This is a genomic window from Pseudomonas sp. HS6, assembly GCF_023375815.1.
GTDB lineage: Bacteria > Pseudomonadota > Gammaproteobacteria > Pseudomonadales > Pseudomonadaceae > Aquipseudomonas.
The window spans coordinates 3,886,052-3,943,722 of sequence record NZ_CP067412.1 but is presented as its reverse complement, the minus strand read 5'-3'; the positions used below and the strand labels follow the sequence as shown (position 1 = coordinate 3,943,722).

The following is a 57,671-nucleotide window of genomic DNA, read 5'->3' as shown; positions in this document are numbered from 1 at the left end:
ACGGTTTCGCGCAACAACTGACGAACACGGGAGTAATCATCACGGTCAAGCGCCGCGAGCAACTCGCTCAATCGGGACTTCAACACGTCCCACGGCAGATGATCTTCGTTGGCGGTCATGATCATCGGATGCGGTGTGGCAGCCACGTTGTCGCCTATCAGAAGTTCTTCGTAGAGCTTTTCACCAGGACGCAGGCCAGTGAATTCGATCGAAATATCACCTTGCGGATTGCGCTCGGAACGAATACTCAAACCGGAAAGATGGATCATTTTCTCGGCGAGTTCGACGATCCGCACTGGCTCCCCCATGTCAAGGACGAATACATCGCCCCCTTGTCCCATCGACCCCGCCTGAATAACCAATTGTGCGGCCTCGGGAATGGTCATGAAGTAGCGGGTTATCTTGGGGTGGGTAACCGTCAGCGGGCCACCTGATTTGATCTGGCTGTGAAACAGAGGAATTACTGAGCCGGAGGAGCCCAGCACGTTGCCGAAGCGGACCATGGTGAAGCGGGTTTTATTGACCCGGGATACGTTGGCGCTGTCTCTGAACAATACGGGGGCCGTTTCACGACTCAGAGCCTGCAGCGTCAACTCCGCAAGTCGCTTGGTGCTGCCCATGATGTTGGTCGGCCGCACTGCTTTGTCAGTGGAAATGAGTACAAAATTCGAGACACCAGACTGAAGTGCAGCCTGTGCCGTATTGAGTGTGCCGATCACATTGTTGAGCACGCCTTCGGCGATATTGTGCTCGACCATTGGCACATGTTTATAGGCTGCCGCGTGATAGACGGTGTCTACTTTCCAGGTTTTCATCACATCGAGCAGCTTCTCCTCATGCCGAATGGAGCCGAGGATCGGCAGCAGACGAACAGGCGTCGACTCCTTGCAGCCACGCTGCTCCAGTTCCGAGAGAATGCTGTACAGGTTGAACTCGCTGTGTTCGTAGAGCACCAGCGTCGTCGGGCCAAGAGTGAAAATCTGCCGGCACAGTTCAGCACCGATAGAGCCGCCTGCCCCCGTGACCATCACGACCTTGCCATTGATGCATCGTGCCAGCAGATCAGGCTGGGCGGGTACCGAATCCCTGCCCAACAAGTCGGCAATATCGACTTCCTGGATATCCTCCACCTTGACCCGGCCACTGGCGAGGTCGGTGAAATTCGGAACACTGCGCACGTGAAGCGGAAAACCTTCAAGCAGATTGAGAATCTCCCGACGCCTGGCTCGGGTCGAGGACGGCAACGCCAACAGCATTTCCTGGGCGCCGGTCACATCGATCATCTGTTGAATGTTTCTAGGCTTGTAGACCTGAAGTCCCGAAATCGAACGGTCGGAAATGTCGGGATCGTCGTCAATGAAAGCTACCGGGCGCATGACGCGGCCCATTCGCAGGGCCGCGACAAGCTGATTGCCTGCAACACCTGCCCCATAAATGGCAACCTTGATCAAACCATCATCACGACTGGTAAATGGGACATGCTGAGCGGCTGTAAACCAGTCCCCCATGAAAAACTGGCGCATGCACAGACGCAGCCCGCCAATGATCATCATGCTCAACCACCAATAGTTGAAGATAATCGATCGCGGCACCACAGACTCGTGATTGCTGTACCAGTAAACGACCACCGCCAGAATGAGCGATGACAGGCTGACGGCCTTGACGATCGCGATCAGCGCGTCATTGCCGAAGTAGCGCATGACCGCTCTATACATGCCAAAGCGGATAAAAAGTGGGATGGCGATGACCGGCGCGCAGGCGAAGAGCCAGATGTGGGCCTTGAAAGGGTTGTACATATCATCGATACCCAGACGCACGATGAACGCCAACCAAAGGGCGACCCAAACCAGAACGATGTCGGTAGCCACCTGCAATAATCGCTTTTGTTTGCGAGGCAAACCCAGCAAGACAGTCCGCACTTTATCCATTCACCCGTTCGAGCACTTGGCTCCCTCCTTCGACAGTCGACGAGCCGCATTGTAACCTCAATGCAGGAACCACCATCTGAATATTGACCGGCTACAGCCAGGGAATTGCTACGACGTTCAGACAGCAACCCTCCGACTGATTCAAGCGCGTTACAGTCGGCAAAAACGGATTCGATCCGACTTGTGACTCAACTAGGCGCACACGCCCTGACCCTATAGAATTTCGCTCTGGCCAATGCATCACCTCAAATCACGGAATCAGGAAGCTCTCAGACAATGACCCCTGTACTTGTACTCGGCGACTCTCACGCATTGGTTTTCAGCTCGGAAAAAATGAGAACACTGCTCTCCGAATATTCGTTCGAGGTTACCTCTGTCGGAGGAGCAACTGTATCGGGATTGAAAAATCCAAATGCCGTTACCCAGGCGATGCCCCAATTCATGGCCGCGCTGGGCGCGACGCACGCCAAGACAGTAATTGTCATGCTCGGCGAGGTCGATACCGGATTTGTTATTTGGTATAGAGCACAGAAACACGATAGCCCAGTTGAGCAAATGCTGCAGTTGGCCGTTGATAACTATCAAAAGCTTCTGAAAGACATTGCCGGGACGCATCAAGTAATCGCCCTCAGTACGCCTTTACCGACGATTCAGGATGAAATGGAATGGGGTGAAGTTGCAAACCTGCGAAAAGAAGTAAAAGCGTCACTGGCTGACAGAACTCGATTGACCATTGAGTTCAACAAGCGCATGGAAGAGTTCTGCCGCCGTGAAAACCTCAGCTACTTGAATCTGGACAGTCACTCGATAGATGTATCCGGGCGCCTCAAAGAATCCTTGCGCAACCCTGATCCCAGTAATCACCACTATGACCCGGCGGCCCATGCTCTCATGATTGCGCCACACTTGACGCCTTTGCTTGAACACTGCCGGCGCATGGAGCACGAAGGCAGTGACAGTCTGGACGTCAAAGTCCGCAATAGACCCGAACGTTGTAATCTGCTCAGTAGGCTGTGGAGAGCACTGTCGAGTAGAGAGTAACCCTGCGGCTACTTACACTTGTCCCAGACGCCTCGGGGGCTTCCAGCACGCAGGTAGTCCGCAAAGGGATCGGATCCGGCGATCGCCAGGCCGCGTTCGGAGACGTAGATATCTGGCTGAAAATCCGCAACGAGTGGTGAAACGTTAATACCCCGCGCCCTTCCCCGTATATTGCTCAGGACATCTTGAACGACGGTTGTCCCATTGCCTCCGACTAACAAGCCCGACTCGACGATGGTTTCGACATCGTGCTTTTCCTGTCGGGTTCGTCTGGATGCATTTACACCCAACGCTTCGATTTTTCCAACATAGGAATCCATGTCGAAATAGGTCGCCGACGCGTCGTAGCTCAGATTGACTGCTTGCTCATACAACAAACTCGAATCAGCCAGCGCGAATATCTTCTCGGCGGCACTGGTGACATCCAGATAATTGGCAACACACACATCCTGTAATCCGCAGGAAGAAAGAAAATCTGAAATCCCGCTCGCCTTGTCGAAACAGACTACCGGCAGTCTTTCCGCAAAAGCATCAATGGCGACGTTAGGCAATGGGTCCAGCCGTGAGGAAATGAACAGCACATCCGCTTCTTCATATGCGGTGCTGATTGCAGAAGTCTCTCCCAGTATCACGAACCGGTCTCGCAAACCCGATCGTTTGATCTGATCAGCGAGATAGACCGAATACCCATCTTCGGTACCCTGCATGTAGCCCTGTCCAATCCAGACGAAACGAAACCGTTCTCCCCCAGGGCTATTCATGGTCTTGATTGCACATTGGATAAAAAGATCTACGCCCTTACGAAAATTGACATACCCGGCGCCAAATACAACAAATTTTCTGTCAGTGTCACTTTTCGGTCGAATTTGTTCCCGAAGCTTATCCGACTCCCTCCGTGCCTGATCTTCACTGCCTTTTTGCTCGGCAAGAACGCACCGTCCTTGTGGAAGGATGTGCGTGGGGAAATGCTTGAATGCCGGAAATGAATCTTGAGCGTTCTCCTGCGTCAACCCCGCAGAAAATACAACTTCACTACTCCACAACAATGTATCCGACAACAAAGCCTGTGAATTGGGGTAGGCAGAGGCAAACTCATGAATCAGATAAACAGACGGAATAAAGTTTCTGGCAAGCGGTTCGAGAACGAGATTGCACTCCATACTATTAACCAGTGCAAACAGGAAACTGAATTCGACATTCAACTGTTGCATTGCGAGTTGCACATACTCGGCATTATGTCTGAGTGCGGGACTGCTCATGGTTGCAACAGCGGCGCCCTTAAACGCCCCCAGGAGCGGGCCATTTCCAAGCACTAATACAACCACGTTGTATCGAGCCGACAAGCGCTCGACAAGATTGAGCGCAAGAATGGGGGCTCCCGAGCGAGATGCCTCATGACTGACAACCAGGATGGTGTCCAGCTCAGGATTGAAGGCACGCGTCTCGGAACGATGCACTCGCGGCAACGTTGCGACCCGCCAGGTGTCATGCCGACCATGGTTCAAGTAATGAGCGACAGGATCAACGGCGCCCAGGTCAGGGTTCATTTGTAGATAGAGTGCCGGATCAAAATTCTCGGGAAGCAGGCTCGCGTCGCAAGTGCCTTCGATGCCAGCCACTGACATGGCGCCTGCATCCAACGGCGAATTATTCTCTTGCAGCTTCGGAGGAAGGTTGGGATCCGCCAGCCTTCCCCGTGCAGCATTCACAAACTCTAGAAGTTTTGACAGGAAGATACTGCGAGACAAAATCTGCTCCTCTCCGATCACTTCATTCCAAGAACAAAGCATCATTAGAAATATGGTTAAACACCCGATGAGTCAAATCGCTTACCGGACAAGGCCAGCACAAGTATTGATTCCGACCAGACATAGACACCGAACGTTCCGCTGAGGAGTTCAGAATCAATTTCGAGGACTTCAGGCTTCGGGGCGGCATTGCGGTAGCCGTTGTACGCGCAAGGATACACAGTTTTTTACAATGTACGGATCAGTCTTGGCCATAGACACTCGCTTTTCTGCGGTGACAGAGCGGATTGGCGCTTCAGATCGCTTTTCAATGAGGATGTTGCGTGTAACTCGTCCCACCTGCCCCGCTCTGGCAGGTTGGACGAGTGCAAGCACAGAAAAAGCCATAAGCACCAAGGTTGCTCATCTGGCTTCCAGTTGGCCTGCTTGATACTTTACCGCCAGCCAAATAAGAGGTACGTATGCCGCCACCAATGCGAGTACGCCATCAACCTTGAAGCAGACGACGCAGAGTGCAATCGGCAGCAGCCACAGTAGATTGATCAGTCCGACCACGGAAGTCACCGGCAAATGACTGCCGACCCGACGGGACGCAAACTGATAGGCGTGGCTGCGATGCGCCTCATAGATCTTATCCCCGCGCAACAACCGGCGTAACAGGGTAAACGTCGCATCGACAATGAATACGCCTAACAGTATCAGCCAGGCCCACAGCAATCCTGGCTCCACCCAGGCAGCCTGGAGTGACAGGACAGCCAGGATGATTCCCAGAAATCCGCTGCCCGCATCCCCCATGAAAATTTTTGCCGGCGGGAAGTTCCAGCACAGAAAACCACCCGCACAAATTGCGAGCAAGAGGGGTGGCCACGCCAGCTCGGGCAAGCCAATCACCCAATACAACACCCCGGCACCCAAGCCAATCGTAACGGCCTCGACACCGGCAATACCGTCAATGCCGTCCATGAAGTTGTACAGATTAAGCATCCAGACCAGATAGATGACTGCCAAAAGATGCCCCAACCAGCCCAGTTGGATACTGAAGCCACCGATCATCACGGGGGGCAGCCCACCGATCCAGTAAACACCCCATGCTGCTGCAAAAAAATGAGCCAGAAGGCGCCAGCGCGCAGCGATATGACCATGGTCGTCCAAAAAACCTATAACAGCGGTGATACCGCCTGCCCCCATCAATGCAATCAATGCTCCCTGGCCAATAAGCCCGACCTGGAACAGCACCAACAGTGCAAGGATGAACACCAGCACGATAGCGACCCCTCCGCCTCGCGGAGTTGGGACCGAATGGGAACTGCGCTGATTGGGTATATCCATCAGACTACGCGATAGGGCGTAACGGCGCAGACAGCCGGTCAGGACGAAAGATAGCCCGGCAACTGCTGGGATGAGCCACCAATGATTCATGGTTTTCGATTTTCCAGAAATGGTTTCACTGTGGCGACCAGCCCCTGTTCAAAGCTGAATGGCGGATCCCAACCCAGCAGACGCTGGTTCTTGCCGATATCGACCTGGAGCGAACCGAAGACTCGCTGGGCAACCGCACCTCGCCCCAACAGTCTTGCCATGGCACTCATAAAACTGACCGGTACAGGGAGCAGCACGACAGGTTTTTTCAGGGCGACAGCGATACCTCGCAACAACTCGGTAGTTGATACATCCTGCCCGTCACTGGCCAAAAAGACCTGACCAGCCGCAGCGGGGTGTGCAAAGCACGTCACGATCAGATCAATCAGGTTATCAAGACTTACCAGGCTGCGTCGGTTGTGTACCGCGCCCAATGGCAAAGGAATTCCGCGCTGCAGCCAGCGAATCATACTCAGGAAATTGGCTTTTACACCCGCCCCATAAACCAGAACAGGCCGGATAATCACAACTTCCATTTCAGTGGTGGTTGCGAGTTGTTTCAATCCAATTTCCGCTTCGAGCTTGGATATACCGTAAGGATCGACGGGAGCCGGTGTGTCATCGGCAGTAAATACTCTACCCGGCTCGGTGAACTCACCATTTACCTTGATTGAGCTGATGAAGATAAAACGTTTCACACCGGCGCTTGCTGCCTGCCGGGCGAGATTCAGAGTGGCATCGACATTCACCCGCCGAAACTCCGCCAGCGGATCCGCTGCCGCCTCCTCCATGACATGCACTCGCGCACCGCAATGCACTACAACATCAATCCCGATTAACGCATCTCGCCAATCAGCATTGGCCGTCATGTCTGCAAGCATGAAACGACGAATTGCCTGTGGCAGATCGAGACACTCCCGTCTCAACGCGGCAGCCGGCAGATAACTTTTGGAAGTTGCCAGATGTCGCAGCAAGGCCCCACCCAAAAATCCCGATCCACCCGTCACAAGCACAGCTTGAACAGTCATTGACAAGGCTCAACCTGAGGACGCCGAACATTTGAAATCAAACGACAGGTCAAAGGGGACGAATAACTCACGACAATATCATCGAGACCAGACCTGCTAACCGGCACCATTTATTATTCACTCTGGCGTTGTTGATTGTTTGATCACTGTCCGAAAACGACAGAGGTCGCCCGACCTGAATGTCGGACGACATGCTCTCACTACTGACTGATGTTTGTAGCGACCCGCAAGGCCAGATCCTTCGCATATCTTCTCAATTCCGGGACAGCAGTGGCCTCCCAGAATTGCGCCTTGAGCATTGGGCCGACATAACTCAACCAAGGCACAGTGACGCCGTGCGCATCCAATACAGAAAGCGATTGATCAACGCAGATACCCAATCCCAGGCTGTCCAGTTTTATCAGGCCTGCCTGACGCAACTGAACGATCAGGCGATCATCGACGCGGGCAAGGTTTGAGTTCGGTCCGGTGCAATTGATGATATGCGAAACATCCACGGTCTCGACCGTGGACTTGCCTCGCTGCCCGACATGAATACGCAAGCCTTTTTCCAACCGCTCGATACTTTGGATTCTGCCTGCCATCGGCAGAAGTCCGCCCTGTTCGATCTGCGCTGAAAATGCTTTGAAAGACTCAGGTGCGACTCTGTGGCGATGAGCATCCCAGTAGACTTGCAGATGACGCAGGAAACGCCGCCGCTCCACCTCATTCAAGCGGCCCCACAAGTGCGCTGTAATCGGTCGCAACGCGCCAACAATATCGCGCCAGTCGATCTCACTCTCGGCCGCCATGCGAACCAGTTCGCGTATGCGGCGAAGGTAACCCAAAGCAGTCGGAGAAGCAGACTGAAGGCCCTCCACGACCTCACCCGCAATGGACTCCACATGGCGAGAGGCACGGTGTGGCAATGGCCTGACACCTCGCCGGGAAAGCATGTATACCGGCCCGCGATGCCCCTGTTGATCCAGGGTCAACGCCACATCCAACGCAGTCAATCCGGCCCCCAGCAGCAGAATCGGTGCTTGCGGATCAATCGGTTCCTCAATGGCCCCCGACCAGGGATCAGCCAGATAACGTCCGGCGTCTCGGGCAACCGAAGTGATTGATGGGTTGAACGGTGAAAAATTTCCAAATGCCAGGATCACATGATCGGCAATCAGATTGCGGCCATCAACCAGGCTGACCAGGGCCTTTCCATCCTGGTACTCAAGACTGCGGGCCTCACAAGTGATCCGCTCGAAAGTCACCCCCTCTCGACAATTGTGCCCGGCATCGGCCAATAACCCCGAGAGGTATTCGCCATAGAGCTTTCGCGGCACAAAAGTAGATGACGTCGTACCTGGAAGGCGGCCTTCGCAAAAGTGCAGAAAGTGATCTGGCTGATCGACCAATGCCGACATGTTACCGGCCGGCACATTCAGCAAATGCCTTGAACTGCTGGTGCCATACGCCAAACCTCGAGCCATTTCACCGGACCGGTTGAGCAGCACCACATGTGTACCAGGCTCGCAGACTTGCAAGAACTGCACGGCTGTCACCGCACCACTGAATCCCGCACCGATAATGACCAGGGTCTTCAATGATCCTTCCGCCCTTCCAGAAATTGCATGATTTTTCTTACGGCCACTGACACATCATCCTTGAGTGTATCGATGCGAACATCCGGCGCTTCCGGCGGCTCATAGGAAGAATCGATACCGGTGAAGTTTTTCAGCTCGCCCGAGCGCGCCTTGGCATAGAGCCCCTTTGTATCGCGGCGCTCGCACTCCTCCAGGGATGTGGCGATATAGACTTCAATAAAAGAAGCATCACCGATCACCTCCCGAGCCAATGCCCGGTCACGCCGAAACGGTGAGATGAACGCACTCACCACAATCAGCCCGGCATCGACGAACAACTTGGCAACTTCTGCAACTCGCCGGATATTTTCCGTCCGGTCCTGATCGCTGAATTTCAGATCACGACACAGTCCGAGACGAATGTTGTCTCCATCCAGCAGGTAGGTGTGACGATGTTCCTCTAGTAACGCCTGCTCAAGAGCGTTGGCAATCGTCGACTTACCGGCACCGCTTAGCCCGGTAAACCACAGAACCACAGGTCGTTGAGACTTGAGAGCACTTCGCTGCTCCCGATCGACGACCATTTTATGAGCGACAAGATTTTCCGCCATCGCAAACACACCGCTGATATATATACATTGACTTGAATCAGGTATTTAACGCTTGAAGATGATTAATCTCATGACGTAAAAACCCAAGTCTTGAACTAAGCGTGAAGGATAGACCGGGCCATTGCCTGCGCCAAGGAAAACCTCTACGAGCCGAAAAGAACCGACTATTCCTACATGGGTGAGTTCCAAATCTGAAACAACTCATCCACATAGACAGAAACAGATTTTGGTGGCACGGAATTCGCGGACAACCCCTCCAGCAACCCTTCTTCGTCGATCAGGCGTGTGAGAACGTGTTGGAGCTCGACGACGCTGCCTGGCGTAAATAGCAACCCGTTCACATCATGAGTAACCGCCTCGGCGATTCCGGGTACATCGGACGCCACTACGGGACAACCGGCAGCCTGAGCCGAGTAGACAACAAGCGGAGTATTTTCATTCCAGACAGATGGCACTACCAGTGCATCCAGGCCACCCAACACGTTGAAGATGTCCTCATTCGAAAATGTGCCGCAGAACGTCACCGACTCATTCCCATCCGACAAACGATGCAGTTTGGCTACATATTCCGGAAATTCGGTTTGTTTGCCATATATCTTGAGATGCACCTCGCGGGAAGAAAACCGCTGCAGCGCCTCCAGAAGCACGTGGCAGCCTTTATGCGAGGCGAGCGTACCGATGAAACCCAATACCAGCGGCCTATCACGCAACGTCCGGTCGCGCACCACGACAGGCTGGGCCAGGTTGATGCCATAGGACGACCTGACCATTATTTCGGGTCGCACGCCGTTACCCAGAAGCAATGACTCAATCATCCTATTGGGAGCAATGACAGCCTGCAGAAGATTCAACCGACGAATGTTGCGGTCAAGACGCTTATCGAGAGCACGCACCTCACCCACGAACGGAACCGCTGGAATCCGAGGAGAACGAATCAGACGCACCAAACTATCGCTGACACTATCGGGAATTGCACTGACCAGCGCAGCGATTCGACCGGGCAACAGATTGGCCGCGAAATGCACTGCACAATTCCCCGCGTCCGGACTCGGCCCGGCACAGGTCAGTCCCCCACAGCGCAGCAACTGCCCAGTAGGACAAATACTCCAGAAGTCGGTCGGCGTGTAATAAGCAGGCACGCCCGCCGTCACGGCTTTTTCAATCAGTCCGGTGCCGAGGCGGTTGAGGTGAAAGAAATGTACAACGTCCGGCTGGAACTCCTTCAGCAGTTGCTGAAAAAAGTCCGCAGCCAGATGGTTATCATAGCCAATCTCGATTTTCGACGTCTGATCACCCATCGGCACATAGGCATGCCGAAATCGGTCCACGAGAAACCCGTCGTAATGATATTGGTCGAATCGCTCTCGATCCGTCAGCGCTTCAGTGGCCGGAAAACCTGTGAAGATCCTTACCTCATGCCCCCGCCCCTTGAGCTCGCGAGCGACGGACAGGGTCAGAACTTCGGTGCCTGCAGAAAACTCTGGAAAAAACTGATGTACGGTGAGTAATACCTTCATTCGAGGTTGCAGCCAGCACTGCTGGAAAGCAAAAGGCAACTCACCCGATTACCCTCACTTCTGCGATTCTTTCTTGGCCCATTCAAACGTTCTGAAGATACCGTCTTTCATGGAAATCTTGGGCGACCATCCGAGATCATCCTGAGCCAATTTATTGCACAACACACTCACGGGTACATCGAAAGAACGCCCAGGCTTGTAGTTTCTGGCAACCGGCGCGCCGCTGACCTCTTCGATCATCGACATGAGGCTGTTCAAACTTGTACCGATACCAGAACTGATATTGAAAACACTGGTTTCGCCGGTGTAGGTCACCGCTTTTGCAAATGCCTCCGCCACGTCGCTGACATGAAGAAAATCGCGCTGGACGTTGCCATCACCCCAGATTTCTATCGGCAAGCCCTTCAATACATTATGAATGAACACACCTACAGCACCCTGGGCTGTTTCCACGCGCTGGCGCTCGCCATACGGATTGGCAACCCGCAGAGACACTTGCTTGATGCCATGAAGGTGGCTGTATAGATGTAAATATTTCTCGATGGCCAACTTGGTTATGCCATAAGAAACCTCTGGATCAGTCGGATGTTTCTCATCAATAGGAATGTACTTCGGAGCGCCGTAAACAGTCCCGCCCGACGAAATGAAAACAATTCGACCGACCTTTTTTTCAACCATGGCATCAAGCAATTGCAAAGTTGCGATTACGTTGCTTTGCACATCATAGATCGGGTTTTCATTCGAGCTTTTTGGCAAGGTCGTCGAAACAAGATGCAAAACAACATCAACTCCGTCGATTGCCTCTTTGATACTGCTGATATCCGACAGATCGCCCGTCATCCACTCGACTTGCTCATCAGGCAGAAACGTACGATAGGCAGGCACTCTCGGGCGTTCGAAAACACGGATCGAATGCTTATCCTGTAACAAACGATCAACGATAGTTGATCCGATAAAGCCGCCGCCGCCAAACACTGTGATTTTCATAAAAACTCTCGACTAACATCGAAACTGTCGAAACAAAATTGATGTTAATCTGCAATAAAAAAGACGAAAAACCTATCACACAAGCAGAAATGCGTCAAGAAACAGACACTTTCAACCTTCGTGCAACCTTCCTGATAAAAGGCCTGTTGAAAATAAACCTGGCCCAGCGATTTCGACGAATCTTCGCGACCAGGAAAGCCAGAATACCTTGATTGAATGGAGCGGTGGTCTGTGCTTCATTCGTCAGGCAGTGCGTTGAGTACAGGTGATCGAGATAAGAAGTGACTCGTCTGTTTTCCAACGCGTTCGTCGCCATTTCTCTGGCCAACCCCAACGGCAAAAATGGTTGAGGCGAATGCTTTCTGTTGTCTCGCGCCTCATCCATGATTTCCAGCCACTGACGGCTGGTTGCAGCGGCAGTGTAGTTCGCCTCAATCAACTGACGACAGGCCAGCGCCTTGTGACGACGTGTTTCGGCGTCCGCCGCCAACTCTTGAAGCACCTGCACATAACGAGCGACTTCATCCTCGCCATGCTGGACCAGGTATCCGGTTTCCACACCCACCAGCTCGTCCTGGCCACCCACATCCGCCACGACAGGAACCACACCGGCCGCCATGGATTCGATAAGCGCAACCGAAATTCCTTCGTACTCGGATGGCATTAACAAGACGTCGGACACTGCCAGCAGGGAAAGCCAGTCGGCGTGAGGCTTCGCCCCCAGCACACGTACCTCTGTGCCCAGGTCATACTGTGCGATCAGACTTTCAAACGCAGGGCGCAACTCCCCCTCGCCAATGACCAGGGCATTGAAGCGAACTCCCCTCTGCTTCGCCACACTCAAAATTTCGGCAAGCTTCAGCGGCCGCTTCTGATCACACATACGACCGGCAAAAATGATGGTCAGAGCATGCTCATCCAAAGCAAAACCGCGCAATACTGCACCACGCTCGCTTTCGGACAGGGAGACCGGTTGAGATTTGATTCCCGTGTACATCACTCGAACCTTTTCCGGATCGGCGCCAAGCCTCTCCATCCAATCGGACAAGTGACGCGTACTCACCACATTCAGATCAAGTGCATCCTGGTAACCGACCGCAAATCGCGGGTGCCCACCATTGAGCCAATGCATCTCTTCGGTATGGCACAAATCCACAAACGCCGTTTCAGGCGCCATGGTGCGCAAGTAAGGCAGCAGCTGATAGCCCAAAGTACTGCCGGCGATCAACACCGTGTCAATGCTCCGAGATTCAATCAGATACAAGATAAAGCGCGGAAAATCCGACAAAGACAGGAAATTCGGCAGCACGAAAACATCACGGGTCAACTCGGCAAACTTTCCGAGCCAGCGATGATCTGCTTCCAGGGTCGCGCACACGGTGACATCAGCGCCACCGGCAACAAGGCCTTCGATAAGGTCAATGTTGACCCGATCAGCCCCACCTTCAACCATCCACGGCAGAAGAAACATGACCCGCCGGCCGCTTGCATTGCGCTTGAGTGGATTGCGGAAAGGAAACGCAACCGGCAATGTTTCATAGGCTGAAGGAAAACGCCGATTGACCTGTGGAACAGCCTTGCCGGCCTTTATCTGGTCAGAATCAATATCATTCTCCACCGCCGAGAAAGAGCACCATTGCAGATACTCTGGAATCGTATATCCCCAATACCCCTTGTCAGCCAAGGAAGAAAGCATGGCGAGGGGATCCCGACCGTCCGACAAAATCGCAACATCGGAGAAAGTCTCCAGCAGTACCGACCTGCGGAATACCGCCGCTCTGACCCTCAATTGAGCACTGGCAAGGTAATGTTTACCTTCACTCAAATGATGGTTTATCAACCACCCGTGCTCGCCCGGAATCATTCCCAAGGAATTGCAAAAGGCAAACTCCGGATTTGATGCCAGGGACCAGATGGCCTTTTCGATAAACGTCGATTTCAGTTGAGTTTTGGCATCCACCAGCACCACATAATCAAACGCAGACCAAACCGCGCTCGTGGATGCACACTCGGCACGTGGGCGCAAAAGAACGCGCTTATCCTTCGCAACCTCAGCAATAAACGCCGCATTCAACTGCTCATCCGAGTTGCCGTCGTAACAAACAAGCCACTGCCAACTTTGAAAGGTCTGCACCCGCAGTGACTTGTAAACATCTGACAAATCACAAGCGCGCTCACTTGCTGAAGTGACAACAAGAACAGGTACGGCCTGCGCTCCATCGGCTTGAGCAGCTACGTAATTATTCGCCATTGCGACCGTACCACAATATCTCGAGAAATCCGGCGGTGTTGAGTTTTGCATAACAAGACCTACTTCCCTGCGCCGAGACGCTGGAGGCTCTTCAGAAATTTTACGAATGAAAACCCATCGACATCTCGAAGTTTCAGGAACGGCTTCTCAACCAAGCGATAAGTCAAATAAGCGAGCAAGTAAACACACAGAGTGAATATTGGATAAACGATCCAGGGATTATTATATATAGCCTCATGCAACCCAAATCTGTTCAACACCGAAATCACCAGAGTGAAGGCAAAAATATGCCCAAGGTAGATCGAGTAGGAGACCAGACTCGTAAACTTGACGAAACGATTGAGCAATTGCGAGCGCGAAGGACGCAAATGGAAGAATGCGGGAATCAGTGCCGCAAAAAAAATCGCCGAGCAGGAAAAAAACACTGACTGCAACACTTTGTCATTTAACGTCCAAGGCACGCCCTGCTTTGTCAGGACAATGATCCCGACTACAAATGCCAAAGGGATATACCAAAAGCGGATAATCCGATCAAACAACGGCTTATGCCAAGTATAGAGATAAGCCACCAGCACACCGAACCCAATGGCATCCAGACGATAGAGAACGACATAGCGAGCATCGTCATACCTGACCGGCTGGATCGGCATGCCAATACGCGCAAGAAAAGGAACGACGATAAAAACCGCGATCGTTATCATCGCTGCCCGTTTTACGCTGGCACCAAAACCGATCATCAGCAATATGAGCAAAGGGAACGTATAGTAAAACCACTCTTCTACAGCCAAGCTCCACGACAATCGATAAAAGTCTGTCATGGTCCAGGCGAAATTCTGAGCAAACACCAAGTATCGAAACTGCTCGCCGAAGGTCGTTGCGCCTTGCCAGTCAAACTTCAACGAAACAAAGAAGAAGAACACGTAAAGCGGCAATGTTCTCATCCATCGGCGATACCAGAAGTTCGTGAGCCCCGCCGTTTTCGTTTCACCCCAACGCGCGGCCTCTTTAAGCAGAATTCGACCTATCAGGAAACCACTCAGGCAAAAAAACAAATCCACGCCAAAAATGGCCAGAAATGCGAAATTTGACAGGATGGGACTGGGAAGAGAGTGCCCCAGCATATGCCCGAATACGACAAGCAGGCATGCAAGCGTCCGACAGACATCAAGTCCGAAAGAACGATTGGAATCCGCAACAGTTGTGCTCATATCAATTCACTACCGAAGACTATTTATTAAAGGAGACTTGCTTGTCCCAGAGAATTTCGCAGCAGTTGCCCTGCGGCGCACGGAACTGGCCAATCGCAACCCGATCAACGGCCGAAAGCCCATACGCAACCTCATAGCGACAGTAAGCAATCCCCGATCGCGTCTCCGTGGACGTAGGCTTGAGGGAATTCAGGTTGAAATCCTTGTTGATAAAGCCCTCCGCCCCCGCCTTTGAAGTGTCACGTGGATAAATATGGAGAAAAAAGTTATCCGGAACCTGAGCAACATCGCAGCCTTTGAGCTCCAGCTTGAGAGCATTGCTGACGACATCCAGCGTCACATGATCCGAAACCGCGATAGACGCAGCACTTTCAACAGGCGCCTCGGCATCTACCCACCGGGTAAAATACAAAACGCAGGCTGCCACACAGATAAAAAAAGAAACAGAACTTAGAATCTTCAGGTCAATCTTCACGCAGTGCCTCTACTTCACAAACAATAAAACCAGCGACGCCCTCGGTTCCATATCAAAGAGAGTCACTGGTTACGGCGCCGCAGCGCGGAAAAATACGTTGCGCCGCGTCAAGCAGCGCCTAACCTACGAAGAAGCCTGCTCATCAGCGCTCGCCATCCAGTAGCAATTGCGACAGCAGGCTGCTCGGCGATCACCGCCTGGCTAAAAAAATCTTCTTTACCCGTAAGACCGATAAAGTCCAGGTAATTGAAGCCATGCAGCGTCTCAATCTGTTCCTGAGACTCGGCGTCCGTCATCAATCGATAAAGCAATTCGATACCGAACAACCTCGTACCTGGACAGGTGCCAGCATGAATTGCAACCATTGCCAACAGAAACTGAGTATGAGCTCCCTGAGGTGTTACCCACTGTGCGGCTTCCGGAAAGATCTCAAGAATATCCGCTTGGGGCAAATCGACATAATGTTGTTTCTGCAGATGCCATTCCAGCTTCAAACGGGCCCGTCTGTCTGGGCGATCGCCACTCGCATTGGACTGATCTGAGAAGATCCGGTGCAATGTCAGCTTTTCCTGGACGACATGGATATCGGACACCTTCAACAATCGGGTCCAAAGCTCCGCATCATCGATCTGAGCATGGGCACACTTGTACAGTTCGCTTTGCTCGTAGGCACTGCGCCTGACCAGGGCACTCGGATGGCACAATCTGTTCTCGTTGAAAAACAGCGCACGCAACCAAGCCGCTCGTGACTTGTTTGGCTGGTTGAACCAATCGATAGACAACGGTTGATTGTTTTCGTCAATACATTGCACGTGGGAGAACACCGCACCGATGTGCGGGTTGGCATCCAGCACTGCGACTTGTTTCTCTAGCTTGTCCAGTGCCCAGGCATCATCCGAGTGATGGATAGCGATGTAGTCACCGGTGCTCTGTGACTGGATAGCGCGATTGATATTGTAAATATAACGGCGAGTTCGATCATTTCGAACCTTGATAATCCGCGGATCATCATAGCGCTCGATAACTTCCCAGGAAGCATCTGGCGAAACATCATCAACGACAATCAGTTCCAAGTCACCATAGGTTTGATTGAGAACAGTATCAATCGCCTGCCCAATATACTTATCGTGATTATAGGAAGTCAGTACAACCGAAACCTTTGCCACCTTAATCTCCCTTGCGCCTTTTCATAATATGCACCGTCCTGCGCAATCGAGCGACGATTTCTGCATCAATATATTTGTAGGAGGTGAGATAACGCTTGTGCTTCAGAGCAAACGCTTCACGCTCGGAAACAAGTGAGGCCACCTCCAACCGCGACTGCTCAAGTTCAGCCCTCAACTGTGCCGACTCGACCTTTGTCTGCTCGTGCGCAACTTTCGTCCGCTCGTGCTCGCCCTTCGTGTGTTCCAAGTCGACCTGAGAATGATCGAGGAGTAACTTCAACTGACTAAAATCAGCACTCAATTGTGCCAGCTCGACACTTGTCTGCTCGTGCGCAACTTTCGTCCGTTCGTGCTCACCTTTCGTCCGTTCGTGCTCACCTTTCGTAAGTTCGTGCTCGGCTTTCGCATGTTCGTGGTCGAACTGCGCCTGTTCGCGCAGTAACTTCAACTGATGAAAATCAGTTCTCAATTGTGCCAGTTCCACTCTTGCCTGTTCGCACTCAACTTTCGTCCGTTCGTGCTCGACCCTTGCCTGTTCAAGTCCGACTTTCAACTCGTCAAGTTCAATCCTGGACTGATCGAGTTCCTTTTTTGAGATCTCAGCCTCCACCTTCGACTGTTCCAGCTCTACCCTGAGTTGCTGGTGCTCATTTCGATCCGCCTCGAGCTGCCCTGCATATTCGCTAAAGCTAGCCTGGAGCGCAAATAGCTGATCTTCCTTGCTCTTGCCGAAATCCATCCATGTCAGACGCTGCTCTGCGAGCCACTCCTTATCCTTCAACAGCCCGGAAATCTGCTCAATGAAATACCGACGCATTTCGCCAATGCGCTGATGCCGCCCACGCAGCAACTCGATCCCCTTAAGCGCTACTGTCAACTGCTCTTGCGAGAACGCTTCTTTCGCAGGAGGGATGGAGGTTGGGTAGTCATAGAATTCGAAGTCTTTCGCATAGAGTTCATCGATCAGCGACTTGGATCGCGGACTGATGAATTCCGGAAGATAAGGGATCAGACTTTCGTTTGCCCTGGCCTTACTGAATGGACTGATGTAAGGCTCACCGAGATGGCTGCGTAGCGCAGCATTGAGCGCTGCGGTGTCCTCGATTTTGGAAACGGCACTGTAGGAGAATGCATCCGGCTGTAGCAAATCATATTGCGGTGTCCAGTGAGCGTCCTTGAAGTCGTTTCGTTCATTGGCGAACAGAAACTCAAGAAAACACTCGAAAGACGCGGTCACATCCGACAGGGTCTCGACCGGAAGATCCACGAACGCCTGGCCTTCATACGGCTCGACTTGCAAAGGCTCGCGTAAAAGGATCTTCGACTGCCATGCAGAAAATATTCGCTTGTAGGGGTTTCTCACCAAAGCAAAACTGAAGTATCCCTCCCTCCTGACATGCTCAAGCTGCTCGGGAGAGCGCACGAGCAATTGAGGAGCAACGGCCAGCAACGTGTCATGAATCACCAGTTCGGGATCCGTCTCGGAACTGATCTTCAATTGCTTGACAGCCTCCGCAACCCCTTCAAGCTCCGCGAACCACCACTTCAATGAGGTGCAGGCCACCTTCGGTGTCGCGATGTAAAGCAACTTGCGCTCATCCGAAACACAGCTGTTCCAAGAAAAATAGTCCAGCAAGCGCTGGTGATCACTGCTCGTCATTACCGTCTACTCAGGCTTGTTGTTTTTTCTTGGGAGTGTAAATTTTAGCGACATCAATGCACAGCCTTGGCGTATCCGCCTGACAACCCTCAAACCCAGGCATGCTGTCAGCCGATTCCTGAAACATCCAAACATTCCCGAACGGAGCGAGCGCGTTGTCTTCAGAACAGCTCAAGCGCTGGCTCATCGATAGATGCATCCATATAACCGAAAGATCTTGCGCCTTGATCCGACACGAGCCGGAACATGATCGCATCCAGAATTCTGTGGCACAACGTGGGCTCGGCCTCTGACCAAACGCCACCACCGACAAAGTATACGCCGGGCAGCATCACCATCTGAAAACTGAAAGTGATTCTGAAGGTCCGCTCGGTACCTTCACATTCAAAATATTTTCCTTCCTCGGGAAAACGTTGACCCGTAATCACCACACCCGAGACTGTGCGAACATGCACGGCGAAGAAAATCCGCGATACGCTTTCGGTGATGACACCACGCATAACGATATCGTATTCCCCACCAGCCTTGAGCACATTACAGCGTCGCCCCTGCTTGTCGAAAATTTCGAAGGCGTCGATCCGGGCACCCTGTTCCGGATAAACGGTGGTCGATTCGGGCACCATTCCCGCATCGAAGAACTGATCTTCCGGGGGAGCGTCCTGGGGCACGTCCACCTCCCGGGTCTCGACTACTATCTTGTCGGAACCAATCGTCTTGAATTCTTCAATCAAGCGCGGTTGCTCTTCCACTGGCGCGTAGATGAGCTTCTGATACGCCCGAACGACTTCCATCGGTGACCCAGTGCAGATGCGCTCGCCGCGCTCCATCAGAATCGCCCGATCACAGAGTTCGACAACTTGAGGCCCGGAGTGCGACACGAACAAGATCGAGGTGCCTTTGGCCTTCAATTCATCAAGTCTGGCGAAACACTTGCGCTGAAAGCGCTCATCTCCAACAGCCAATGCCTCATCGACAATCAGAATGTCAGGGTCAACCATTGCCTGAACGGCAAATGCCAGACGCACGATCATGCCGCTTGAGTATGTCTTGACCGGCTGATGAATGAACTCGCCAATGTCGGCAAAAGCGGCAATGTCGTCATAACGCTCGTCGACTTCAGCTCGGCTCAATCCCAGGATTGCGGCATTCATGTAGACGTTCTCATGCCCGGTGAACTCCGGATTGAACCCGGACCCCAGCTCAAGCAGCGCACCGATCCGCCCCACCGTTTGAACATCGCCGACGCTCTGGTTCAACGTGCCGCAAATGACCTGGAGCAGCGTCGACTTACCGCTTCCGTTGCGACCAACGATACCAACGGTCTCGCCTTTCTTGATATCGAACGAAACGTTCTTGAGTGCCCAGAACTCGCGAAAGTACTGCTTGCGCTGACCGGCGAACATTTGCATGAGTCGATCACGCGGCTTGTCATAAATGTGATAACACTTACTGACATTCTGAAGATTGATCGCAATTTCAGAGGACATCGGCAAACCCCTTTCTGGTCTTCTGGAAGAAGGCGAACCCGAGGTAAGCCACTGCAATAGCCACGCATGCGTAGATGCCGAGCGCCTGCCAGTCAGGCGCCTGCCCGAAAAACAGAACAGCTCTGACGTTTTCCACAACTACGGTCAGCGGATTGAGCGTCAGAAGACCTCGATAGTCCTCCGGCACCGCCGTCGCAGGATAAAAAATCGGCGCAAGAAACATCAGACCGCTTGTCACCAGGCCGATGAAATGCGCGACATCTCGCATGTAAACACCAATAGAAGCCAATCCCCAGGAAAGGCCAAGAATAATCAACAACAGCGGTGCAACAACCAGCGGCAAATAAAGCGCCGTGACAGGTGGCAAGCCAAAAAATACGCAATAGGCGAGCAACCAGACTATCAAGCTGACGAACGCATGGAACACGGAGGAACCTGCAATCACGCAGGGCAATATTTCCAATGGAAACACAACCTTTTTCACGTAATTGGCGTTCGAAATGATCAGATTAGGCGCTCTCGTCACGCACTCCGCAAACAAGTTGAAGACCATCAAGCCTGCAAACAGTATGAGTGCGAATTCCGCTTTTGAGCCACCGGCCCCCGCCCAGCGGGAATTGAAAACGTAACTGAACACGAACGTGTAAATAGAAAGCATCACGATCGGATTGAAGAACGACCAGAGAATACCCATGAAGGAGCCTCGATAACGACCGATGACCTCCCGTTTGATCAACGCAACAATAAGCGCGCGATTGTGCCAGACGCTGGTAAACATGACGCCAGGCGCCGCCGAAAATTTCTGCATTAACCTGCGACCTCAAAAAAACTCATCTTCAACCCCTTTTGAAAGCATTCATTGTCAAATTCCTTTGAAAATGGTTGCCACTACAAGTCCCAGATTTCCGAGGAGTGTCTGCCGATACACACCCGAGCGCCACATCCCAATCAGACGACCTGGCATGCTTTGACTGCGAGCCACCTTGAATCGACGAAGCACTTCGCGATTTTTTTCTGTAAGAAGATACTCGACAGTATCCAGAGCGCTGACGTTCTGATCGATCCAGCCCCTCAGACGCCCCTGAAACAACCTATGGATGCGCGTCAGCGCTGCCATGAAGCCCGCATTGGCACCGATCGAATTCGATTCATGCTGACGGTAAAAAAGACGCGGCACCTGATCGAAATGGAACTGACCACCCGCTCCGGTCACTAGCAGATATGCCCACCAGTCATGAGCCACAACACCCTGAGCCGGACCCGCTCTCAAAAGCTCACGCGCCGCTCGATTGAAAACCATCGTATTTCCGGCAGCAACACTCTGTACAAGCGCATTGGGAAAACCGAAAGCGCGAGAAAACTCGGGGGTACGACCTACCCCGACGCCGGCTTCGTTGACCACGGTTGTCCGAGAGGCATACAGCGCTGGTACATCAACCGGCAGCTGACGTAACCTGGCCAACGCAGCACTCAACTTGTCACAAGTCCAGATATCGTCCTGATCAGACCAGGCGTAGAAATCTGCACTGACGGTTTCCAGACAGGTGATTGACATGAAATTATCGGCGAAGCCCGTTTGAGGGCCAGAAAGGAGGGTAACTTTTTCCTCCCCCAAACGCGCCTGGAAGGCTTTGAGAATATCCAGCGTTGAATCTGTCGAACCGTCATCGGAAACGAACAGGTGCCACTGCGCATGATCCTGCTGCTCAATGGACGCCAATTGCTCTGAAAGGAATCGCTCACCATTGTAAGAACACATCAAGATCGCGACAGATTCATCCCTAGCAGGCACTTCAACAGTGCCAAAATCCAGACTGGAATTCGCGGTATCCGCTGATAAGGGGCTTGCCACTGTATGCTCCACTGCAATTAATCGCCGGTCTGGGGGACGCCTGAAAAGTCATCTTCAGCGTCTCGCACCCTACCCGCTCCATTCGTTCCTTTCACGAAGCGCGCGATTATAGAGAACTTTTATCGTCGGTTGTTAGGCTTCGAACAGGCCAGACAAAAAGCGCGAAAGCTGCTGAAAGTCCGATCAGGATTTTGTGCCGACGACGGCCGTCAGACAGCACACAAAAAAGAACAAAAATTTGTCCCGAAGCCGACGCCGACACTGTCCGCCCCGCACCGACAGCAACAGCAGATCACGCCGCCTCAGCTTCAACCAGCCCCTGACAAATGGCGCATTACCCACCCCGACAAGCAATGCAATTGTCCTGACTTGTTTGAACCACCACCCCTCATGAATAGTGACATAACGCTGAAACAACGATGAAAGCCCTGTATTGGCTCCTACCTGATTATTCTCGTGTTGCCGATAAAGCATGCTGGACTGGGAATCGATGAACCATTCAAATCCATGGCTCCTGGCAAAGGCATAGCTATACCAGTCGTGCAGACTGACCTGCTGTAATGGCTCCCAGTCGTGGATGACCTGCTGACGCAACGAACAGGCAAGCGCAGGACTAAACACGTAAGTACAGCCCGGCCCCGCCGCTTCGAACAAGAAATCCCAGGCGACTTGCGGCTGACTTTTATCCAGCAGGATCGTTCTTCCATCCGGCCAGAAGGCCGTGACATTACTTGAATAGGCGTCGACACCCTGAGAAGCGATTATTTGAGTCGCGCGAAGGAGCTTGTCGGGTTGCCAGATATCATCCTGATCCGCAAAAGCCACCGCATCGTAACCGTGCAGATCGACATCGCGAATCAAGCGAAAAAAGTTGCGCGCCGCACCGCCAAAACGCCCGGCGGGAGGCAAGAGAACCACGCGACTATCGACAGCGCTGAACGCCTCGCACCACACCTCGGTGCCGTCATCGGACAAGTCAACGCTGATATAAATAGTAACATCGACGGCGAGCTGTCCAAGGATCGAAGCTAATTGCTCCTCGATCCACTGCATACCATTATAGGCAGCCAGCAAAACCGCGATCTTCGGATGTTTTACTGGCATGCCGTTCCTGCTAGCAGCGATTGAACGCACCAATTGAAAGCTCGTCGCTTTCAAATCAGCGAGAAGGCGAATCCAGCAGCTTTTGCAGATATTGACCGTATCCCGTTTTCTTCAGGGCTTCTGCCTGAGAAGCAAGTTGCTCGGTCGTAATCCAGCCGTTGTGATAGGCAATCTCTTCCAGGCAGGCCACTTTCAAGCCCTGGCGTTGCTCGATCGTATGCACGAAATGACTGGCTTCAAGCAACGAGTCATGCGTACCGGTATCCAACCACGCGAAGCCTCGGCCGAGCATTTCGACATTGAGCGTCTTCTGATTGAGATACGCACTGTTCACATCAGTGATTTCCAGCTCACCACGCGAAGACGGCTTAATGTTCTTGGCGATCTCGACAACCTGATTGTCGTAGAAATACAGCCCCGTCACCGCATAGTTGGATTTTGGCTTCAGCGGCTTCTCTTCGATGCTCAGCGCCCGGCCGGTAGAGTCGAATTCGACCACACCGAAACGTTCCGGATCGGATACGTGATAGCCAAACACGGTAGCACCAGACTGCTGCGAACTGGCGGAGCGCAGATTGTCCGAAAAATGCTGACCGTAGAAAATGTTGTCACCCAGGATCAGGCAGCAAGGATCCTTGCCGATGAACTCTTCGCCTATGATAAACGCTTGCGCCAGGCCGTCCGGACTAGGTTGCTCCGCATAAGTCAGCTGAATGCCGTACAAGCTACCGTCGCCGAGCAGCTTTTTGAAGTTCGGCAGGTCTTCCGGGGTGGAAATAATCAAAATTTCGCGCATGCCCGCTAGCATCAGCACCGATAGCGGATAGAAGATCATCGGCTTGTCGTAAATCGGCAGCATCTGCTTGGACACGCCAAGGGTAAGCGGGTGCAGGCGAGTGCCCGAGCCGCCAGCGAGGATGATGCCTTTACGATTTATCGTGGTCATTTGTTAAGAACTTCCCTAAGCATTCGAGTTACACCACTTTGCCAATCCGGCAAGTGTAGAGAAAAATTGTCCCGCAGTTTCTGAGTATTCAATCGAGAATTAAGCGGACGACGAGCGGGAGTCGGGTATGCAACAGCATTGATCGGATTGATCACCCGAACGGCAAGGTCTTCACCATTGGCTTTGGCAAACTCAAGCACATGACAGGCATAATCGTGCCAGGAAACCTCTCCTGCGGCAGCGAGATGATACAAACCTGCCAGCTCCGGTCGCAGCAACGCTTGCTGCAGGGCGAGCGCGGTGACATCGGCGATCAGCTCAGCCCCTGTCGGCGAACCTATCTGGTCAGCAATGACATTCAGCTCCTGGCGCTCCTTTGCCAGACGCAACATGGTCTTGGCAAAGTTCTGGCCACGCGCTGCAAAAACCCAACTGGTACGAAAGATCAGGTATTTGCACCCGGACGCCTGGATCGCCGCTTCTCCCGCCAACTTGCTTTCGCCATAACGATTCAATGGAGCGGGAGTATCGGTTTCCTGCCAGGGAGCCAGCCCCTGACCGTCAAAGACATAGTCTGTGGAATAGTGAACGAGCCAGGCACCCAGTTGCGCGGCTTGTTCGGCCATCACCTGAGTCGCCTGGCCGTTGACCCGCAGAGCCAGCTCGGATTCCGACTCAGCCTTGTCCACCGCGTTGTAGGCGGCCGCATTGACGATCACATCCGGCTTGACCCGATCGATGGTGTCACGCAATGCCGACAGATCAGCCAGGTCTCCACTCAAACCGTCAACTGTCTGCCGATCCAGCGCAACCAGCTCGCCAAGCGGAGCCAGTGCGCGCTGCAGCTCCCACCCTACCTGACCATTCTTACCTAGCAGAAGAATCTTCATGCCTGATTCGAGCGATCCGCGTAGTTCTGATCAATCCACTGTTGATAGCTGCCGCTCTTGACGTGCTCAACCCACTCAGTGTTGCTCAAGTACCACTCAACAGTCTTGCGGATGCCGGAGTCAAAGGTTTCTTCCGGAGTCCAGCCCAGCTCGCGCTGGATTTTGCTCGCATCGATCGCGTAACGCTGGTCATGGCCCGGGCGATCCTGAACGTAGGTGATCAGCTTGGCGTGCGGGCGATGCGCGGAATCAGGGCGCAATTCGTCAAGCAGAGCGCACAGGGTGTTTACCACTTCGATGTTTTGCTTTTCGTTGTGACCGCCAATGTTGTAGGTCTCGCCGATCACACCTTCAGTTACGACTTTGTACAACGCACGGGCGTGATCCTCGACATAGAGCCAGTCGCGGACCTGATTACCCTTCCCGTATACCGGCAACGGCTTGCCTTCCAGCGCATTGAGAATGATCAGCGGGATCAGTTTCTCCGGGAAGTGGCAAGGGCCATAGTTGTTCGAGCAGTTGGTAACCAGAGTCGGCAAACCGTACGTACGGGCCCAGGCACGTACCAGGTGATCGGAACTGGCCTTACTGGCCGAGTACGGCGAACTTGGCTGATATGGAGTCGTTTCAGTGAACAGATCTTCCGGACCTTCCAGATCACCGTAAACTTCATCCGTGGAAATGTGATGAAAGCGGAAAGCAGCCTTGCGCGTGTCATCCAGCACTGCCCAGTAATGGCGCGCCGCTTCGAGCAAGGTGTAAGTACCAATAATGTTGGTCTGGATGAACTCGGAAGGACCGGAAATCGAACGGTCGACATGAGATTCTGCTGCCAGATGCATGATGGCATCCGGCTGATGTTCACGCAGAACACGGTCGATCTGCTCGCGATCACAGATATCGACGCGCTCAAACGCATAACGCGAGTTTTGACTGACCTCAGCCAGTGATTCAAGGTTACCGGCGTAAGTCAGCTTATCGACGTTAACGACAGAATCGGTGGTGTTGGAAATGATGTGACGGATGACTGCCGAGCCGATAAACCCGGCGCCGCCGGTAACTAGAATTTTCACGCGAAACCATACCCTTGAGCTGCGGACTGCGCCCCCAAACGAGCGCGGCCTAATCCATGAATGCAAAAGCCGTCGAAGACACGGCCTCTGTCAAAGTCAGTCTGAATCGATGTGGAAAAAAGCCACTATCGAACAAGGGAAGCATTTTACAGCTTAATTAACGTTTTACTAATGGAGAAAGACAGGCAAAGCCGCAATTTCGACAGATGCCCTGCCGCGATTGCTCTTACACAAGACGCTTTCGTACTGCTCTGGACGAGCGTCCCAGAAACCAACCGAGGATGGGGCCGATAAACATGCCGACGAGCAAAGGCACTACCACAACCAGCGATACCGGAATCGCAGGTCCGGACCACCCCAGAAACAACAGGGACACCGATTGTTGATTCTCTAGAACAAAAGCCAGAATCACCAATACAAGCAATAGAATAAAAACACCTAGAAGCATGCGTTTGAGGTTACGCATAAGCAACTCCCGGATTGATAGCGACTGTCAAACCCCCTCCTCCTCTTCGTCATTCACCCGATCACGCAGCTCTTTTCCCGGCTTGAAATGCGGAACGAACTTTCCGTCCAGACTGACAGACTGACCTGTTTTCGGATTGCGCCCCACACGTGGCGCACGATAATGTAAGGAAAAGCTGCCAAAACCACGGATCTCGATGCGATCACCGGTAGCCAGGCACTGGGACATTTGCTCAAGCATGGTCTTGATGGCCAGCTCCACATCTTTCGATGAGAGCAGCCCTTGATGGGTGACAATTCGTTCGATCAACTCCGACTTCGTCATATTTTTCCCTTCTTTTTCAAGCAGCTAGATCAGCGCTTGAAAGGTTTTAGCACGCCCGGAAGATTTTGAACAGCCCAGCACTTGACATATCTTCCTACGCGTCGAAACGACCATTTTCAGGGCGACAAATCCCCAACATCGATCAATACGAACTTATCGACAAATAACCAGCATGGTGCGCGTGAGATATCCGGCCGGGTTGAAGCCAAAGGGAAACTCGCCATCATCCTTCGCATCATCGGAACGAGTAATCACCTTATAACCCGCCCCTTTACATTCCTTCGCCGCACGCTTTTGACACCTGTCCCAACCGGAACCCAGGCCCGAACAATCAACTTCTATTCCGCTAACGCCACGCGCCGCATGCGTCTTGGCAGTCGTGGTACAACCCGCCAAGACCAGCACGCACAACAGGACCATAAGCTTGTTCATTCACTTCCTTATGCCAGGCGCCATGCCCGACTACAACGATCTTCAGACTGAGCCTAGACGCGAATAGGCGATTGATCCGATTAAAGAAACAGACCTCCTGACAAAAGGAATGGTTTCATCGACCCTTCCACCTTCGAATGCATCACCAAATCGCAGGCACAAAAAAGGGCGACCGAAGTCGCCCTTTTTAATGATCAGACAGAACTCAGTTCTGTTTGGCCATTGCTTGACGCAGCAGTGCCGCCATGGTGGTGTCAGCTGCTTCACCTTCCGGAGCTGCTTTCAGGCTCTGGATGGCTTCTTTCTCTTCAGCATCGTCTTTCGATTTGATCGACAGCTGAATTACGCGGCTCTTACGATCAACGCTGATGATCTTGGCTTCTACTTGCTGGCCTTCTTTCAGAACGTTGCGCGCGTCTTCAACGCGGTCACGGCTGATTTCGGAGGCTTTCAGAGTCGCTTCGATATCGTCGGCCAGAACGATGATGGCGCCTTTGGCGTCAACTTCTTTCACGGTGCCAGTAACGATTGCGCCTTTGTCGTTAACCGAGACGTACTCGGAGAACGGATCGCTTTCCAGTTGCTTGATACCCAGGGAGATACGCTCGCGCTCTGGGTCAACCGACAGGATAACGGTGTCCAGCTCGTCGCCCTTCTTGAAACGACGTACGGCTTCTTCGCCCACTTCGTTCCAGGAGATGTCGGACAGGTGAACCAGACCGTCGATGCCGCCGTCCAGACCAATGAAGATACCGAAATCGGTGATCGACTTGATGGTGCCGGAGATTTTGTCGCCCTTGTTGAACTGGCCAGAGAAGTCTTCCCACGGGTTCGACTTGCACTGTTTGATGCCCAGGGAGATACGACGACGCTCTTCGTCGATGTCCAGAACCATAACTTCCACTTCGTCGCCGACTTGTACGACTTTCGAAGGGTGGATGTTCTTGTTGGTCCAGTCCATTTCCGAAACGTGTACCAGACCTTCAACGCCTTCTTCCAGCTCAGCGAAGCAGCCGTAGTCGGTCAGGTTGGTTACACGAGCGGTAACGCGAGTGCTTTCTGGGTAACGGGCTTTGATAGCAACCCATGGATCTTCGCCCAGCTGCTTCAGGCCCAGGGAAACACGATTGCGCTCGCGATCGTACTTCAGAACCTTGACGTCGATCTCGTCGCCAACATTGACGATTTCGGAAGGGTGCTTGATACGCTTCCACGCCATGTCGGTGATGTGCAGCAGGCCGTCCACGCCACCCAGATCGACGAATGCGCCGTAATCGGTGAGGTTTTTGACGATACCTTTGACTTGCTGGCCTTCTTGCAGGGATTCCAGCAGAGCTTCACGCTCGGCGGAGTTCTCGGCTTCCAGGACGCTGCGACGGGAAACGACAACGTTGTTGCGCTTCTGGTCCAGCTTGATGACCTTGAATTCCAGCTCTTTGCCTTCCAGGTGCGTGGTATCGCGCACTGGACGGACGTCAACCAGGGAACCTGGCAGGAACGCACGGATGCCGTTAACGTCGACAGTGAAGCCGCCTTTAACCTTACCGTTGATAACGCCCTTGACCACTTCCTCAGCTGCGAAGGCTGCTTCCAGAACGATCCAGCATTCAGCGCGCTTGGCTTTTTCACGGGACAGCTTGGTTTCACCGAAACCGTCTTCAACCGAGTCCAGAGCAACGTGAACTTCGTCACCGACGTTGATGTTCAGTTCGCCAGCGTCGTTGTAGAACTGCTCCAGAGGGATCAGTGCTTCGGACTTCAGGCCAGCGTGAACGGTTACCCAGCGAGCTTGGTAATCGATATCAACGATAACACCGGTGATGATGGAGCCTGCCTGAAGGTTCAGGGTCTTTAGGCTTTCTTCAAAGAGTTCCGCAAAGCTTTCGCTCATTTTAATTCCTGTTGATTAGGGCGAAAAAGTACGCCCATCTCCACATCCCAGACGATGTGGGTTAGTTTCATTAAAAAGAAGCACCGCAGGACTATGACTGGTCCCCTGTGGCCTTCTTGGTCACCCGGCGATATCGCGAATGGCGATCTCGCTCATGATGCGTTCAAGCACCTGATCGATGGACAACTCCGTGGAATCCAACTGTATCGCGTCGGCCGCCGGCTTGAGCGGGGCCACCGCTCGCTGGGTGTCACGCTCGTCGCGTGCACGGATCTCATCTAGCAGACTCGACAGACTAACACCCTCGACTTTGCCCTTCAACTGCAAATATCGACGGCGCGCCCGCTCCTCGGCACTGGCGGTCAGGAAAATCTTCAAGGGCGCGCTCGGAAATACCACCGTTCCCATGTCGCGGCCATCGGCCACCAGGCCCGGCGCTTCCTGGAAAGCACGCTGGCGCTGCAGCAGCGCCTCGCGTACGGCCGGTAACGCAGCCACCTGGGAGGCGCCGGAACCGACGCTTTCAGTGCGGATGACATCACTGACTTCGTCACCTTCCAGAATGATGCGCTGCAACTGACCGTCGGTCGCCGCGATGAATTGCACATCCAGATGAGCGGCCAGTTTCTTCAGCAGCTCTTCATTGGTCAGGTCGACACCATGGTTGTGCGCTGCAAACGCCAGCAAGCGATACAGCGCACCGGAATCCAGCAGGTTCCAGCCCAAACGCTTGGCCAGAATCCCGGCTACGGTGCCTTTGCCCGAGCCGCTTGGCCCATCGATGGTGATGACCGGTGCAATGTTGTTCACGACTGAGCCTCTTGCGCCACACGAATGCCGACCTGCGCGCACAGCGCCAGGAAGTTCGGGAACGATGTCGCGACGTTGGCGCAATCATGGATGCGGATCGGTGCAGTGGCGCGCAGCGAGGCCACGCTGAAAGCCATCGCGATACGGTGATCGCCATGACCATGCACTTCGCCGCCGCCTATCTGGCCGCCGTCGATGATGATGCCATCCGGGGTTGGTTCGCACTTGACGCCCAGCGCCAGCAAACCGTCCGCCATGACCTGGATACGGTCCGACTCCTTGACCCGCAGCTCTTCAGCGCCGGTCAGCACAGTGCGCCCTTCGGCACAGGCTGCCGCCACGAACAGCACCGGGAATTCGTCGATGGCCAATGGAACCAGCGCTTGCGGAATCTCGATACCCTTGAGTTTAGCTGCTCGCACGCGCAGGTCTGCAACCGGCTCGCCGCCCACTTCACGCTGGTTTTCCAGGGTGATGTCGGCGCCCATCAGGCGCAGGATGTCGATCACACCGGTACGGGTCGGGTTGATGCCGACATGCTCGAGCACCAGCTCCGAACCTTCGGCGATCGACGCGGCCACCAGGAAGAACGCCGACGACGAGATGTCGCCCGGCACTTCGATGTGGGTCGCGGTCAGCTTGCCGCCGGACTCAACCGATGCCGTGGCACCGTTGACGCTCACCGGATAGCCGAAGCCGCGCAGCATGCGCTCGGTATGGTCGCGAGTCGGGGCCGGCTCGGTCACGGTGGTCTTGCCTTCGGCGTACAGACCCGCCAGCAGCAGGCAGGATTTCACTTGGGCACTGGCCATCGGCATGGTGTAGGTCAGGCCTTTGAGCTTGTGACCGCCACGAATGGTCATCGGCGGACGACCTTCGGCAGCGGTTTCGATCACGGCACCCATTTCCCGAAGCGGGTTGGCCACGCGATTCATCGGGCGCTTGGACAGCGACGCATCACCGGTCAGGGTGCTATCGAAGTCCTGCGCGGCCAACAGGCCGGACAGCAGGCGCATCGAAGTACCGGAGTTGCCCAGATAGATCGGGCCCGGTGCAGGCTTAAGACCATGCAGGCCGACACCGTGAATGGTCACGCGGCCGTGATGCGGACCTTCGATGACCACGCCCATGTCGCGGAACGCCTGCAAGGTCGCCAGGGCATCTTCGCCCTCGAGGAAGCCTTCGACTTCGGTGATGCCTTCAGCCAGGGAACCGAGCATGATCGAACGGTGGGAAATCGATTTGTCACCTGGTACGCGAATCCGACCGGACAGGCGGCCACCAGGTTGAGCCAGGAAAATCAGATCGTTGGAATTCATAGCGTCCACATAGGCCCTGCGGGCCAGGATTTTACTGAAATGCTCGCGGGCAACCCGGGCGCGCGTGAAGACGCCCAACAATTGGTGCCCATCCCCTGCATCGACCGCGTCGCGCAAGGCGTCGAGGTCGCTGCGAAATGTATCGAGTGTGCGCAGGACAGCCTCGCGGTTGGCGAGAAAGATGTCATGCCACATGACCGGGTCGCTTCCGGCGATTCTTGTGAAATCGCGAAAACCGCCCGCAGCGTAACGGAAGATCTCAAGGTTTTCATTGCGTTTGGCCAGCGAATCGACCAGACCGAAGGCCAGCAGGTGCGGCAGATGACTGGTCGCCGCCAGCACTTCATCGTGACGCTCGACCTGCATGTGCTCGACGTCGGCACCGAGCTCGCGCCACAAGCGATCAACCACTACCAGCGCAGCCGGATCGGTCTGCTCCAGCGGGGTCAGAATCACTTTATGACGACGAAACAGCTCTGAGTTGGAGGCTTCCACCCCACTCTGCTCGGAGCCGGCAATCGGATGACCCGGCACGAAACGCGCCGGCATGCCGCCGAACGCTTCGGTCGCCGCGCGCACCACATTGCCCTTGGCGCTGCCGACATCCGTCAGGATCGCCTGCCCCAGATCCATGCCAGCCAGACGGGCCAGCACTTTTTCCATGGCCAGGATCGGCACCGCCAACTGGATCACGTCCGCACCCTGGCAGGCAGCCACCAGGTCTTCTTCGCAGCGATCCACCACACCCAACTCGACCGCCAGCTTGCGCGATTGCGGGTCGAGATCGACCCCGACCACTTCGCGGCACAGACCGCTCTCACGCAAGCCTTTGGCAAACGAACCACCGATCAACCCCAGACCGACCACCACCAGGCGCCCGATCATAGGTGCAGCAGATTGCAGCGCAGTGACATCACCCACGAGCCAGAACCTTGCGCAGCGCTTCGAGGAAGCGGCTGTTTTCCGCCGGCAGACCGATGGTCACCCGCAGATGGTTCGGCATGCCGTAGTTGGCCACCGGACGCACGATCACGCCTTCGCGCAGCAGGCCCTGGAACACCGGAGCCGCCACCTGACCGAGGTCGACGCAGATAAAGTTGCCCTTGGACGGAATCCAGCTCAGGCCCAACTCGCGGAAACCCGCTTCCAGCTGTTGCATGCCGGACTCGTTGAGCTGACGGCTCTGCGCCAGATATTCCTCGTCCTTCAGCGCCGCACACGCCGCGGCCAAGGCCAGGCTGTTGACGTTGAACGGTTGCCGTACGCGGTTCAGCACGTCCGCCACTACCGGAGTGGAGAGGCCGTAACCAACGCGCAGCGCCGCCAGACCGTAGGCCTTGGAGAAGGTGCGCGAGACCAGCAGGTTCGGGTAAGCCGCGAGGAAATCCAGACCATCCGGCAGATCGCTGCCTTCGGCGTATTCGATGTAAGCCTCGTCCAGCACCACCAGCACGTGCTCCGGCACGTCCTGCAGGAACTCGTCCAGCGCCTCGGCGCCGAACCAGGTGCCGGTCGGGTTGTTCGGGTTGGCAATGAACACGACGCGGGTGTTTGCGTCGATGGCGGCCAGCATCGCCGGCAGGTCATGCCCCCAATCCTTGGCTGGAACGACCTTGGCCTGAGCGCCGACCGCCTGGGTCGCGATCGGGTAGACCGCGAACGCGTGCTCGCTGAACACCGCATTCAGGCCCGGCGCCAGGTAGGCGCGCGCCACCAGCTCGAGAATGTCATTGGAGCCGTTGCCCAGGGTCACCTGGTTCAGCTCGACACGGCACTGCTCGGCCAGCAGGGATTTCAGTGCGAAACCGTTACCGTCCGGATAGCGGGTCAGCTCGTCCAGCGCTTCGCGAATCGCGGCCAGCGCCTTCGGGCTGGCGCCCAGCGGGTTTTCGTTGCTCGCCAGTTTGACGATGCTCGCCGGATCCAGATCCAGTTCGCGAGCCAGTTCGTCCACGGGCTTGCCCGGAACGTATGGCGAAAGTTGTTGCACGCCCGGCTGTGCCAGAGCGAGGAAGTTGCCACTCATTTGCTACCGCCCCTTAGAGAACTGCTTTCGGGTAGGAACCCAGCACCTTGAGTGCTACTGCTTCCTGACTGATCTTTTCCAGCACACCTTTGATCAGCGGATCACGGTGATGGCCGACGAAGTCGATGAAGAACACGTAGGTCCATTTGCCGCTGCGCGACGGACGGGTTTCGATCCGGGTCAGGTCGATCCCGTTGTCATGGAACGGCACCAGTAGCTCATGGAGCGCGCCGGGCTTGTTGCTCATGGACACGATGATCGAGGTCTTGTCGTCGCCGGTCGGCGGCACTTCCTGATTACCGATCATCAGGAAGCGCGTGGAGTTGTCCGGACGGTCCTCGATCTTCTCGGCCAGACGGGTCAGGCCATACAGCCCGGCCGCCATGTCACCGGCGATCGCTGCCGAATTCCACTCACCCTTGACCCGCTTGGCCGCTTCGGCGTTGCTGGAAACCGCCACGCGCTCGACATTCGGGTAATGAGCATCCAGCCACTTACGGCACTGGGCCAGCGACTGGGCGTGGGAATAGATACGGCTGATGCTGTCTGTCTTGGTGTTTTCACCGACCAGCAAGTGGTGGTGAATCCGCAGCTCGACTTCACCACAGATGACCATGTCGTGCTCGAGAAAGCTGTCGAGGGTGTGGTTGACTGCGCCCTCGGTGGAGTTCTCCACCGGCACCACGCCAAAATTCACCGCACCGGCCGCCACTTCGCGGAACACTTCGTCGATCGCCGCCATCGGCTTGCTGATCACCGCGTGACCGAAGTGCTTCATGGCCGCTGCTTGGGTGAAGGTGCCTTCCGGCCCCAGATAAGCCACTTTCAGCGGATTCTCGAGGGCGAGGCACGAGGACATGATTTCGCGGAACAGCCGCGCCATCTCTTCGTTGCCCAGCGGCCCCTTGTTGCGCTCCATCACACGCTTGAGGACCTGCGCTTCTCGCTCGGGACGATAGAACACCGGCTGCTCGCCTTCGGCCAGACTGGCCATCTTGACCCGGGCAACCTCTTCGGCGCAGCGTGCGCGGTCGCTGATCAGCTGGAGGATCTTCTCATCGAGGTTGTCGATGCGAACGCGCAGCGCCTTGAGCTCCTGCTCGGACATCAGGAATGCTCCTTCTCGAATTCAGCCATGTAACCAACCAGAGCCTCAACCGCGTCCAGACCCAGGGCGTTGTAGATCGAGGCACGCATCCCGCCGACCGAACGATGGCCCTTGAGGTTGAGCAGGCCACGAGCGTCGGCGCCGGCCAGGAACGCCTTGTCCAGACGCTCGTCAGCCAGGCGGAACGGCACGTTCATCCAGGAACGGGCGTTGATGCTGATCGGGTTGGTGTAGAAATCGCTGTTGTCGATGAAGCCGTACAGGCGATCTTTCTTCGCCTTGTTGCGCTGCTCCATCGCGGCGACGCCGCCCTGCTCCTTCAACCACTCGAAGACCAGGCCCGAGAGATACCAGGAATAGGTGGCCGGGGTGTTGTACATCGAACCGTTGTCGGCTGAGATCTTGTAATCGAGCATGGTCGGGCACGAACTGCGGGCACGGCCCAGCAGGTCTTCACGGACGATCACCACGACCAGACCGCTCGGGCCGATGTTCTTCTGCGCACCGGCGTAGATCAGGCCGTACTGCGACACATCGATCGGGCGCGAAAGGATGTCGGAGGACATATCGACCACCAACGGAACATCACCGGCCTCGGGCACCCAGTCAAACTGCAGGCCGCCGATGGTTTCGTTGGATGCATAGTGCAGATAGGCCGCACCCGGAGTCAGCTTCCATTCGTGCTGACCGGGAATATTCAGGTAGTCATAAGGCTTGGCGCTGGCGGCAACATTGATATTGCCGAAGCGACGCGCTTCTTCGATGGCCTTCTTCGACCAGATGCCGGTTTCGACATAGTCGGCAGTGCCGTTCTCGGGCAGCAGGTTCAGCGGAATCTCGGCGAACTGCTGGCTCGCGCCGCCCTGCAGGAACAGCACTTTGTAATTGGAGGGGATGGACAACAGGTCGCGCAGATCCTGTTCGGCTTTCTCGGCGATGGCCACGTAGTCATCACTACGATGGCTCATTTCCATGACCGACAGACCCTTGCCGTGCCAGTCGAGCATCTCGGACTGGGCACGCAACAGGACAGCTTCAGGCAGCGCAGCGGGACCTGCGCAGAAGTTAAAGGCTCGTTTGCTCACATCCACTCTCGCTATGCAATCACGGTAGCGGACAGAGCAAACACTCTGCCCTGCTACGATTTGGTTAGTCTTGCGACTCTTCTTCGTCTGCGGCGTCCGCCTGCAGGTTGTCGACTGCATCGTCCGGCTCGGCGCCGATCACGCCTTCTTCCAGCTCGACACCTTCTTCACCTTCAAACTCTTCACCCTCGACTTCCGACGGCTCCTGGACCCGCTCCAGACCGACCAGAGTTTCATCCTTGGCCAGTTTGATCAGGGTCACGCCCTGGGTGTTACGACCCAGACTGGAGACTTCGTCGACACGGGTACGCACCAGCGTGCCCTGGTCGGAGATCAGCATGATCTCTTCACCATCCTGCACCTGAACCGCGCCGACCAGACGGCCGTTACGCTCGTTGCTGACCATGGCGATAACGCCCTGACCGCCACGCTTGTATTCAGGGAACTCGGTAATCGCCGTGCGCTTGCCGTAACCGCGCTCGGAAGCCGTAAGGATCTCGCTGCCTTCTTCCGGGATCAGCATGGAAATCAGCTTCTGCCCTTCCGGCAGACGCATACCACGCACACCGCGAGCGGTACGACCCATGGCGCGGACTTCGGATTCCTTGAAGCGCGTCACCTTGCCGCCGTCGGAGAACAGCATGATTTCCTGCTCGCCATCGGTGATGGCAGCGGAGATCAGGATGTCGCCTTCGTCCAGCTCCAGCGCGATCAGACCGACGCTGCGCTGACGACTGAAGGCGACCAGCGGGGTCTTCTTGACGGTACCGTTGGCGGTCGACATGAAGATGAACGGTGCCTTCTTGCGGTCGGCAGCCTTGATACGCGCCTTGCGCTCTTCTTCGGTTTCGTTGCTGTTTTCGATTTCTTCTACATCAGCCTCGGCGCCTTCGGCTTCTTCTTCATCAGCCTGACGCTTCATGGCTTCGAGATCGACCGGCAGCATGGTGGTGATGTATTCACCGTCATCCAGCGGTAGCAGGTTGACCAGCGGACGGCCACGGGCGGCGCGGGACGCTTCCGGAATCTCGTAGGTCTTGAGCCAGTACACCTTGCCCTTACTGGAGAACAGCAACAGCGTGGTGTGGCTGTTGGCAACCAGCAGGTGAGCGATGTAGTCCTCATCCTTCACGCCGGTAGCCGATTTGCCTTTACCACCACGACGCTGAGCCTGGTACGCAGCCAGTGGCTGGGTCTTGGCATAACCGCCGTGGGAGATGGTCACGACGCGCTCTTCTTCCGGGATCATGTCGCCCAGGGTCAGGTCGAGGCGCGCATCGAGAATCTCGGTGCGGCGCACGTCGCCGTATTCAGCGCGAATCACTTCCAGCTCTTCGCGGATCACTTCCATCAGGCGCACGGCGCTGTTGAGGATGCGGATCAGCTCGCCGATCTGGTTGAGAATCTCTTGATACTCGGCCAGCAGTTTTTCGTGTTCCAGGCCGGTCAGACGGTGCAGACGCAGTTCCAGAATGGCTTGCGCCTGTTCCGGCGACAGGAAGTACTTGCCTTCACGCAGACCGTATTGCGGATCGAGGTTTTCCGGGCGGCACGAATCGGCACCGGCACGCTCAACCATCGCAACCACAGCCGAGGATTCCCACGGCGTGCTGACCAGCGCTTCCTTGGCTTCCGACGGGGTCGGCGAAGCCTTGATCAGGGCGATCACCGGGTCGATGTTCGACAGGGCTACCGCTTGACCTTCGAGGATGTGACCACGCTCACGAGCCTTGCGCAGTTCGAACACGGTTCGGCGGGTGACGACTTCGCGACGGTGACGGACGAAGGCTTCCAGCAGATCCTTGAGGTTCAGGATGCGTGGACGGCCATCGATCAGCGCAACGATGTTGATGCCGAATACCGATTGCAGCTGGGTCTGGGCGTAGAGGTTGTTGAGGATCACCTCAGGCACTTCGCCGCGACGCAGCTCGATCACGACGCGCATACCGTCCTTGTCGGACTCGTCACGCAGCTCGGTGATGCCTTCGAGTTTCTTCTCTTTTACCAGCTCGGCGATCTTCTCGATCAGACGCGCCTTGTTCAGCTGGTAAGGCAGCTCGGTGATAACGATCTGCTGACGACCACCGACCTTGTCGATGTCTTCGATGATCGAACGGGCGCGCATGTAAATGCGGCCGCGGCCGGTGCGGTAGGCTTCGATGATGCCGGCGCGACCGTTGATGATCGCGGCGGTCGGGAAGTCCGGACCGGGAATGTATTGCATCAGCTCATCGACGGTCAGCTCGGGGTTGTCGATGAGGGCCAGGCAACCGTCGATGACTTCACCGAGGTTGTGCGGCGGAATGTTGGTCGCCATGCCCACGGCGATACCGCTGGAGCCGTTGACCAGCAGGTTCGGCACGCGGGTCGGCATGACCGCCGGGATCAGCTCGGTGCCGTCGTAGTTCGGCACCCAGTCCACGGTTTCCTTGTGCAGGTCGGCCAGCAGCTCGTGCGCCAGCTTGGTCATGCGCACTTCGGTGTATCGCATGGCCGCGGCGTTGTCGCCGTCCACCGAACCGAAGTTGCCCTGACCGTCCACCAGCAGATAACGCAGCGAGAATGGCTGCGCCATACGGACGATGGTGTCGTACACCGCGGTATCACCGTGCGGGTGATACTTACCGATCACGTCACCGACGACACGGGCAGATTTCTTGTACGGCTTGTTGAAGTCGTTGCCCAGCTCGCTCATCGCGAACAGCACGCGACGGTGCACGGGCTTCAAGCCATCGCGCGCATCCGGCAGTGCACGGCCGACGATCACGCTCATCGCGTAATCGAGATAGGACTGTTTCAGCTCGTCTTCGATATTGACCGGGAGGATTTCTTTGGCCAGTTCGCCCATGAGAAGCCTGATTCCTTTTTCTGGTGAAACTTCGCCATATCCATAGGGGACGCACGAAGCTCGTCGATGCAGGCCGAGTGCCATGCGCCGACTTACGACAAATCGACAAGTTGACCCTGGATTTGCGCAGTGAAGACAACCCCGTGGGACTGCCTCGGAAAACGCCGGATGTTATCACAAGAGCCGCCACGCACCTATCCCCCAGATGCGCATGGAGCATAGTTAGATGACCGATGACAGGCTTAACGGGGACGAGAGAGGCTCAGAGCTTCTCTGAATGCAAATTTGAGGTCTGGTTTGGGGATGTTTATTGACAATTATGACCTCATCGCTGGCAAGCCAGCTCCCACAAGATCGGCGGCGCGCACAAAACCTGTGGGAGCTGGCTAGCCAGCGATGGCGTCCGAGCAGACGCCAGAGTCAATCAATGCAGGCGCTTGCGGCACATCAACTGGGCCATTTTCGCGGTGTCCGGGCGCTCGACGATGCCCTTCTCGGTGACGATCGCATCGATCAGGTCCGCCGGCGTCACGTCAAATACCGGATTGAACGCTTCGACATCAGCCCCGACGCGCTTGCCGCCGACTTCCAGCAGTTCGGCGCCGTCGCGCTCCTCGATCGGAATGTCATCACCACTGGCCAGATTCATATCAATGGTCGAGCTCGGCGCCACCACCATGAAGCGCACACCGTGGTGCATGGCGTTGACCGCCAGTTGGTAGGTGCCGATCTTGTTCGCCACGTCGCCGTTGGCAGTGATCCGGTCGGCGCCGACGATCACCCATGTAACGCCTTTGGTTTTCATGATGTGCGCGGCGGCGGAGTCGGCATTGAGCGTTACCGGAATACCTTCGTTGGCCAGTTCCCACGCGGTCAGGCGCGAGCCCTGCAGCCACGGCCGGGTTTCGTCGGCATAGACACGCTCGACCATGCCTTCGATGAACGCGGCGCGGATCACCCCGAGCGCCGTGCCGAAACCGCCGGTGGCCAGGGCGCCGGTGTTGCAGTGGGTCAGGATCGCCTGGGCGTTGCCCTGATGCTTGCGGATAAGGTCGACGCCAAGCTGAGCCATGGTCAGGTTGGCTTCGCGATCGCTTTCATGAATGGCGATGGCTTCGGCTTCCAGCGCCGCCAGCGGATCGGCGTTTTCCTTCAGGCGATCCAGACGGTCGTGCATGCGGTTCAACGCCCAGAACAGGTTGACCGCTGTCGGACGGGAATCGGCCAGCAGCATGAAATCCTCTTCCAGCGCCGCGTACCAGTCGCCACCCTCGGCAATCCGGGCACGGGCCGCCAGCACGATGCCGTACGCGGCACTGATACCGATGGCCGGTGCACCGCGCACTACCATCGAGCGAATCGCCTCGGCCACGCCGGCGGCGCTGGTGTAGGCGATCCAGTTTTCCTCGAACGGCAAAACGCGCTGATCCAGCAGGTGGAGCGCGCCATCACGCCAATCGATGGCCTTCACTTTCTCCGCAGCCAACAGTCGATCGCGCATCCCTCACCCCGCACTCATGAACAAAAGCCGCCGATTATAGCGATCCCCCCGCGAAGACGCTCGGGTATACTTCGCCATCCTTTACAAAAGCACTGGAACCGACCCTCGATGCCGAAACCTGCCATTGCGCTCGACTTATTATTGCTGCCGACCTGGCTGGTACCCGTCGAACCCGCAGGCGTGGTGCTCAAAGAGCATGGCCTGGGCATCCGCGACGGTCGCCTCGTGTTCATCGGCCCGCGCGCCGAAGCCTTGAAGTGTAACGCCGCCGAAGTCCGTGAATTGCCGGACGTGCTGCTCAGCCCCGGCCTGATCAACGCTCACGGTCATGCGGCCATGACCCTGTTCCGCGGCCTCGCTGACGATCTGCCGTTGATGACCTGGCTGGAAAACCATATCTGGCCGGCCGAAGGCAAATGGGTCGATGAAGATTTCGTCCGTGATGGCACTGACCTGGCCATCGCCGAACAGATCAAAGGTGGCATCACCTGTTTCTCGGACATGTACTTCTTCCCGAAGGTTGCCAGTGAGCGCGTGCACAACAGTGGAATCCGTGCGCAGATCGCGATTCCGATCCTCGATTTCCCGATTCCGGGCGCTGCCAGCGCCGATGAAGCCATACGTCAGGGCGTCGAACTGTTCGGCGACCTGAAGCATCACGAACGCATCAAGATCACTTTCGGCCCTCATGCACCCTACACCGTTGGTGATGAGAACCTGGAAAAAATCCGTGTGATTGCCGAAGAACTGGACGCCTCGATCCACATGCACGTCCACGAAACCGCCTTCGAAGTGCAGCAAGCGGTGGAACAGCGCGGCGAACGACCACTGGCCCGCCTCGGCCGACTGGGCCTGCTTGGCCCGCGCTTCCAGGCCGTGCACATGACGCAGATCAGCGATGACGACCTGGCGTTGCTGGTAGAAAGCAACACCAGCGTGATCCACTGCCCGGAGTCGAACCTGAAACTGGCCAGCGGCTTCTGCCCGGTAGAGCGCCTGTGGCAGGCCGGGGTCAACGTGGCCGTCGGCACCGATGGCGCCGCGAGCAACAATGACCTGGACCTGCTGGGCGAAACCCGCACCGCTGCACTGCTGGCCAAAGCCGTCGCCGGCTCCGCCACCGCGCTGGACGCCCACCGGGCGCTGCGCATGGCCACGCTGAACGGCGCGCGGGCATTGGGGATCGAAGCCGAGACCGGCTCCCTGGAGCTCGGCAAGGCCGCGGACATTGTCGCGTTCGACCTGTCCGGCCTGGCACAGCAACCGGTCTATGACCCGGTCTCGCAACTTATTTACGCCACCGGCCGAGACTGCGTGAAACATCTGTGGGTCGCCGGCAAGCAATTGCTCGACGACCGACGCCTGACGCGCCTGGACGAACAACAGCTCGGCGAAACCGCCCGGGCCTGGGGCCGACGCATCAGCGGCCACACCGAATCGTAAACACCCCGGGGCAGACTCCGGGGCTACAGCCTTTTTCAAGTTTTAGAGGATTGAATCATGAGCAACGTCGACCACGCCGAAATCGCCAAATTCGAAGCCCTGGCCCATCGCTGGTGGGACCGCGAAAGCGAGTTCAAACCGCTGCACGACATCAACCCGCTGCGGGTCAACTGGATTGACGAGCGCGTCAACCTGGCCGGCAAGAAGGTCCTCGACGTCGGCTGCGGCGGCGGCATCCTCAGTGAAGCCATGGCCCAGCGCGGCGCAACGGTGACAGGCATCGACATGGGCGAAGCGCCGCTGGCGGTCGCACAACTGCACCAGCTGGAATCTGGCGTGAATGTCGAGTACCGGCAGATCACCGCCGAAGCCCTGGCCGAAGAAATGCCCGAGCAGTTCGATGTCGTCACCTGCCTGGAAATGCTTGAACACGTACCGGACCCGTCCTCGGTGATCCGCGCCTGCTTCCGCATGGTCAAGCCCGGCGGCCAAGTGTTCTTCTCCACCATCAACCGCAACCCGAAGGCGTACCTGTTCGCCATCGTCGGCGCCGAATACATCATGAAGCTGCTGCCGCGCGGCACCCACGACTTCAAGAAATTCATCCGCCCGTCCGAGCTGGGCGCCTGGAGCCGCATGGCCGGCCTCACCGTCAAGGACATCATCGGTCTGACCTACAACCCGTTGACCAAGCACTACAAGCTGGCCGCGGACGTTGACGTCAACTACATGATCCAGACCCTGCGCGAGGAGTAAGCCGATGGCCATCAGAGCAGTCCTTTTCGACATGGACGGCACGCTGCTCGACACCGCGCCGGACTTCATCGCCATTTGCCAGGCGATGCGCGCGGATCGCGGTTTGCCGCCGATGAACGACAAACACATCCGCGACGAAATCTCCGGCGGTGCCAAGGCCATGGTCGCGGTGACGTTCTCGATGGACCCGGAATCCCCGGGCTTCGAGGAGTTGCGCCTGGAGTTTCTCGAGCGCTACCTCGCCGGCTGCGCCGTGCACAGCAAATTGTTCGACGGCATGGGCGAATTGCTGGCCGATATCGAAAAAGCCCACCTGGTCTGGGGGGTGGTCACCAACAAGCCGCTGCGTTTCGCCGAACCGATCATGCAGCAACTGGGGCTGGCCGAGCGTTCGGCCTTGCTGATCTGCCCGGATCACGTGAAGAACAGCAAACCGGACCCCGAGATGCTGACCCTTGCCTGCAAGATGCTTGATCTGGATCCGTCGAGCGTTCTGTTTATCGGCGATGATCTGCGCGATATCGAGTCCGGCCGCGACGCCGGCACCAAGACTGCCGCCGTAACCTATGGCTACATTCACCCGGACGACAACCCACGGCACTGGGGCGCGGACGTGGTGGTGGATCATCCGCTGGAGTTGCGCAAGGTGCTCGACAACGCTCTGTGCAGTTGCTGAGTAGTGCCTGACAGCACTCCCACACAGGCCGCGTGAACGATCAGAAGTTAATGGATTAGAGGTTTTTTATGTTTGATTACTCCGCTCGCCCCGAATTGCTCAAGGATCGGGTCATTCTGGTCACCGGTGCCGGTCGTGGCATCGGTGCGGCCGCCGCCAAGACCTACGCAGCCCACGGTGCGACCGTGCTGCTGCTGGGCAAGACCGAAGCCAACCTGACTCAGGTCTACGACGAGATCGAAGCGGCCGGGCATCCACAACCGGCCGTGATCCCGTTCAACCTCGAAACCGCCCTGCCCCATCAATACGATGAGCTGGCGGCGATGATAGAGGCTGAGTTCGGCCACCTCGACGGCCTGCTGCACAACGCCTCGATCATTGGCCCGCGTACGCCGATCGAGCAGTTGTCCGGTGAAAACTTCATGCGCGTCATGCAGATCAACGTCAACGCGATGTTCATGCTGACCAGCACCCTGTTGCCGTTGCTCAAGCTGTCGCAGGACGCCTCGGTGGTGTTCACCTCCAGCAGTGTCGGGCGCAAGGGCCGCGCTTATTGGGGCGCTTATGGCGTGTCCAAGTTCGCCACCGAAGGTCTGATGCAAACCCTGGCCGACGAAGTCGAAAACGTCGCCCCGGTGCGCGCCAACAGCATCAACCCGGGCGCCACCCGCACCAGCATGCGCGCTCAGGCTTACCCTGGCGAAAACCCACTGAACAACCCTACCCCGGAAGAGATCATGCCGGTCTATCTGTACCTGATGGGTCCGGACAGCACGGGCATCAATGGCCAGGCATTCAACGCCCAGTAGTGCCATACGTCGCATTTGTTGCCGCGGCGGATTCCCGTCGCGGCAGGCATTTGCCGCTTTTCGCAGGGCCATTTCAGTCAAATAACCACCACCCCCCTCCGCAACAAACAACTCAAACTATTGATTAACAAGGGTTTTAATAAAACCTGAACTGAATGGCACGACTTTCGCTCTACATTCCCTCAAAGCACGCCGAGTGAAGGCAGTCGGGCAAGGCCTGATTCGATAGCTGACTAATCGTCATCGGGCAGACTAAACTTACGCCAAATGTCCTACGGGACTGATGGATCAGTATGACGCGCAGCCCATAGCCGCTCTCACCCAGCCTGTAAGACAGACTTACTGCTTAGGGGCTCACGCCATATGAAATCACCCTCCCAGACCACTGCAATTGACTTCGATAGTGCCAAATTGCAACGCCTGGGCTTTGGCCAGTTGCCTCCGCTTCTGGAGCGACCTGTCAGCCTGGCGCAATTGCGTCAGCAAATGAGCCTGCAACTGCAAACCAGCCTTGAGCCGCAACGCATCCTCGGTCTGTTTTTCCGCGAAGTTCAGCGACTGGTGCCGCTCGATGCCTTGAGCTATGTGCACAGCGGCAGTGACTTGCGCCTGGAATTCGGCGCCCGCGGTCATCATTCGGCCAGCTACAGCCTCAGCCACGACGGTGAGCACATGGGCGAGTTGGTGTTTCGCCGCAACCAGCGCTTCAGTGAGCAGGAACTGGGCAATCTGGAATCGCTTCTGTCGTCGCTGCTGTACCCGATGCGCAACGCACTGCTTTATCGTGTCGCAACGCAAACCGCCCTGCGCGACCCACTCACGGGCGCCGGCAACCGCATCGCCATGGAGCAGACCCTGCAGCGGGAGATCGAGATGTCGCGTCGACACCTGCAACCGTTGTCGCTGCTGATGCTGGACATCGACCACTTCAAACAGGTCAATGACAGTCATGGCCACAGCGCTGGCGATGAAGTGCTCAAAGCTGTCGCGGCATCGATCAAGGACCAGTTGCGCAACGTCGACATGGTGTTCCGCTATGGCGGGGAAGAGTTCCTGATCCTGCTGTCCAACACCAGCCGCGAAGCCGCCGCGATGGTTGGCGAACGCCTGCGGTATGCAGCACAAGCCCAGGACTATTATGCCGATGGCCAGTTGATCGAACTGACCGTGAGCCTCGGCTGTTCGACCCTGCTGCCGGGTGAATCCGCCGACAGCCTGCTGCGCCGCGCCGACAGCGCGCTGTACGTGGCCAAGCGCGAGGGGCGTAATCGCCTGACAATGGCCGGCTGAACGTTCTCTGGCAAATAAAAAACGGGAGCCCGCGGGCTCCCGTTTTTTTCATGGATGTCGTCGAAACTAGCTCTCGACCAGCGCCCGTCGCTCGCGCCCGACCAGCACCCGCTCCGTCAACTCCAGCTGCATGCAGCGCTCGAGGAACAAGTACATGTAGTCGTAACTCTTGCACACGGCCTGGCGCAGTTCCACCTGCAAGGCCTTGCTCGGGTTCATCCCGGCCAGGGTGCAGATGATCTCCAGCGCTTCCCACGGGTGGGCATCATCGTACTGGGCGTGCATCTTCAGCCATTTCATCGCCCGCTTTCGATCTTCTTCAGGGAAAGCGGCGGCGTACACACCTGTCGAGCAGACCAGCGCCGACCACTCCCCGGTCGCGCCTTCAATCGCATAGTTGGTGGCGGCAATGGCCACGATCAGCGAATCCGCCGAACTGGTGTGCCAGCACCAGTGACTCAGGGCATGCAACTCCGGCGGCACTTGCTGGGCCTGGAGGTCTTCCAGACTCACGCCGTGAGCCCGACTCCAGTTGACCCAGTAATCGGCATGGTTGAGTTCGACGCGAATATTGCGCATCAGCCAGCGCCGAGCCATGTCTTCACCCGGGTGACGGGCGAACTTGGTCTTGGTGAGGTTCTGCGCCATGTACAACGCGAACTGCTCAACGACGGGCCAGCCCCCGATCAGGTACTGGCGCATGGTCTTGGCGCTGAGCTTGTTATCACGCATGCGCAGGTAAAGTTCATGTTCGACAACCCGGCGTTTGCTCTCGCTGCAATCCTGGATCAACTGTTGTGCCCAGGCGGGATAACTTGCAGCTTCCATGAGTGGTCCGGTTCGGTTGAATGTGTCGATCACTGTTCGGCTCCTTTTGATTTGTGATTGTAAGGATCGGCAAGAGACTTCAACGGAACGTGCCAGGCGCTTTGAACAACAACGGCTGCGGTCTGGCGGGCCGACTTTGCAAACTGTCACAGGTAAACAATTGCGGGCGTTCGATGACATAACCCTGAGCGTAATCCACGCCGATTTCAAGCAATGCCTGCTCGATCTGCGCTGTTTCGACAAACTCGGCAATTGTCTGCTTACCCATGACATGCCCGATGTGATTGATCACTTCGACCATAGCGCGGTTAATCGGGTCGTCCAGCATATCCTTTACGAAACTCCCGTCGATCTTCAGGAAGTCTACAGGCAAATGTTTCAAATATGCGAATGAAGACATTCCGGCGCAAAAGTCGTCCAACGAGAAGTAACAACCCAAGCCTTTGAGTTCATTAATAAAACGGATAGCACTGCCGAGATTTGCAATGGCGCTGGTTTCTGTAATTTCAAAACAAATCATTTCAGGCGGAACGGAATAGATATCAAACTGTTCCCGAAGAAAGTGCAAGAACGCGTCATCTCCGATAGTAATGCCTGAAAGATTAATCGCACACATTGCCAGAGGCCGTTCGCACTCTTCGTTAATACATTGGGCAATTACCTTAAATACATTCTGCACAACCCAGCGATCGAGTGACGTCATCAAACCGTAACGCTCGGCCGCCGGTATGAAACTGTCCGGCAGAATCATCCGACCCGCTTCGTCATGCAGACGCAACAGAATTTCGATGTGCCCGCCCGCGCCACCAGCCACCGACCCCAATGGTGCGATTTCCTGGGCATAGAGACAGAAGCGGTTTTCCTCCAGGGCCATGTGCAGACGCTGTACCCAGGCCATTTCGCCGAACCGCAGGGACAGCTCCGAATCGTCAGCATGGTAGACCTGCACCCGGTTGCGGCCCTTTTCCTTGGCCATGTAGCAGGCCATGTCGGCTGCCCGCAATGAAGCTTCGAGGGTGGTCGGGGTTTGCGCGACATGCACCAGACCAATACTGACGGTGGTCAGGAACGGCCGCCCCTTCCAGACGAAATGCAGGTTCTGCACCGTCTGACGCAGCCCCTCGGCGATCTTCTCGGCCGCTTCCGGCGCGCAGTTTTCCAACAGAATGCCAAACTCGTCGCCCCCAAGTCTCGCCAGCGTGTCGCCCTCACGCAGGCCCGATTGCAGCAACGCGCAGATATGCCGCAACAACTCATCACCCGCTGCATGCCCGCAGGTGTCGTTGACCAGTTTGAACTGATCGAGATCGAGGAACATCAGCGCATGCCGCCCTGGCTGACGGGTCAAATTGTGCAGAGCCTGCTCGAGGCGATACTCAAACTCGCGGCGATTGGCCAGGCCGGTCAACGCATCGTGAGTCGCCTGCCACGACAGGTTGGCGATGTATTGCCGCTCCTGGGTCATGTCATGCAGCACCAGCACCGTCCCGCTGACCTTGCCGGCATTGCGGATCGGTGCCCCGACCAGGGTCACCGACACGGTGCTGCCGTCGAGCCGCTGAATCAACTTCGAGTGCTCGCTGCCTCCGCTAAGCTGGCCGCTGAGAATGTGTTCGATCAGGGTCAGCCCTTCGGTCTGGGCATTGTCATCCAACAGATTGAACAGTGCAGCCAAGGGCAAGCCGGCCGCCTGCTCAGCCTTCCAGTGGGTCAAGGCCTCGGCGGCCGGATTCATGTATTCGATCGCGCCGCTCACATCGGTGGTGATGACCCCGTCACCGATCGAGTGCAGGGTGACATGAGCCCGGTCCTTCTCCAGCTGCAACGCCTCGGCGAACGCATGTCGCTGCTTGAGCAGTTTTCGGGTACGCAGCAGTGCCAGCACGATCAGGCCCAGCGCCGTCGCGAGGTTGGTGAACAGCAGCAGGCGCAGGATTACCCGCGAGCCCTCGCCCAACGCGTCGCTGAAGGCCTTGGCTGCGGGGGTCACACCATCGTTGATCGCAAAGATCCGGTCTTTCCAGCGCCGGATATCGGCGTCACTGGCTTCATTGGCCGTGATGCGCCGGTGCATCTCCTGCGCCACGTCGTCAAGTTCCACCAGATAGGCATCGCCGAGCGTCCAGCGGTCGATGGCCGTTTCCAGGTAACTGAAGTGCCGGAAGTTCAGGTACAGCCAGATCAGGCTGGAGACATCATCCGGGTGGTTGCCGCCCTTGAGGATGCCCTCGCGCGCCGCTTGCAGGTCGGGCGGTTGCTTGTCCAGCGCCAGGCGCAACTGATGGCCGCCCTGAGGCACGGCAATCGCGTTCTGGTATTTGAGATAAATCGCCTCGTCACGGCTGTCGGCATACAGGTTGAGGTAATAGATGGCGTCTTTTTGGCCCTTGGACCAAAGGCTCTCGCCTGCCACATAACCGCGAACGGCCGACAGGACGTAAAGGCTCACGCCACCCAGCAAGGCTTGAAACAACACGACGGCGATAAATGGCCAGACGATGCCCAACAACCGAGGCGTTCCGAGAGTCCGCTTTTGCTTCATGAGATTCCTTGCATGAGCACTGCCTGATCGCCCTTCTCTTCACGAGCATCCCCCCAAGACTAGGAGGCGTTCCCGGTTCAGGCAAGCGGTGGATCAGCCTCAGTGCAGCACAAGCGCCAAGAGTAGATATCTACCGCCAATGCAGAGCTCTGGATCGTTTTACTGCGCATTCCCATTTCCGTAACGGGAATCCATTCGAAGGAGTGCGACATGACAGAGACTACTACCGATGCAACCAAGACATCAGCCACCCGGGAACTTCGTGCCCGGCAGGCACTGGGACTTGATGACGGCCCGGATATAGAAGGTTTCGTGCAGATCACTGTCAAGGACCGAAAACGCTTCAACGCCTTGCGACGCGACACACCCGGCATCGCGAGCAGCTATTCCCTGGAGTCGTACAAGGCAAAACTCATCGATGCGCAAATCACTGCCACCGTAGAAAGCTTCATGTCCGGCAGCCGCCTGCTGATCCGTCGTCTGGGCGCCGAGGTGCTGTTTGAAGCTTCTACCGACGAAATGCGCGCGACTCCATCGGTATTTCTTCAACGCATTCTGGAGTCGGGTCCGTCTCAGAACCTGGCCGTTGAACTATTGAAGACACTCAAGTGGTACGGCGCACGTCCTGGCGAACAGACGCCTGCTTGCGTACGCAATCAATTGCTGTGCAAGGCCATCTGCCTTTACCTGCAAGCCCCATCAACTGATGAGCCTCAAGAACTCGCCGGCTTCCGCTGGCAGGATCCGGTCCACTGGGGCAAAAGCTACCAGACCCTGCGCGCCGACTTCGCACAGCATCTACTGCGCACCAAACGGGTTGCCAACACCAATGAGTCGATATTGTTGGCACATGTTTTCCAGACCCGACTGTCAAAAGACTTCCACGTACCCGACGTCCCGCCCGACCTGCGCTACAAGAGTTCGGTGGTATGGGTCAACTTCATGCATGGCGTGCTGTTGGCTGACGAACTCGGCCTGGATCGGCCACAACCGCTTTCTTTTCAACAGCTCGTCAATCTGCCCCTGGAACGCAGCGCCGACGCTTCAACCGAAGAGCTGGAAACGATTACACGGCTGAGATTGAGCCCGACGCTCGATTGGGCAGTTTGCATGGGTATCGTCCAGGCGCGAGTGGCATCCGACTACAACGAGGAAGAGATCAAACGAGCGTTGGCGGCGCTGGAAAGCCAGAGTGAATATCTGAACAAGGCCGTGCAATCTCTGGAATTACGCCCGCCGGAAAGGCTGCAACTGGCCAAGCGAATGAAAGAGGATGCACTGGGTAGCCGTACACTGGAGTCGGATGGACGCAGACTTCTACGGGACTATCCGCCAGCCTCTATGAGTTTCAAAGATATGCCGTCGCTGAAACTTGAAGGGCATGGGTTTCTTGACCTTTATGCCGACGGTCAGTTCGATGATGGCAAACGATGGTTTATCACCGAGCGGGATGGCAAAACACGAACCCTCGAAACATTCCGGGTCGACGAAAAACGGTTTTTTTACTCGGAACGCAAAGTCGACGGTGTTTATCGGCAGATGTTTACCGGCGGGACTTTTCGCAACCATTCAGGCAATAGGCTACCGGACGTCAATGCGCAGTTCGAAGCCGAGTTCAAGAATCATGTGACAACTATCAGGTCGGCCTATCAGACCTTGACCCTGAGCCTTCTGGCGTCGTTACCATTGGCTGAGCATCGGGCGCTGGAGCGAGGAGCCATCAAGGTATTGGGGCTTCGTCAGACCATCAAAAAGCAAGGAGTGTCAGAACATATCCGGGCAAGAAAAGGCTTCGTTCTGCAAGCGACCTGCGAGGATGAAATCAGCTATTACGAACTCATCCCGAGTGCCGGCGTCATTCGTCGTCGAGCTGGCCTGCGATCTTCGACTGTCAACGGCGTGCGCACCGAATTCCCCCTTCACGCCTCGATCCCCGGACAAACCTATTCTCCCGAACGGAACCAGGCTACAACCTTGCTTCTCGACTGGTCTGCCCACTTGCATGGCAAGGCGCCCTCTGACCAGCAGTATTTCGTTGGCTTTCTCGACACAATGGGACAGATGCCCGCGGCGTTGCCGTCCAGCGAAGCAGTAACTCTGACATCCTCTCGCCTCAATGCAGTGGCCCACTACATTGCAGCGAACTACCTCTACGTCGATGAAAAGCATTTGTACACCCAAGCCCGGGGCATGACGATCTTCGACACTCGCAGGGCCGAAAGCGAACAAAGACTGAATATGTTCCTTGCAATCGTCAAAGGATTCGTACCGTTCTGGGGAAGCATTGAAGACCTCATGTCGCACGACACCGCAAAAAAGGCCATGGGCGGGGCCGGACTCGTACTGGACCTGGCTTCATTCCTTTTTCCCGTCGGGAAATTCTTATCAGGGACGGTACGACTGATCCGGACAGCGAACACCGTTTCACGCATGGCCATCACAGCGAGCCTGCCTCCATTTACGACACTGACTCGCAAGCTCCTGACGGCGACGGTGAGCAATCTGAACCCGTTAAGCGGCATTCCGACGCTACTCAAGTCGACAGCGAGCGGCGTTGGCCGAGCGTTGCTTAAGGTGGGTCGCCTGACCGTAGGTGGAGTAAGAAAGCTGGCTGGCAATGCTGACAGCTACCGACTGGTCAAAAACCTGCCGCAGACAATCGATCCGGGGCGCTGGAAAGCGCTGGCCGATAGCGATCGACTGGCATCAGTAAAAGGTGTTGATGATGTTCTGGTGCGCAATACGAGCTCGTCCGATATGAGAAGGTTCCACGTTGTCGACCCGGTGACGTCCTTGCCATACGGCCCGCGCCTGTCCAGCCATCGAAAGCAATTCACGCAAGGTCGATCCACTTTCACCACGCTGCCCCCAGGCAAACTTCACGCGCGCGTGGAAATCCCTGAACAGGCCAGCATCCGTGAAATACTCGAAGTCGACGGGCGTACCACGCTGCTGATTGATGACATCCCGTATCGTCTGGAAGGTGATCAACTACGCCGCGCCAACCTGATCGATGAAAAGTCGATGCTCAAATCCATACCTTGCCGGGCCCGACGCGCGCCAGGTAGCGATGTATGCAAAACGAGTTATGTCACGCGAGCGCCAGCGCCGACTCCGCCTCTGAACAGTCAGGACACAAGCAAAGGGTGGGCGGAATGGTTCGGCGATACCATTTATACACCCGCCATCTCAGCGCAGCCGTTACTGACAAGCGCCATCAAGAACTACAAGCAGCTCAATGCATCATTGGAGTTTCAAAAGGGAATCTATACGCGCACCAAGGTTCGCCTTCCCTACGATCACTCAAAGAAGTTCGATACGCTTGAAGTCGGAGCAATCATCGTTCCCGCGAAGGACGACTCGAAGCACTATGTGTTCACCCGCCTGAACGCCGGAGATTTCTACGTCGCCGAGCGCTTGCCAGGGCAGGTCCTTTCCGATCCTCTGGTTTTGCGCAAGGCACAAACCTTACCGGTAGAACTGGCCGAGGAATTGAAAACGGTTTACACAGGATCGCTCAATGCCAACAACGCGGCGCGGATCAATTCGGTTCCAGAGGTCGAGCGCGCCCTGAAAACCATGGATGAAATCGCCATTCCGCTCGGCACACCCGCCAACCCGCCTGTCGGCATGAAATGGCTGAAGGTGGACACCAGCCCCGGTGAAGCACTGATGTTCGACCACTCGACGCGAATGATCATCGCCAAGCGATCCGAAGGTGCCACAACCTGGGCAAGGAGCAAGGATGCCCCAGAGACTTTGCGACAGCGAACGGCGGAAATTTTCGACACTCTGTTTCTGTCACCGACGATCAACCCGCCAGTTGCCAACGCGTCGCTGCGCATCGATGCCACAATGCAAAAACTGCAACACCTGCTGAGCCGATTCGATCGTACAAACAATGCTCGCAACATTGCCTATGCCGAAGTCATCACCGCAAAAGGCGTGCGAGAAGTTTACGTGAGTGTGTCCGGCGCTCATGGCACAACCAAACACCTGCCCTTATTCCATCATTTGGGCGGAAATCATGTAAAGATCGGCGACACGACTTACGTCAACGTCGACTTCAGCCTGAGTGTGGGCAAGACGAACCTGGAATTGACGGATCAAGGGCGTCTGGTAGCAGTCCCGCTGACCATCAAGAACATCGACATCTACACACCGACACTGGCGGCTAGACCGACCTCTCTGGACAGCGAGAGCAAGCTGATTCGCGTGATACGCGATAAATACCCCGACCCACTGGAGTTGAAATCAGTGAACGTCGCTACCACGATGCCACCCTGCGAGTCCTGCTCACTGGTCATGAAAGAGTTCGGTCACAGAGGCGAAGCGGACGCACTGCAAGTGCTCTGGAAATGACCTACAACCGCTGCAAATGTCCATACAGCTTGGCGTACAAACCACCATCGGCAATCAGCTGCTGATGGTCGCCATCCTCAGCCACTTGCCCGCCATCGAACACCAGCACCCGGTCCGCTTGCTTCACCGCTGACAGGCGGTGGGCAATGATCAGCGTGGTGCGGCCATGGAGGAATCGCGCCATGGCCTGGTGCAGGTTGTATTCGGTGGCGGCGTCGAGGGCCGAGGTGGCTTCGTCGAGGATCACCACTTTCGGCTCGGCGAGGATCATCCGCGCAATCGCCAGACGTTGTCGCTGGCCGCCGGACAGGCGCACGCCGGAGCGGCCGACGATGCTGTCCAGTCCATCCGGCAAGGCACGGATGGTGGGTTCGAGCTGGGCGATTTCCAGCGCCTGCCAGCAAGCTTCGTCGCTGCGGGTGCGGCCCATGGTCAGATTGGCGCGTACGGTGTCGTTGAACAGCGCCGGATGTTGCAGCACCACCGCGACGTTTTCCCGAACCGTTTCCAGGCCGATTTCCTGCTGGGTCGATCCGCCGAAACGGATGGTCCCGGCCAGCGGCGTGTACAGGCCCAGCAGCAATTGCACGAGCGTACTTTTGCCGCCGCCGCTGGCGCCGACAATCGCCACTTTCTCGCCCGGTGCGATGGACAGGTTCATATGGTCCAGCACCAGCTCATCGCCGTAACCAAAGCTCAGACCCTGCACCTCGATGCCGACGGTATCGCGGCCCTTGAACGGGTCGACGCCGCCGGGGTATTGAGGCTCGTCGGCACGGGCCAGCAGTTCGTTGATCCGGGTCAGCGCACCGCCGGCGGCGTAATAGGCGTATTGCAGGTTCAGCAGTTGTTCGACCGGGCCGATCATGAACCACAGGTAGCTGAACACCGCGAGCATCTGGCCGATCGACAAGTCGGAGAACAGCACCGTCAACATGGCCGCCGCGCGGAAAATGTCGATGCCGAACTGGAACAGCAGACCACTGGCGCGGTTGGACGCATCGGTCTTCCACTGCGAATTGACCGCGTAGTTGCGCACTTCCTGAGCCCGCAGGCCGAGACGCCCGAGGAAGAAGCCCTGACGGTTGCCGGCACGCACTTCCTGAATCGCATCGAGGGTTTCACTCAATGCCTGCGTGAAGCGCGCGGTGCTGTCATTCTCGAGTTTCTTCAGGTGCTTGACCCGTTTGCCCAACTGCACCGTGGCGTAAATCACCAACGGGTTGAACAGCAGAATCAGCAGCGCCAGTTTCCAGTGCATCCACATCAGGATGCTGGCGGTGCCGACCAGCGTCAGCATCGCCACCAGGAAACGACTGAGGGTTTCGCCGACAAACTTGTCGAGGGTGTCGAGGTCGGTGACCAGGTGCGTGGTGACCGTGCCGCTGCCCAGGCTTTCGTATTCGCCGAGGGAAATACGCTTCAGACGCTCGATCAGGCGCACACGAATGCGGTAAACGATGTCCTTGGCCAGCCGCGCAAACAACCGCGCCTGCAACACGCCAAAGCACAGGGCGCTGCAACGCAGGGTCAGTGTCACCACCAGCATCAGGCCGATGTAGCCCGCCGCCTGCTGCCACATCGTCGGCAGCGCGTGGTTCATGACCTTCAGCGCGGCATCGCCGTGGCCGAGCAGAACTTCGTCCACCAGCAATGGCAGCAGCAACGGGATCGGCACGCTGCACAGCGTCGCCAGTACGGCGACGCCGTTGGCGATCCACAGGGATTTTTTGTGATGAAGTGCCAGACGCCGGACTTCAGCCCAGCTCAGCCGGTCGACACGCTTGACGGCTGGCGTGTCATCGGCCGGGTCAGACACAGGCCGCGCGCTCCAGCCATCGACCGAGCAGCGGTGACAGTTCACTGAGCGGCTGATAACCGTTGGTCAGCAACGCCAGTTGGCCATTGCGCTCGGCGAGCAGGGTCGGGAATCCGGCGATGCCCAGATCCTGAACCCAACTGAAATCGGCCTGGGTCGCCTTGTGTTGATCGGCATGATCAAACAGGGCAGCAAATTCGATGCGGGGGACGCCAGCCTTCTCTGCCAGCTCCACCAGAACGCTGGCCTGGGTGACATCGCGACCTTCAGCGTAAAACGCGTGCTGGATCAGCCCGACTAGTTTCCACGCGCAATCCGGTGCCAGGCTGCGCGCGGTGACGATGGCACGGCAGGCAGGCTCGGTGTCGTAGACAAAACCGTCCGGCAATGCGCCTTCGAATTTGAACGGCTGGCCGGTGGCCTCGGTGACCGCCTGCCAGTGTTCGAGAATGTAGCGCCGGGTGGTGGGTTCAAGTGCCGCGCCGCTGCCGGTGCGCAACCCGCCGACCACCAGGTGCAGTTCCACCCCGGCTGCCTGCGCCTGCTCCACCAATGCCTTGGCTACCGGAGCAAATCCCCAGCACCACGAACACATCGGATCCATCACATAGAGCAGGCGTGCAGACATGATTAAGCCTCGGTGGATGCTTGCTTATAGTTGTAGCCGATCGGGTGCGGCATGTTGCGCGCCTTGGCCAGTTCGATCTGTTTCTGGCGGTCGACGGCGCTGCGGCGAGTCTTCTCGCTCAGGGTGTCCCAGCAGTGCGGGCAACTGATGCCGGCCACGTAATGCTCGGAGGCGCGATCTTCAACGCTGACCGGCGTGCGGCAGGCATGACACTGATCGTAGTCGCCTTCGCTCAGGTCATGGCGCACGGTCACGCGGTTGTCGAACACGAAGCAGTCGCCCTGCCATTTGGTTTCTTCCTGCGGCACCTCTTCGAGGTACTTCAGGATGCCGCCCTTGAGGTGGTAAACCTCTTCGAAGCCCTCGCCAAGCATGTAGCTCGAGGCTTTTTCGCAGCGAATGCCACCGGTGCAGAACATCGCGACCTTCTTGTGCACGGCCGGGTCGAAGTGTTCTTTGATGTAGTCGGGGAATTCGCGAAAACTGGTGGTTTTCGGATCGATGGCGCCTTCGAAGGTGCCGATTGACACTTCGTAGTCGTTGCGGGTGTCGATCAACAGCACTTCCGGGTCGCTGATCAGCGCATTCCAGTCCTGTGGCTCGACGTAGGTGCCGACCTTCTTGTTCGGGTCGACGCCTTCAACGCCCAGGGTCACGATCTCTTTCTTGAGCTTGACCTTGGTGCGATAGAACGGCTGCTCGTCGCAGTACGATTCCTTATGATCGATATCGATCATGCGCGGATCGTTGCGCAGCCAGGCCAACAGGCCGTCGATGCCTTCACGGCTGCCGGAAACCGTGCCGTTGATGCCTTCTTCGGCGATCAGCAAGGTGCCTTTGATACCGTTGTCGACCATCGCTTGCAGCAGGGGCTCGCGCAGGTTGACGTAATCTTCGAGGGTGACGAACTTGTACAGTGCCGCCACGACAATCGGTTGTGTCATGGGTATTTCTCCAGGTGGCTACCCTCGTAAAGGGTGAACCGGATGCGAAAAAAAACGCGCCGGTTGAGCGGCGCGTTGCGGATTCTAGCAAAAAACCTCAGTTCATTGCTGCAGGCTCAATGCTTGCTGCCGCCGGCACAGGTCGGCGACGCCGGGGCGGCGCCCACCTCTGCCCATTCCTGCGGGGTGTAGGTGTGCAGCGCCAACGCATGGAACTCGCCCATCAGCTCGCCGAGCGTGCCGTAGACTTTCTGGTGGCGCTTGACCCGGTTCAGGCCTTCGAACTGCGCGCTGACCACCACTGCCTTGAAGTGGGTCTGCAACCCGCGACTGTGCATGTGGCTTTCGTCCAGCACTTGCAGATGCTCAGGCTGAAGCAGCGCCAGCGTCGATTCGATGCGTTGTTGCATGGTCATCACGAACTCCGCTTACGGCTTTTTCTTGGCCGGAGCAGCGCCTTTCGGTGCCAGCTCGTTGGTCATGTCATCCAGCAACTTGTTGACCACAGGCACTGCAGGTTCCAGCTTGGCCTGAGTCATCTGGGCCGATTGCTGAGTCAGCTGTGGCATTTTTTCCAGGACTTTCTTGCCCAGTGGCGACTGGTAGAACGCGACCAGATCCTTGAGCTCGGATTCGCTGAATGTGCTGGTGTAGAGCTTGACCATGTCCGGTTTCAGCTTGTTCCAGCCGATGGCCTGGTCCAGGGCGGCATTGGCCTTGGCCTGGTAGGTATCCAGTACGGCTTTCTTGGATTCCGGCGCCTTGGTCTGTTCAAAACGCTGGGCGAACATCTGCTGCACTTGCATGTACACCGGAGTGCCCAGCTTGTCAGCGTGCGCCAGGGTCAGGAAAGCTTCGGCACTGGCGTTGTGGCTGGCGGTATCGGCAAGCACCTGGCCGCTGGCGCAAACCAGGGCAACCGCGGTGCAGATGGCACGAAGACGAGTCATCGAGTTTCCTTTTCAGCTAGGCGAGGTAAAACCCCAAGGGCGACCATTCTGCGCCTGAATAACGCTGCGGCTCAACCCCCGAGCCTTGCCGCGCTTGATTGGCGGGGCCTGGCAGGGCAACAATCGAGTGGATGGAACCACTTGGGCCACACCGGGCCTAAACTGCGCAAACAGACCAACAGGAGTGTGCACGATGAGCCGTATCGAAACCGACAGCCTGGGCCAGATCGACGTCCCGGACGACGCTTACTGGGGCGCTCAGACGCAACGCTCGCTGATCAACTTCGCCATCGGTCAGGAACGCATGCCCTTGCCGGTACTGCACGCCCTGGCGCTAATCAAGAAAGCCGCGGCCCGGGTCAACGACCGCAACGGCGACCTGCCCGCCGACATCGCTCGCCTGATCGAACAGGCCGCCGACGAAGTGCTCGACGGCCAGCACGACGACCAGTTCCCGCTGGTGGTCTGGCAGACCGGCAGCGGCACCCAGAGCAACATGAACGCCAACGAAGTGATTGCCGGCCGCGCCAACGAACTGGCCGGCAACCCGCGCGGCGGCAAGACGCCGGTGCATCCCAACGATCACGTCAACCGCTCGCAGAGTTCCAACGACTGCTTCCCCACCGCTATGAGCATCGCCACCGCGCAAGCGGTGCAGGCCCAACTGCTGCCGGCCATCGCCGAGCTGTCCGGTGGTCTGGCCGAGCTTTCGGCGCGGCACATGAAACTGGTGAAGACCGGTCGCACCCACATGATGGACGCTACGCCGATCACCTTCGGCCAGGAAATCTCCGGTTTCATCGCGCAGCTGGATTACGCCGAACGGGCGATTCGCTCAGCGTTGCCAGCGGTCTGCGAGCTGGCGCAGGGCGGCACCGCCGTCGGCACCGGGCTGAACTCGCCCCACGGTTTTGGTGAAGCGAT

At 56.5% G+C, this 57,671-nt stretch carries 46 protein-coding genes (2 of these 46 running past the window's edge); 8 read left to right on the top strand and 38 right to left on the bottom strand.

The window, feature by feature from the left end; all coding sequences use genetic code 11:
* A protein-coding gene (locus JJN09_RS17770; protein WP_249482871.1) for a nucleoside-diphosphate sugar epimerase/dehydratase crosses the window boundary here: on the bottom strand, positions 1-1,928 show its 5' portion. The gene continues 67 nt to the left of window position 1, outside the view; only the first 1,928 of its 1,995 coding nucleotides appear in the window; its start codon is at positions 1,926-1,928; its stop codon lies off the left edge, out of view.
* A gap of 276 nt (positions 1,929-2,204) precedes the next feature.
* Here JJN09_RS17770 and JJN09_RS17765 point away from each other — a divergent pair, with 276 nt between their 5' ends.
* Complete coding sequence (locus tag JJN09_RS17765; protein ID WP_249482870.1) at positions 2,205-2,969, top strand: SGNH/GDSL hydrolase family protein; 765 nt, start codon at positions 2,205-2,207, stop codon at positions 2,967-2,969.
* An 8-nt stretch (positions 2,970-2,977) separates the two neighbouring features.
* Here the strand turns inward: JJN09_RS17765 and JJN09_RS17760 are convergent, their stop codons facing one another.
* The 30 genes from JJN09_RS17760 to mtnA all read right to left on the bottom strand — a co-directional run bounded on the left by JJN09_RS17760 (position 2,978) and on the right by mtnA (position 39,700).
* Positions 2,978-4,717, bottom strand: coding sequence for a glycosyltransferase (locus JJN09_RS17760; protein WP_249482869.1), 1,740 nt, complete (start codon positions 4,715-4,717; stop codon positions 2,978-2,980).
* A gap of 402 nt (positions 4,718-5,119) precedes the next feature.
* Positions 5,120-6,136, bottom strand: a complete 1,017-nt coding sequence (locus tag JJN09_RS17755; RefSeq protein ID WP_249482868.1) for a glycosyltransferase family 4 protein — start codon at positions 6,134-6,136, stop codon at positions 5,120-5,122.
* Positions 6,133-7,104 carry an SDR family oxidoreductase gene (locus tag JJN09_RS17750; protein ID WP_249482867.1) on the bottom strand — a complete coding sequence of 324 codons (972 nt, stop codon included), beginning with the start codon at positions 7,102-7,104 and terminating at the stop codon, positions 6,133-6,135. Before JJN09_RS17750 ends, JJN09_RS17755 begins: the two co-directional genes overlap by 4 nt.
* A 200-nt stretch (positions 7,105-7,304) precedes the next feature.
* A complete protein-coding gene (locus JJN09_RS17745; protein ID WP_249482866.1) occupies positions 7,305-8,684 on the bottom strand; it encodes an FAD/NAD(P)-binding protein in 1,380 nt (459 codons plus the stop codon).
* Positions 8,681-9,274: an adenylyl-sulfate kinase gene (cysC, locus tag JJN09_RS17740; RefSeq protein ID WP_249482865.1), complete on the bottom strand. Its 594-nt coding sequence runs from the start codon at positions 9,272-9,274 to the stop codon at positions 8,681-8,683. The genes JJN09_RS17745 and cysC overlap by 4 nt, the downstream gene beginning before the upstream one ends.
* A 170-nt stretch (positions 9,275-9,444) precedes the next feature.
* Positions 9,445-10,791: a glycosyltransferase gene (locus tag JJN09_RS17735; protein ID WP_249482864.1), complete on the bottom strand. Its 1,347-nt coding sequence runs from the start codon at positions 10,789-10,791 to the stop codon at positions 9,445-9,447.
* Positions 10,792-10,845: 54 nt separating this feature from the next.
* A complete protein-coding gene (locus tag JJN09_RS17730) occupies positions 10,846-11,778 on the bottom strand; it encodes an NAD-dependent epimerase/dehydratase family protein (RefSeq protein WP_249482863.1) in 933 nt (310 codons plus the stop codon).
* Between the two features lie 94 nt (positions 11,779-11,872).
* Positions 11,873-14,080 carry a glycosyltransferase family 4 protein gene (locus JJN09_RS17725; protein ID WP_249482862.1) on the bottom strand — a complete coding sequence of 736 codons (2,208 nt, stop codon included), beginning with the start codon at positions 14,078-14,080 and terminating at the stop codon, positions 11,873-11,875.
* A gap of 8 nt (positions 14,081-14,088) precedes the next feature.
* Positions 14,089-15,237 carry an acyltransferase gene (locus tag JJN09_RS17720; RefSeq protein ID WP_249482861.1) on the bottom strand — a complete coding sequence of 383 codons (1,149 nt, stop codon included), beginning with the start codon at positions 15,235-15,237 and terminating at the stop codon, positions 14,089-14,091.
* A gap of 19 nt (positions 15,238-15,256) precedes the next feature.
* A complete protein-coding gene (locus JJN09_RS17715) occupies positions 15,257-15,712 on the bottom strand; it encodes a hypothetical protein (RefSeq protein ID WP_249482860.1) in 456 nt (151 codons plus the stop codon).
* 107 nt (positions 15,713-15,819) lie between these two features.
* Positions 15,820-16,878 (bottom strand): glycosyltransferase family 2 protein, encoded by a 1,059-nt coding sequence (locus tag JJN09_RS17710; RefSeq protein WP_249482859.1) that lies wholly within the window; start codon positions 16,876-16,878, stop codon positions 15,820-15,822.
* Between the two features lies 1 nt (position 16,879).
* Entirely contained in the window at positions 16,880-18,538 is a 1,659-nt protein-coding gene (locus JJN09_RS17705) for a sulfotransferase family 2 domain-containing protein (RefSeq protein ID WP_249482858.1), read from the bottom strand.
* A gap of 161 nt (positions 18,539-18,699) precedes the next feature.
* Positions 18,700-20,025 (bottom strand): ABC transporter ATP-binding protein, encoded by a 1,326-nt coding sequence (locus tag JJN09_RS17700; RefSeq protein ID WP_249482857.1) that lies wholly within the window; start codon positions 20,023-20,025, stop codon positions 18,700-18,702.
* Complete coding sequence (locus tag JJN09_RS17695) at positions 20,015-20,833, bottom strand: ABC transporter permease (protein WP_249482856.1); 819 nt, start codon at positions 20,831-20,833, stop codon at positions 20,015-20,017. The genes JJN09_RS17700 and JJN09_RS17695 overlap by 11 nt, the downstream gene beginning before the upstream one ends.
* 54 nt (positions 20,834-20,887) lie before the next feature.
* The gene (locus JJN09_RS17690) at positions 20,888-21,877 is read right to left on the bottom strand and encodes a glycosyltransferase family 2 protein (RefSeq protein WP_249482855.1); all 990 of its coding nucleotides are present in this window, start codon (positions 21,875-21,877) and stop codon (positions 20,888-20,890) included.
* A gap of 183 nt (positions 21,878-22,060) precedes the next feature.
* Entirely contained in the window at positions 22,061-22,981 is a 921-nt protein-coding gene (locus tag JJN09_RS17685; protein ID WP_249482854.1) for a glycosyltransferase, read from the bottom strand.
* Between the two features lie 55 nt (positions 22,982-23,036).
* Positions 23,037-23,927 carry a glucose-1-phosphate thymidylyltransferase RfbA gene (rfbA, locus tag JJN09_RS17680; protein WP_249482853.1) on the bottom strand — a complete coding sequence of 297 codons (891 nt, stop codon included), beginning with the start codon at positions 23,925-23,927 and terminating at the stop codon, positions 23,037-23,039.
* On the bottom strand, positions 23,924-24,817 hold the full coding sequence (rfbD, locus tag JJN09_RS17675) for a dTDP-4-dehydrorhamnose reductase (RefSeq protein ID WP_249482852.1): 894 nt from the start codon (positions 24,815-24,817) through the stop codon (positions 23,924-23,926). Before rfbD ends, rfbA begins: the two co-directional genes overlap by 4 nt.
* Positions 24,814-25,890 (bottom strand): dTDP-glucose 4,6-dehydratase, encoded by a 1,077-nt coding sequence (gene rfbB, locus JJN09_RS17670; RefSeq protein ID WP_249482851.1) that lies wholly within the window; start codon positions 25,888-25,890, stop codon positions 24,814-24,816. The genes rfbD and rfbB overlap by 4 nt, the downstream gene beginning before the upstream one ends.
* A 226-nt stretch (positions 25,891-26,116) precedes the next feature.
* Positions 26,117-26,356 (bottom strand): lipopolysaccharide assembly protein LapA domain-containing protein, encoded by a 240-nt coding sequence (locus JJN09_RS17665; RefSeq protein WP_249482850.1) that lies wholly within the window; start codon positions 26,354-26,356, stop codon positions 26,117-26,119.
* Between the two features lie 27 nt (positions 26,357-26,383).
* Positions 26,384-26,680, bottom strand: coding sequence for an integration host factor subunit beta (gene ihfB / locus JJN09_RS17660; protein WP_169431375.1), 297 nt, complete (start codon positions 26,678-26,680; stop codon positions 26,384-26,386).
* A 153-nt stretch (positions 26,681-26,833) separates the two neighbouring features.
* Positions 26,834-27,112 carry a hypothetical protein gene (locus JJN09_RS17655; protein WP_249482849.1) on the bottom strand — a complete coding sequence of 93 codons (279 nt, stop codon included), beginning with the start codon at positions 27,110-27,112 and terminating at the stop codon, positions 26,834-26,836.
* Positions 27,113-27,317: 205 nt separating this feature from the next.
* A complete protein-coding gene (gene rpsA / locus JJN09_RS17650) occupies positions 27,318-29,003 on the bottom strand; it encodes a 30S ribosomal protein S1 (protein ID WP_007950918.1) in 1,686 nt (561 codons plus the stop codon).
* A gap of 120 nt (positions 29,004-29,123) precedes the next feature.
* Positions 29,124-29,813 carry a (d)CMP kinase gene (gene cmk / locus JJN09_RS17645; RefSeq protein ID WP_159811537.1) on the bottom strand — a complete coding sequence of 230 codons (690 nt, stop codon included), beginning with the start codon at positions 29,811-29,813 and terminating at the stop codon, positions 29,124-29,126.
* Entirely contained in the window at positions 29,810-32,017 is a 2,208-nt protein-coding gene (locus JJN09_RS17640; RefSeq protein ID WP_249490820.1) for a bifunctional prephenate dehydrogenase/3-phosphoshikimate 1-carboxyvinyltransferase, read from the bottom strand. Before JJN09_RS17640 ends, cmk begins: the two co-directional genes overlap by 4 nt.
* A 28-nt stretch (positions 32,018-32,045) precedes the next feature.
* Entirely contained in the window at positions 32,046-33,158 is a 1,113-nt protein-coding gene (gene hisC, locus JJN09_RS17635) for a histidinol-phosphate transaminase (RefSeq protein ID WP_007950914.1), read from the bottom strand.
* Between the two features lie 13 nt (positions 33,159-33,171).
* Entirely contained in the window at positions 33,172-34,266 is a 1,095-nt protein-coding gene (pheA, locus tag JJN09_RS17630; protein ID WP_007950913.1) for a prephenate dehydratase, read from the bottom strand.
* Entirely contained in the window at positions 34,266-35,351 is a 1,086-nt protein-coding gene (gene serC / locus JJN09_RS17625) for a 3-phosphoserine/phosphohydroxythreonine transaminase (protein WP_249482848.1), read from the bottom strand. The genes pheA and serC overlap by 1 nt, the downstream gene beginning before the upstream one ends.
* Before the next feature lie 64 nt (positions 35,352-35,415).
* On the bottom strand, positions 35,416-38,199 hold the full coding sequence (gyrA, locus tag JJN09_RS17620; RefSeq protein ID WP_096821018.1) for a DNA gyrase subunit A: 2,784 nt from the start codon (positions 38,197-38,199) through the stop codon (positions 35,416-35,418).
* Between the two features lie 424 nt (positions 38,200-38,623).
* A complete protein-coding gene (gene mtnA / locus JJN09_RS17615; protein ID WP_011335374.1) occupies positions 38,624-39,700 on the bottom strand; it encodes an S-methyl-5-thioribose-1-phosphate isomerase in 1,077 nt (358 codons plus the stop codon).
* 108 nt (positions 39,701-39,808) lie between these two features.
* Here mtnA and JJN09_RS17610 point away from each other — a divergent pair, with 108 nt between their 5' ends.
* From JJN09_RS17610 to JJN09_RS17590, 5 genes are all read left to right on the top strand, one after another.
* A complete protein-coding gene (locus JJN09_RS17610; protein WP_249482847.1) occupies positions 39,809-41,143 on the top strand; it encodes a TRZ/ATZ family hydrolase in 1,335 nt (444 codons plus the stop codon).
* Positions 41,144-41,200: 57 nt separating this feature from the next.
* A complete protein-coding gene (ubiG, locus tag JJN09_RS17605) occupies positions 41,201-41,899 on the top strand; it encodes a bifunctional 2-polyprenyl-6-hydroxyphenol methylase/3-demethylubiquinol 3-O-methyltransferase UbiG (RefSeq protein ID WP_007950906.1) in 699 nt (232 codons plus the stop codon).
* A 4-nt stretch (positions 41,900-41,903) separates the two neighbouring features.
* Positions 41,904-42,575: an N-acetylmuramic acid 6-phosphate phosphatase MupP gene (mupP, locus tag JJN09_RS17600; RefSeq protein ID WP_249482846.1), complete on the top strand. Its 672-nt coding sequence runs from the start codon at positions 41,904-41,906 to the stop codon at positions 42,573-42,575.
* Between the two features lie 68 nt (positions 42,576-42,643).
* Complete coding sequence (locus JJN09_RS17595) at positions 42,644-43,384, top strand: YciK family oxidoreductase (protein ID WP_249482845.1); 741 nt, start codon at positions 42,644-42,646, stop codon at positions 43,382-43,384.
* Between the two features lie 363 nt (positions 43,385-43,747).
* Complete coding sequence (locus JJN09_RS17590; RefSeq protein WP_249482844.1) at positions 43,748-44,674, top strand: GGDEF domain-containing protein; 927 nt, start codon at positions 43,748-43,750, stop codon at positions 44,672-44,674.
* Positions 44,675-44,740: 66 nt separating this feature from the next.
* Here JJN09_RS17590 and JJN09_RS17585 read toward each other — a convergent pair whose 3' ends face one another.
* Both JJN09_RS17585 and JJN09_RS17580 read right to left on the bottom strand, forming a co-directional pair.
* Positions 44,741-45,535, bottom strand: coding sequence for a TenA family transcriptional regulator (locus tag JJN09_RS17585; RefSeq protein ID WP_249482843.1), 795 nt, complete (start codon positions 45,533-45,535; stop codon positions 44,741-44,743).
* Positions 45,536-45,581: 46 nt separating this feature from the next.
* Entirely contained in the window at positions 45,582-48,044 is a 2,463-nt protein-coding gene (locus JJN09_RS17580) for an EAL domain-containing protein (protein WP_249482842.1), read from the bottom strand.
* Between the two features lie 210 nt (positions 48,045-48,254).
* Between JJN09_RS17580 and JJN09_RS17575 the strand changes: the two genes are divergently transcribed.
* Entirely contained in the window at positions 48,255-52,406 is a 4,152-nt protein-coding gene (locus JJN09_RS17575; RefSeq protein WP_249482841.1) for a hypothetical protein, read from the top strand.
* 1 nt (position 52,407) lies between these two features.
* Here JJN09_RS17575 and JJN09_RS17570 read toward each other — a convergent pair whose 3' ends face one another.
* From JJN09_RS17570 to JJN09_RS17550, 5 genes are all read right to left on the bottom strand, one after another.
* Positions 52,408-54,225, bottom strand: coding sequence for an ABC transporter ATP-binding protein (locus JJN09_RS17570; protein WP_249482840.1), 1,818 nt, complete (start codon positions 54,223-54,225; stop codon positions 52,408-52,410).
* On the bottom strand, positions 54,218-54,820 hold the full coding sequence (locus tag JJN09_RS17565) for a DsbA family protein (protein WP_172829544.1): 603 nt from the start codon (positions 54,818-54,820) through the stop codon (positions 54,218-54,220). Before JJN09_RS17565 ends, JJN09_RS17570 begins: the two co-directional genes overlap by 8 nt.
* Positions 54,821-54,855: 35 nt before the next feature.
* Positions 54,856-55,797 carry a rhodanese-related sulfurtransferase gene (locus JJN09_RS17560; protein WP_249482839.1) on the bottom strand — a complete coding sequence of 314 codons (942 nt, stop codon included), beginning with the start codon at positions 55,795-55,797 and terminating at the stop codon, positions 54,856-54,858.
* A 116-nt stretch (positions 55,798-55,913) separates the two neighbouring features.
* Positions 55,914-56,213: a BolA family transcriptional regulator gene (locus tag JJN09_RS17555; RefSeq protein WP_065257175.1), complete on the bottom strand. Its 300-nt coding sequence runs from the start codon at positions 56,211-56,213 to the stop codon at positions 55,914-55,916.
* A 12-nt stretch (positions 56,214-56,225) separates the two neighbouring features.
* The gene (locus JJN09_RS17550) at positions 56,226-56,747 is read right to left on the bottom strand and encodes a DUF2059 domain-containing protein (RefSeq protein ID WP_249482838.1); all 522 of its coding nucleotides are present in this window, start codon (positions 56,745-56,747) and stop codon (positions 56,226-56,228) included.
* Between the two features lie 193 nt (positions 56,748-56,940).
* Here JJN09_RS17550 and JJN09_RS17545 point away from each other — a divergent pair, with 193 nt between their 5' ends.
* A protein-coding gene (locus tag JJN09_RS17545) for a class II fumarate hydratase (RefSeq protein ID WP_249482837.1) crosses the window boundary here: on the top strand, positions 56,941-57,671 show its 5' portion. 664 nt of this gene lie beyond the right edge of the window; 731 of the gene's 1,395 nt are visible here — the first part of the coding sequence; it begins with the start codon at positions 56,941-56,943; the stop codon falls past the right edge of the window.

Coding starts and splice junctions, on each gene's coding strand:
- rfbD (WP_249482852.1), bottom strand. CDS start 24,817: ATGAAGATTCTTCTGCTAGGTAAGAATGGTCAGGTAGGGTGGGAGCTG.
- JJN09_RS17755 (WP_249482868.1), bottom strand. CDS start 6,136: ATGAATCATTGGTGGCTCATCCCAGCAGTTGCCGGGCTATCTTTCGTC.
- mupP (WP_249482846.1), top strand. CDS start 41,904: ATGGCCATCAGAGCAGTCCTTTTCGACATGGACGGCACGCTGCTCGAC.
- JJN09_RS17560 (WP_249482839.1), bottom strand. CDS start 55,797: ATGACACAACCGATTGTCGTGGCGGCACTGTACAAGTTCGTCACCCTC.
- JJN09_RS17765 (WP_249482870.1), top strand. CDS start 2,205: ATGACCCCTGTACTTGTACTCGGCGACTCTCACGCATTGGTTTTCAGC.
- cysC (WP_249482865.1), bottom strand. CDS start 9,274: ATGGCGGAAAATCTTGTCGCTCATAAAATGGTCGTCGATCGGGAGCAG.
- rfbA (WP_249482853.1), bottom strand. CDS start 23,927: ATGACCACGATAAATCGTAAAGGCATCATCCTCGCTGGCGGCTCGGGC.
- JJN09_RS17730 (WP_249482863.1), bottom strand. CDS start 11,778: ATGAAAATCACAGTGTTTGGCGGCGGCGGCTTTATCGGATCAACTATC.
- JJN09_RS17720 (WP_249482861.1), bottom strand. CDS start 15,237: ATGAGCACAACTGTTGCGGATTCCAATCGTTCTTTCGGACTTGATGTC.
- JJN09_RS17655 (WP_249482849.1), bottom strand. CDS start 27,112: ATGAACAAGCTTATGGTCCTGTTGTGCGTGCTGGTCTTGGCGGGTTGT.
- JJN09_RS17565 (WP_172829544.1), bottom strand. CDS start 54,820: ATGTGTTCGTGGTGCTGGGGATTTGCTCCGGTAGCCAAGGCATTGGTG.
- JJN09_RS17750 (WP_249482867.1), bottom strand. CDS start 7,104: ATGACTGTTCAAGCTGTGCTTGTGACGGGTGGATCGGGATTTTTGGGT.
- JJN09_RS17595 (WP_249482845.1), top strand. CDS start 42,644: ATGTTTGATTACTCCGCTCGCCCCGAATTGCTCAAGGATCGGGTCATT.
- JJN09_RS17725 (WP_249482862.1), bottom strand. CDS start 14,080: ATGCAAAACTCAACACCGCCGGATTTCTCGAGATATTGTGGTACGGTC.
- JJN09_RS17665 (WP_249482850.1), bottom strand. CDS start 26,356: ATGCGTAACCTCAAACGCATGCTTCTAGGTGTTTTTATTCTATTGCTT.
- JJN09_RS17610 (WP_249482847.1), top strand. CDS start 39,809: ATGCCGAAACCTGCCATTGCGCTCGACTTATTATTGCTGCCGACCTGG.
- JJN09_RS17695 (WP_249482856.1), bottom strand. CDS start 20,833: ATGCAGAAATTTTCGGCGGCGCCTGGCGTCATGTTTACCAGCGTCTGG.
- JJN09_RS17640 (WP_249490820.1), bottom strand. CDS start 32,017: ATGATCGGGCGCCTGGTGGTGGTCGGTCTGGGGTTGATCGGTGGTTCG.
- JJN09_RS17580 (WP_249482842.1), bottom strand. CDS start 48,044: ATGAAGCAAAAGCGGACTCTCGGAACGCCTCGGTTGTTGGGCATCGTC.
- pheA (WP_007950913.1), bottom strand. CDS start 34,266: ATGTCCGAGCAGGAGCTCAAGGCGCTGCGCGTTCGCATCGACAACCTC.
- rpsA (WP_007950918.1), bottom strand. CDS start 29,003: ATGAGCGAAAGCTTTGCGGAACTCTTTGAAGAAAGCCTAAAGACCCTG.
- gyrA (WP_096821018.1), bottom strand. CDS start 38,199: ATGGGCGAACTGGCCAAAGAAATCCTCCCGGTCAATATCGAAGACGAG.
- JJN09_RS17685 (WP_249482854.1), bottom strand. CDS start 22,981: ATGCCAGTAAAACATCCGAAGATCGCGGTTTTGCTGGCTGCCTATAAT.
- ihfB (WP_169431375.1), bottom strand. CDS start 26,680: ATGACGAAGTCGGAGTTGATCGAACGAATTGTCACCCATCAAGGGCTG.
- JJN09_RS17735 (WP_249482864.1), bottom strand. CDS start 10,791: ATGAAGGTATTACTCACCGTACATCAGTTTTTTCCAGAGTTTTCTGCA.
- JJN09_RS17705 (WP_249482858.1), bottom strand. CDS start 18,538: ATGACGAGCAGTGATCACCAGCGCTTGCTGGACTATTTTTCTTGGAAC.
- JJN09_RS17555 (WP_065257175.1), bottom strand. CDS start 56,213: ATGACCATGCAACAACGCATCGAATCGACGCTGGCGCTGCTTCAGCCT.
- JJN09_RS17550 (WP_249482838.1), bottom strand. CDS start 56,747: ATGACTCGTCTTCGTGCCATCTGCACCGCGGTTGCCCTGGTTTGCGCC.
- JJN09_RS17700 (WP_249482857.1), bottom strand. CDS start 20,025: ATGTCCTCTGAAATTGCGATCAATCTTCAGAATGTCAGTAAGTGTTAT.
- hisC (WP_007950914.1), bottom strand. CDS start 33,158: ATGAGTGGCAACTTCCTCGCTCTGGCACAGCCGGGCGTGCAACAACTT.
- ubiG (WP_007950906.1), top strand. CDS start 41,201: ATGAGCAACGTCGACCACGCCGAAATCGCCAAATTCGAAGCCCTGGCC.
- JJN09_RS17575 (WP_249482841.1), top strand. CDS start 48,255: ATGACAGAGACTACTACCGATGCAACCAAGACATCAGCCACCCGGGAA.
- mtnA (WP_011335374.1), bottom strand. CDS start 39,700: ATGCGCGATCGACTGTTGGCTGCGGAGAAAGTGAAGGCCATCGATTGG.
- JJN09_RS17590 (WP_249482844.1), top strand. CDS start 43,748: ATGAAATCACCCTCCCAGACCACTGCAATTGACTTCGATAGTGCCAAA.